This is a genomic window from Micromonospora sp. NPDC049275, from assembly GCF_043197115.1.
Classification (GTDB): domain Bacteria; phylum Actinomycetota; class Actinomycetes; order Mycobacteriales; family Micromonosporaceae; genus Micromonospora.
On record NZ_JBICSN010000007.1, the window covers coordinates 170,982 to 227,699 of the forward strand.

At 71.7% G+C, this 56,718-nt stretch carries 54 protein-coding genes (2 of these 54 running past the window's edge); 18 read left to right on the forward strand and 36 right to left on the reverse strand.

Annotation, left to right across the window (positions count from 1 at the left end):
* The 3 genes from ACGFIE_RS22065 to ACGFIE_RS22075 all read left to right on the forward strand — a co-directional run.
* Window positions 1-307, forward strand: partial view of an aminopeptidase P family protein gene (locus tag ACGFIE_RS22065; RefSeq protein WP_393297236.1) — the 3' end only. The gene continues 1,175 nt to the left of window position 1, outside the view; only the last 307 of its 1,482 coding nucleotides appear in the window; its start codon lies beyond the left edge, outside the window; its stop codon occupies window positions 305-307.
* 1,002 nt (window positions 308-1,309) lie between these two features.
* A complete protein-coding gene (locus tag ACGFIE_RS22070) occupies window positions 1,310-3,472 on the forward strand; it encodes a right-handed parallel beta-helix repeat-containing protein (protein ID WP_393297238.1) in 2,163 nt (720 codons plus the stop codon).
* Window positions 3,473-3,771: 299 nt separating this feature from the next.
* The gene (locus ACGFIE_RS22075) at window positions 3,772-5,418 is read left to right on the forward strand and encodes a hypothetical protein (RefSeq protein ID WP_393297240.1); all 1,647 of its coding nucleotides are present in this window, start codon (window positions 3,772-3,774) and stop codon (window positions 5,416-5,418) included.
* Window positions 5,419-5,486: 68 nt separating this feature from the next.
* Here the strand turns inward: ACGFIE_RS22075 and pulA are convergent, their stop codons facing one another.
* Entirely contained in the window at window positions 5,487-10,991 is a 5,505-nt protein-coding gene (gene pulA / locus ACGFIE_RS22080; protein WP_393297242.1) for a pullulanase-type alpha-1,6-glucosidase, read from the reverse strand.
* A 110-nt stretch (window positions 10,992-11,101) separates the two neighbouring features.
* A complete protein-coding gene (locus ACGFIE_RS22085; RefSeq protein WP_393297244.1) occupies window positions 11,102-11,389 on the reverse strand; it encodes a cellulose binding domain-containing protein in 288 nt (95 codons plus the stop codon).
* On the opposite strand from ACGFIE_RS22085, the gene ACGFIE_RS22090 reads away from it, so the two are divergent.
* Entirely contained in the window at window positions 11,364-11,825 is a 462-nt protein-coding gene (locus tag ACGFIE_RS22090; RefSeq protein ID WP_393297246.1) for a hypothetical protein, read from the forward strand. The genes ACGFIE_RS22085 and ACGFIE_RS22090 overlap by 26 nt on opposite strands.
* A gap of 49 nt (window positions 11,826-11,874) precedes the next feature.
* Here the strand turns inward: ACGFIE_RS22090 and ACGFIE_RS22095 are convergent, their stop codons facing one another.
* From ACGFIE_RS22095 to ACGFIE_RS22105, 3 genes are all read right to left on the reverse strand, one after another.
* Window positions 11,875-12,540 carry a hypothetical protein gene (locus ACGFIE_RS22095; protein ID WP_393297248.1) on the reverse strand — a complete coding sequence of 222 codons (666 nt, stop codon included), beginning with the start codon at window positions 12,538-12,540 and terminating at the stop codon, window positions 11,875-11,877.
* Between the two features lie 135 nt (window positions 12,541-12,675).
* On the reverse strand, window positions 12,676-13,065 hold the full coding sequence (locus ACGFIE_RS22100; RefSeq protein ID WP_363690029.1) for a hypothetical protein: 390 nt from the start codon (window positions 13,063-13,065) through the stop codon (window positions 12,676-12,678).
* A gap of 37 nt (window positions 13,066-13,102) precedes the next feature.
* Window positions 13,103-13,810, reverse strand: a complete 708-nt coding sequence (locus ACGFIE_RS22105) for a hypothetical protein (protein ID WP_234588231.1) — start codon at window positions 13,808-13,810, stop codon at window positions 13,103-13,105.
* 19 nt (window positions 13,811-13,829) lie between these two features.
* Here ACGFIE_RS22105 and ACGFIE_RS22110 point away from each other — a divergent pair, with 19 nt between their 5' ends.
* The gene (locus tag ACGFIE_RS22110; RefSeq protein WP_393297527.1) at window positions 13,830-14,018 is read left to right on the forward strand and encodes a hypothetical protein; all 189 of its coding nucleotides are present in this window, start codon (window positions 13,830-13,832) and stop codon (window positions 14,016-14,018) included.
* A 51-nt stretch (window positions 14,019-14,069) separates the two neighbouring features.
* On the opposite strand, the gene ACGFIE_RS22115 is transcribed toward ACGFIE_RS22110, so the two are convergent.
* From ACGFIE_RS22115 to ACGFIE_RS22130, 4 genes are all read right to left on the reverse strand, one after another.
* Complete coding sequence (locus tag ACGFIE_RS22115) at window positions 14,070-14,735, reverse strand: DedA family protein (protein WP_393297250.1); 666 nt, start codon at window positions 14,733-14,735, stop codon at window positions 14,070-14,072.
* A gap of 188 nt (window positions 14,736-14,923) precedes the next feature.
* Complete coding sequence (locus ACGFIE_RS22120; protein WP_393297252.1) at window positions 14,924-16,414, reverse strand: FG-GAP repeat domain-containing protein; 1,491 nt, start codon at window positions 16,412-16,414, stop codon at window positions 14,924-14,926.
* A 78-nt stretch (window positions 16,415-16,492) separates the two neighbouring features.
* On the reverse strand, window positions 16,493-18,022 hold the full coding sequence (locus ACGFIE_RS22125) for a hypothetical protein (RefSeq protein WP_393297254.1): 1,530 nt from the start codon (window positions 18,020-18,022) through the stop codon (window positions 16,493-16,495).
* A 52-nt stretch (window positions 18,023-18,074) separates the two neighbouring features.
* Complete coding sequence (locus ACGFIE_RS22130) at window positions 18,075-20,336, reverse strand: BTAD domain-containing putative transcriptional regulator (protein WP_393297256.1); 2,262 nt, start codon at window positions 20,334-20,336, stop codon at window positions 18,075-18,077.
* A gap of 258 nt (window positions 20,337-20,594) precedes the next feature.
* On the opposite strand from ACGFIE_RS22130, the gene ACGFIE_RS22135 reads away from it, so the two are divergent.
* The 3 genes from ACGFIE_RS22135 (at window position 20,595) to ACGFIE_RS22145 (ending at window position 24,192) form a co-directional block, all read left to right on the forward strand.
* Window positions 20,595-23,447: an aconitate hydratase gene (locus ACGFIE_RS22135; protein ID WP_393297258.1), complete on the forward strand. Its 2,853-nt coding sequence runs from the start codon at window positions 20,595-20,597 to the stop codon at window positions 23,445-23,447.
* Between the two features lie 116 nt (window positions 23,448-23,563).
* Window positions 23,564-23,821, forward strand: a complete 258-nt coding sequence (locus ACGFIE_RS22140) for a type II toxin-antitoxin system prevent-host-death family antitoxin (protein WP_363689587.1) — start codon at window positions 23,564-23,566, stop codon at window positions 23,819-23,821.
* Entirely contained in the window at window positions 23,818-24,192 is a 375-nt protein-coding gene (locus ACGFIE_RS22145) for a type II toxin-antitoxin system VapC family toxin (RefSeq protein ID WP_393297260.1), read from the forward strand. Before ACGFIE_RS22140 ends, ACGFIE_RS22145 begins: the two co-directional genes overlap by 4 nt.
* Window positions 24,193-24,196: 4 nt before the next feature.
* Here ACGFIE_RS22145 and ACGFIE_RS22150 read toward each other — a convergent pair whose 3' ends face one another.
* Complete coding sequence (locus tag ACGFIE_RS22150) at window positions 24,197-24,643, reverse strand: hypothetical protein (protein ID WP_393297262.1); 447 nt, start codon at window positions 24,641-24,643, stop codon at window positions 24,197-24,199.
* Window positions 24,644-24,842: 199 nt separating this feature from the next.
* On the opposite strand from ACGFIE_RS22150, the gene ACGFIE_RS22155 reads away from it, so the two are divergent.
* Entirely contained in the window at window positions 24,843-25,067 is a 225-nt protein-coding gene (locus ACGFIE_RS22155) for a winged helix-turn-helix domain-containing protein (protein WP_007462621.1), read from the forward strand.
* Between the two features lie 64 nt (window positions 25,068-25,131).
* On the opposite strand, the gene ACGFIE_RS22160 is transcribed toward ACGFIE_RS22155, so the two are convergent.
* From ACGFIE_RS22160 to ACGFIE_RS22200, 9 genes are all read right to left on the reverse strand, one after another.
* Complete coding sequence (locus ACGFIE_RS22160; protein ID WP_393297265.1) at window positions 25,132-26,391, reverse strand: RNA polymerase sigma factor; 1,260 nt, start codon at window positions 26,389-26,391, stop codon at window positions 25,132-25,134.
* Between the two features lie 4 nt (window positions 26,392-26,395).
* Entirely contained in the window at window positions 26,396-26,731 is a 336-nt protein-coding gene (locus ACGFIE_RS22165; protein WP_234588219.1) for a YciI family protein, read from the reverse strand.
* 84 nt (window positions 26,732-26,815) lie between these two features.
* Window positions 26,816-27,427 (reverse strand): ATP/GTP-binding protein, encoded by a 612-nt coding sequence (locus ACGFIE_RS22170; protein ID WP_266244318.1) that lies wholly within the window; start codon window positions 27,425-27,427, stop codon window positions 26,816-26,818.
* A complete protein-coding gene (locus tag ACGFIE_RS22175) occupies window positions 27,408-27,794 on the reverse strand; it encodes a DUF742 domain-containing protein (RefSeq protein WP_007462630.1) in 387 nt (128 codons plus the stop codon). The genes ACGFIE_RS22170 and ACGFIE_RS22175 overlap by 20 nt, the downstream gene beginning before the upstream one ends.
* 5 nt (window positions 27,795-27,799) lie before the next feature.
* A complete protein-coding gene (locus ACGFIE_RS22180) occupies window positions 27,800-28,222 on the reverse strand; it encodes a roadblock/LC7 domain-containing protein (protein ID WP_363689674.1) in 423 nt (140 codons plus the stop codon).
* 91 nt (window positions 28,223-28,313) lie between these two features.
* Entirely contained in the window at window positions 28,314-30,899 is a 2,586-nt protein-coding gene (locus tag ACGFIE_RS22185) for a nitrate- and nitrite sensing domain-containing protein (protein WP_393297267.1), read from the reverse strand.
* Window positions 30,900-31,021: 122 nt separating this feature from the next.
* Window positions 31,022-32,632, reverse strand: coding sequence for a prenyltransferase/squalene oxidase repeat-containing protein (locus ACGFIE_RS22190; RefSeq protein ID WP_393297269.1), 1,611 nt, complete (start codon window positions 32,630-32,632; stop codon window positions 31,022-31,024).
* Window positions 32,625-33,542, reverse strand: coding sequence for a terpene synthase family protein (locus tag ACGFIE_RS22195; protein ID WP_393297271.1), 918 nt, complete (start codon window positions 33,540-33,542; stop codon window positions 32,625-32,627). The genes ACGFIE_RS22190 and ACGFIE_RS22195 overlap by 8 nt, the downstream gene beginning before the upstream one ends.
* Window positions 33,539-34,876: a cytochrome P450 gene (locus tag ACGFIE_RS22200; RefSeq protein WP_393297503.1), complete on the reverse strand. Its 1,338-nt coding sequence runs from the start codon at window positions 34,874-34,876 to the stop codon at window positions 33,539-33,541. Before ACGFIE_RS22200 ends, ACGFIE_RS22195 begins: the two co-directional genes overlap by 4 nt.
* Before the next feature lie 456 nt (window positions 34,877-35,332).
* Between ACGFIE_RS22200 and ACGFIE_RS22205 the strand changes: the two genes are divergently transcribed.
* Window positions 35,333-35,581 (forward strand): DUF2630 family protein, encoded by a 249-nt coding sequence (locus ACGFIE_RS22205; protein WP_363689606.1) that lies wholly within the window; start codon window positions 35,333-35,335, stop codon window positions 35,579-35,581.
* A gap of 49 nt (window positions 35,582-35,630) precedes the next feature.
* Here the strand turns inward: ACGFIE_RS22205 and ACGFIE_RS22210 are convergent, their stop codons facing one another.
* The 3 genes from ACGFIE_RS22210 to ACGFIE_RS22220 form a co-directional block, all read right to left on the reverse strand.
* Window positions 35,631-36,563, reverse strand: a complete 933-nt coding sequence (locus ACGFIE_RS22210) for a serine protein kinase RIO (RefSeq protein WP_393297273.1) — start codon at window positions 36,561-36,563, stop codon at window positions 35,631-35,633.
* A gap of 195 nt (window positions 36,564-36,758) precedes the next feature.
* Window positions 36,759-37,403, reverse strand: coding sequence for an HAD family hydrolase (locus ACGFIE_RS22215; protein WP_393297275.1), 645 nt, complete (start codon window positions 37,401-37,403; stop codon window positions 36,759-36,761).
* 65 nt (window positions 37,404-37,468) lie between these two features.
* A complete protein-coding gene (locus tag ACGFIE_RS22220) occupies window positions 37,469-38,329 on the reverse strand; it encodes a carbon-nitrogen hydrolase family protein (RefSeq protein ID WP_393297277.1) in 861 nt (286 codons plus the stop codon).
* Window positions 38,330-38,406: 77 nt separating this feature from the next.
* Here ACGFIE_RS22220 and ACGFIE_RS22225 point away from each other — a divergent pair, with 77 nt between their 5' ends.
* The 6 genes from ACGFIE_RS22225 to mug all read left to right on the forward strand — a co-directional run bounded on the left by ACGFIE_RS22225 (window position 38,407) and on the right by mug (window position 42,888).
* Entirely contained in the window at window positions 38,407-38,979 is a 573-nt protein-coding gene (locus ACGFIE_RS22225) for a TetR/AcrR family transcriptional regulator (protein WP_039906560.1), read from the forward strand.
* Window positions 38,980-39,065: 86 nt separating this feature from the next.
* Window positions 39,066-39,998 carry a TIGR04222 domain-containing membrane protein gene (locus ACGFIE_RS22230; RefSeq protein WP_393297279.1) on the forward strand — a complete coding sequence of 311 codons (933 nt, stop codon included), beginning with the start codon at window positions 39,066-39,068 and terminating at the stop codon, window positions 39,996-39,998.
* Entirely contained in the window at window positions 39,995-40,813 is an 819-nt protein-coding gene (locus ACGFIE_RS22235) for a DUF692 domain-containing protein (protein WP_363689616.1), read from the forward strand. The genes ACGFIE_RS22230 and ACGFIE_RS22235 overlap by 4 nt, the downstream gene beginning before the upstream one ends.
* Window positions 40,810-41,280, forward strand: coding sequence for a hypothetical protein (locus tag ACGFIE_RS22240; RefSeq protein ID WP_393297281.1), 471 nt, complete (start codon window positions 40,810-40,812; stop codon window positions 41,278-41,280). The genes ACGFIE_RS22235 and ACGFIE_RS22240 overlap by 4 nt, the downstream gene beginning before the upstream one ends.
* Window positions 41,281-41,368: 88 nt before the next feature.
* A complete protein-coding gene (locus ACGFIE_RS22245; protein ID WP_393297283.1) occupies window positions 41,369-42,130 on the forward strand; it encodes an SDR family oxidoreductase in 762 nt (253 codons plus the stop codon).
* Window positions 42,131-42,264: 134 nt separating this feature from the next.
* Entirely contained in the window at window positions 42,265-42,888 is a 624-nt protein-coding gene (gene mug, locus ACGFIE_RS22250) for a G/U mismatch-specific DNA glycosylase (protein WP_393297506.1), read from the forward strand.
* 85 nt (window positions 42,889-42,973) lie between these two features.
* On the opposite strand, the gene ACGFIE_RS22255 is transcribed toward mug, so the two are convergent.
* The 3 genes from ACGFIE_RS22255 to ACGFIE_RS22265 form a co-directional block, all read right to left on the reverse strand.
* The gene (locus ACGFIE_RS22255; protein WP_393297509.1) at window positions 42,974-44,950 is read right to left on the reverse strand and encodes an ABC transporter ATP-binding protein; all 1,977 of its coding nucleotides are present in this window, start codon (window positions 44,948-44,950) and stop codon (window positions 42,974-42,976) included.
* Between the two features lie 118 nt (window positions 44,951-45,068).
* A complete protein-coding gene (locus ACGFIE_RS22260) occupies window positions 45,069-45,836 on the reverse strand; it encodes an enoyl-CoA hydratase/isomerase family protein (RefSeq protein ID WP_363689622.1) in 768 nt (255 codons plus the stop codon).
* 46 nt (window positions 45,837-45,882) lie between these two features.
* Window positions 45,883-46,110 carry a helix-turn-helix domain-containing protein gene (locus tag ACGFIE_RS22265; protein WP_007462679.1) on the reverse strand — a complete coding sequence of 76 codons (228 nt, stop codon included), beginning with the start codon at window positions 46,108-46,110 and terminating at the stop codon, window positions 45,883-45,885.
* Window positions 46,111-46,240: 130 nt separating this feature from the next.
* Between ACGFIE_RS22265 and ACGFIE_RS22270 the strand changes: the two genes are divergently transcribed.
* The gene (locus tag ACGFIE_RS22270; protein WP_393297286.1) at window positions 46,241-46,921 is read left to right on the forward strand and encodes a cadmium resistance transporter; all 681 of its coding nucleotides are present in this window, start codon (window positions 46,241-46,243) and stop codon (window positions 46,919-46,921) included.
* 45 nt (window positions 46,922-46,966) lie between these two features.
* Here the strand turns inward: ACGFIE_RS22270 and ACGFIE_RS22275 are convergent, their stop codons facing one another.
* A complete protein-coding gene (locus ACGFIE_RS22275; RefSeq protein WP_363689626.1) occupies window positions 46,967-48,571 on the reverse strand; it encodes an ABC-F family ATP-binding cassette domain-containing protein in 1,605 nt (534 codons plus the stop codon).
* Between the two features lie 262 nt (window positions 48,572-48,833).
* On the opposite strand from ACGFIE_RS22275, the gene ACGFIE_RS22280 reads away from it, so the two are divergent.
* Entirely contained in the window at window positions 48,834-49,757 is a 924-nt protein-coding gene (locus ACGFIE_RS22280; protein ID WP_393297288.1) for a neutral zinc metallopeptidase, read from the forward strand.
* Window positions 49,758-49,814: 57 nt separating this feature from the next.
* On the opposite strand, the gene ACGFIE_RS22285 is transcribed toward ACGFIE_RS22280, so the two are convergent.
* The 10 genes from ACGFIE_RS22285 to sufD all read right to left on the reverse strand — a co-directional run.
* Window positions 49,815-50,180 carry an SgcJ/EcaC family oxidoreductase gene (locus ACGFIE_RS22285; RefSeq protein WP_393297290.1) on the reverse strand — a complete coding sequence of 122 codons (366 nt, stop codon included), beginning with the start codon at window positions 50,178-50,180 and terminating at the stop codon, window positions 49,815-49,817.
* Between the two features lie 2 nt (window positions 50,181-50,182).
* Window positions 50,183-50,494, reverse strand: coding sequence for a muconolactone Delta-isomerase family protein (locus tag ACGFIE_RS22290; RefSeq protein WP_393297292.1), 312 nt, complete (start codon window positions 50,492-50,494; stop codon window positions 50,183-50,185).
* Between the two features lie 171 nt (window positions 50,495-50,665).
* Window positions 50,666-51,328, reverse strand: coding sequence for an acVLRF1 family peptidyl-tRNA hydrolase (locus tag ACGFIE_RS22295; protein WP_393297294.1), 663 nt, complete (start codon window positions 51,326-51,328; stop codon window positions 50,666-50,668).
* Between the two features lie 78 nt (window positions 51,329-51,406).
* On the reverse strand, window positions 51,407-52,039 hold the full coding sequence (locus ACGFIE_RS22300) for a LysE family transporter (RefSeq protein WP_393297296.1): 633 nt from the start codon (window positions 52,037-52,039) through the stop codon (window positions 51,407-51,409).
* Window positions 52,040-52,460: 421 nt separating this feature from the next.
* Window positions 52,461-52,997 (reverse strand): metal-sulfur cluster assembly factor, encoded by a 537-nt coding sequence (locus ACGFIE_RS22305; protein ID WP_393297298.1) that lies wholly within the window; start codon window positions 52,995-52,997, stop codon window positions 52,461-52,463.
* Between the two features lie 73 nt (window positions 52,998-53,070).
* Window positions 53,071-53,544, reverse strand: coding sequence for a Fe-S cluster assembly sulfur transfer protein SufU (gene sufU / locus ACGFIE_RS22310; protein WP_393297512.1), 474 nt, complete (start codon window positions 53,542-53,544; stop codon window positions 53,071-53,073).
* 2 nt (window positions 53,545-53,546) lie between these two features.
* Window positions 53,547-54,851, reverse strand: coding sequence for a cysteine desulfurase (locus tag ACGFIE_RS22315; protein ID WP_393297301.1), 1,305 nt, complete (start codon window positions 54,849-54,851; stop codon window positions 53,547-53,549).
* 20 nt (window positions 54,852-54,871) lie between these two features.
* The gene (gene sufC, locus ACGFIE_RS22320; RefSeq protein WP_151489655.1) at window positions 54,872-55,645 is read right to left on the reverse strand and encodes a Fe-S cluster assembly ATPase SufC; all 774 of its coding nucleotides are present in this window, start codon (window positions 55,643-55,645) and stop codon (window positions 54,872-54,874) included.
* Window positions 55,645-55,971, reverse strand: coding sequence for a non-heme iron oxygenase ferredoxin subunit (locus ACGFIE_RS22325; protein ID WP_007462703.1), 327 nt, complete (start codon window positions 55,969-55,971; stop codon window positions 55,645-55,647). The genes sufC and ACGFIE_RS22325 overlap by 1 nt, the downstream gene beginning before the upstream one ends.
* Window positions 55,971-56,718, reverse strand: partial view of a Fe-S cluster assembly protein SufD gene (sufD, locus tag ACGFIE_RS22330; protein WP_393297305.1) — the 3' portion only. Its footprint extends 395 nt past the window's final position; only the last 748 of its 1,143 coding nucleotides appear in the window; the start codon falls outside the window, past its right edge — the gene reads right to left on this strand; its stop codon occupies window positions 55,971-55,973. The genes ACGFIE_RS22325 and sufD overlap by 1 nt, the downstream gene beginning before the upstream one ends.

The following is a 56,718-nucleotide window of genomic DNA, read 5'->3' on the forward strand; positions in this document are numbered from 1 at the left end:
ACTGCACGGCTTCGGCCACATGCTCGGCATCGACGTGCACGACTGCTCGAACGCCCGCAAGGAGACCTACCGCGACGGCGCGCTGGGCGAGGGCTACGTGCTCACCGTCGAGCCGGGCCTGTACTTCCAGCCGGAGGACGAGCTGGTCCCCGCCGAGCTGCGCGGCATCGGCATCCGCATCGAGGACGACGTACTGGTCACCGCCACCGGCGCCGTGAACCTGTCCGCCGGCCTGCCGCGTACCGCCGACGAGGTGGAGACGTGGCTGGCCGAGCAGCGCGAAGCGGGCCCCCGCCTGCCCGCCTGACCCGTCCGACCGCAAGCCCCGCCCCTCCCCCGCCCCCGAACTCCGGGGTGCCGGCGGGAGGGGCGCGGCGTTGCCCCCACCCCCCGGCGCTCGCCTAGATCCACTCGGGTTCCCTGAATCCGGGGCTTCCGACCCGCTCGGACAGCGCGCTTCCAAGGAACCCGAGTCGATCACGCGCGAGGGCGGCGCCATCCCCCCGGCCAGCCCCGACCCACTGGACCAGCCTCGCCGGTGACCACCCCCGGCACGCGCCGGCCGGCCCGGACCCACCGGACCAGCCCCGATCCACCGGCCAGCCCTCGGCCCCACCGGTCAGCCCGACCCACCAGCCGGCCTGCGACCCCACCGGACCGGCCCCGACCCCACCGACCCCGGCCCCAGTCCCAGTCCCGGCCCCGGTCCCGGCCGCACCGAACCAGCCCCGACCCACGGCCAGCCCGCGGCCCCACCGGGACCAGCACCGGCCCCGTCGGCCAGTGCTGGGCGGGCCGGCCTGCACCTGGGTCGCCAGCACCACCTGGTTGCGCCCTGCCTGGCGGTCCGGGGCCCACCGACCTCGGCCCGGCGCGTTGGTCCACTCCAGATCGCCGAGGTTGCGGTCTCCGGGTGCCGGAATACCGCGACATCGGCGCAACGGAGTGGATCACGCCCCGCACGCCAGCCAAGATCGACTCGGGTTCCTTGAATCCGGGGCTTCCAACCCGCTCGGACAGCGCGCTTTCCAGGAACCCGAGTGGATCATGATCGGCGGCAGCGCCTCACGCTCGATCCGCGACGAGCGCGGCGACCGCGTTTGGGCTGCTCACGCCCCTTCCTGCCACCCCGGACGGTTACCGAGTCCCTGCCCTGACCTGAGGCATATGCGGGGTTTTCTCGGATACGTCCGCCTCGCGAAGATAGTTCTCATACGGTGGGCATCGGAGGCTGCAACCGATTTGTGGCTGGTCGTGGCGCTGCGGGCGGTGCGACCCCGTCTGGTAGTAGGAAGGGCGGAAGGCTCTGATGTCAAACGACGTAACGAGTACCGACGGCGGGGCCTCGACGGCTCCGCCGACACGACGACGACGGGCCCTGTGGGTTGCCGGCGTCGCCGGCCTGACCGGGGTGGTCGGCCTGGCCGCCCTCGGCGGCCTGGCAGCCCGGGACGACAAGCCCACCTCCGGCCGGGTGTCCGACGCCCAGTCGTCGACCAATCGGCAGAACGTCAGCGACGCCGGCGGGAACACCGATGGTGGCGGGGAGAGCGGCGCCAAGGAGAGCGGCGGCGGCGACGACTGGAGCGGCGACGACTGGAGTGGCTTCGACGACCGCGTGGGCAAGGACGACAAGCGGGACGAGAAGGACCGCACCAAGGAGGTGCCCTGCGACTCGGACAAGCTGATCCAGGCGATCACCTTCGCCAACAACGGCGACGGCGGCGTGCTGGAGCTGGCCAAGGGCTGCACGTACACCCTGACCCGCAACCAGGACGGCAACGGCCTCCCGGTGATCACCGAGCCCATCACGCTCAGGGGCGAGCACACGACAATTGGTCGTGAGGCCACCGCCGACTACTTCCGCATCCTGAATGTCGGCCCGGGCGGGCAACTCACCCTCAAGGGCCTGAGCATCAAGGGTGGGCAGACCATCCAGCAGGCGATGACCGTGGAACCGGCGACGGTCTGGGGGCCGTACTCGGCCTCGGTCCGGGCCTCCGCCGCGACGACCAAGCCGACGGCGGCCACCGCATCCGGCACCGCAGCCAAGCCGGCGACGGCCACGGCAGCGAAGCCCGCGGCGACAACCGCCCCGGCCACGGCAGCGGTAGCCAAGCCGACGGCAGCCCAGCAGGCAGCGGCCCAGCAGGCGGCGGCCCAGCAGGCGGCAGTCAAGCCGACGGCGGCCCAACAGGCGGCAGCCAAGCAGGCGGCAGCCAAGCAGGCGGCAGCCAAGCAGGCGGCAGCCAAGCCGACGACGGCCCAACAGGCAGCGGCCAAGCAAGCAGCGGCCAACATGACGGCCAAGGCGGTGCCGACCGAGCCGAGAGCAGTCAAGGTCACGGAGCCGACGGGAGCAGCCAAGGCGGCCGCGGAGGCTTCGGCGGCCAAGCAGGCGACCGCCACGCAGGTGGCGGCAACAGCCAAGGCGGCCGCGGCCGCGAAGGCAGCGGCAGCCACGCAGGCAACCGCCGAGCAGGCGACCGCCAAGCAGGCGGCGGCCAAGTCAGCGACCGCACCGGCCCAGCAGGCAGCGACAATCGCCAAGGCCCCGCCGGCAGCGGCGAGCACGGCGGCGGTCGTACCGCTGGTGGAGGAGCCCGGGTTCAACGACGGCGCCGGGGTGCTCGTACAGCCCGGGGGCCGGGCGGAGATCCTGGACAGTGAGCTGCTCTACAACCAGTCCGGCGGCAACGGCGGCGGGCTGGCCAACTTCGGCAGCACCAGGCTCAGCAAGACGACTGTCGCGCACAACACCGCGTTCTTCGTCGGCGGCGGCATCTTCAACGCCGGCGTACTCCAGGTCGACGAGTCGAAGGTCAAGGACAACTCCGGAATCATCGGTGGCGGTGGCATCTCCAACGGCGCGCCGGCGATCCGCAGCGAGGGCGTTGTGGGCGGTTCCGTCTGGGTCTACAAGAGCGAGGTCACCGACAACGAGACGCTCGGCTTCGGCGGCGGCGTGCTGGATGTCGAGGGCACCACGACGCTGCACCAGACGACTGTCGGTGACAACACCGCTGTGCTCGAGGGTGGTGGCGTCGCGGTGGCGGACAGCCAGCTCACCCTCAAGGACGCCACGGTGGTCAAGAACAGCGCCGCTCGCGACGGTGGCGGCCTGTTCCTGAGCTCCGACAGCGTCGCGACGATCGAGAACAGCAGGATCAAGGACAACACCGCTGGCTTCTCCGGCGGCGGCCTCTTCAACGACGACGGCGTCACCACGCTGCGCGACAGCGAGGTGTCGGGCAACCGGGCCGTCGGTCCGTTCGGCCGCGGCGGCGGCATCGTCAACACCGAGGGGAGCGAGGTCACGCTCCACCGGACGACTGTGGCCCACAACTTCTCCACCCTCGAGCCGGGGGGCATCTTCAACAGCATCGGCGGCACGGTGCTGCTGGACGACGAGTCCGCCGTCACTGCCAACCGACCGACGAACTGCTTCAACGTTCTGGACTGCTTCGCCTGATCGGGTGGGGCTGAACCACATAGAGGGCGCGCCCCTCCGAGCCGGTCACGGCACGGAGGGGCGTACCCATTTGGGCTGGTCAGAGGGCCGACAGCCCGGCTTGGGGGCGGCGTGCCCGGCCGGGGTTTCCCGGCCGGCGAACGCGAACATGAACCTAATGTGGGGTTGTTTCGGATACGCCCGCGAGGCGAGGAACATTCTCATACGGTGTTTTTGGGAGCTACAACCGATTTGTAGCAGGGGACGACCGCCTGGGGGCGGCGACCCTGTCTGGTACGAGGAGAGGGCAGAGAGCTCCGATGTCCAACTACCTAACGAACAACGAAGCCTCTGGGCGGGCGACGGCCAAGAGCCGCCGCAAGCTCTGGCTCGCCAGCGGCGTGGCCGGTCTGACGGGCGTGATCAGCCTCGCGGCGGTGGGCGTCGCGGGCAGCGCCGGAGCGGTTGGCCTGAACTGGAACACCGCGCAGGTCAGCAAGGACGGCGACCAGCACGGTGACGAGGGCCGCGACTGGGACAAGGACAAGGACCAGGACAAGGGCAAGGACCGCGACAAGGACCACGAGCGCGGGAAGGAGGTGCCCTGCGACACCGACAAGCTGATTCAGGCGATCGTGTTCGCCAACAACAAGCACGGCGGTGTGCTGGAGCTGGCCAAGGGCTGCACCTACAACCTGAGCCGCAACGACTACGAGGGCAACGGCCTGCCGGTCATCACCGAGAACATCACGCTCAAGGGTGAGCACACGACGATCGTCCGGGAAGCCACGGCTGACTACTTCCGGATCCTGAACGTCGGCAGCGGTGGGCACCTCACCATCAAGGGCCTGACCATCAAGGGTGGCCAGACCCTCGAACTGTTCGACGCCGTCGAGCCGGCGGCCGTCTGGGCGTCCTACTCGGACTCCGAGGCGATCGCGGCGCAGGTGAAGGCGGGCGTTCCGCTGAACCAGGCGCTCGCGACGCGGCAGGCCAACCCGAAGGCGGGCCTGAAGGCCGCGCCGAAGGTGACGCCGAAGGCCGCGCCGAAGGCGGCGCCTGGCGTCGTCACGCCGCTGGTCGAGGAGCCGGACGAGAACGACGGTGCCGGCATCCTGGTCCAGCCGGGTGGCACGGCCGAGATCCTCGAGTCCGAGGTCGTCCTCAACCAGTCGGGCGGCAACGGCGGTGGCGTGGCCAACTTCGGCACCACGAAGATCTGGCACAGCACCGTCACCCGCAACACGGCCTTCTTCTTCGGTGGCGGTGTCTTCAACGCCGGCCTGCTCAAGGTCGAGGAGTCGAAGATCACCGACAACACCGCAGTCATCGGTGGTGGCGGTATCTCCAACGGCGCCGCGCGGATCTTCACCGACGACGTCGACGGCGGTACGGTCGAGCTGAAGAAGGCTGAGATCACCGACAACGAGACGCTGGGCTTCGGCGGTGGCTACCTCGACATCGAGGGCAACACCACGGCGTACGAGACGAAGTTCGCCTCGAACACCGCAGTCCTCGCCGGTGGCGGTCTCGCCGCGGCGGACAGCCAGCTCAACCTCTACAACAGCACGGTCGAGAAGAACAGCACCGCCGGTGTCGGCGGCGGCGTGGCCATCGCGTTCGACAGCGCGGTCACGTTCGAGAAGGGCGCCATCAAGGACAATACCGCCGGCTTCTTCGGCGGCGGGCTCTTCAACGCCGGCAGCATCACCACGCTGCGCGAGACCGAGGTCGTCGGCAACCGGGCGATCGGTCCGATCGGGGTCGGTGGCGGCATCTTCAACATCTTCGGCGAGGTCAACCTGTCGAAGGCGAAGGTCGCCTACAACTTCTCCACCTTCGAGCCGGGCGGGGTCTTCAGCTTCTTCGGCGAGGTGAACGTGGACGACAAGTCCGCGATCACCGCGAACCGTCCGACGAACTGCCTGGCCATCCCGGGCGGCACCATCGAGAACTGCTTCGCCTGATCAGGGCGTAGCGCCAGCACGACGGGCCGGCCCCCTTCCGCACCATGCGGAAGGGGGCCGGTCCCCGTTCACTTCTGGACGAACACCGCCACACCGCGCGCCGGCACGGTGAAGGTGCCGGCCGCCCGGTCGAACGACGCCTTCCGCAGCGCCGGATCGGCCGAGTTCACCAGCACCGGGTGCAGCGCCACGTCCGCTCCCCGCAGGCCGGTCACGGTCTGCGTCGCCGTCTCCGGCGTGCCGTTGAAGACCACTGTCAGCGACGTCCACGCCCCGCCCAGGCCACGGGCGTCCAGGGTCATGGTCAGCACACCCGGGGTCTCCTGCTCCCCGGACAGCGGGAACGCCACCCGCCGCTGCACCTGCTCGGCGGTGCTCAACCCGAACACCGGCGAGGACGCCCGGATGCGCAGCAGCTCGGCGTACCGGGCGTCGGTGGTGGTGATCGCCGCGCAGTCGGGCACCAGGGCGGGGTCGGCGAGCAGAGGCTTGGCGTACGGCCACTTGTCCTGGTTGTCAGGCGCCGGCGGTAGGCCGGCGCCGAACCCGTTGCCCCGCGCGCAGTCCCAGCGGATCTGGTTGAACCAGTCACCGGAGTTGAACGAGTTGCGGTCCAACGACTTCGACCGCAGCCGTTCGGTGCCGGCGGTGACGAACCCGGTGCCCTGCCCCAGCACCGTGGTGCTCAGCGCCAGCACCTGCATCCGGGCACGGTCCGCAGCGGTGGTGGCCTGCGGCAGCTTGTACGCCAGCGTGTCGTACAGGATCTCGTTGTCGTGCGCGTCGACGTAGGTGACGGCCTCCCCGGGTGCCGCGGTGTAGCCGGCCGGGGAGCCGTTGTAGTCCACCTGCGCGCCGGTGACCTGCCGCCCGGCGGTGTCGGTGAACCGGTAGTCGCGCAGGTTGCCGGTGAGACCCACCTTGATCAGGTCGTGGGCGTGCAGCAGGCGGGCCTTCTGCTCGGCCGCCGACCCGTTCACCGGGTCGCCGTTGGGGTCGGTGTAGAGCCCGGAGGCGAAGCCCTGCACGCGGGGGTTGGCGTCGAACGGTCCACCGCCGCGCACGGCGTCGCGCAGCCGGTCGTTGAACGTGCCGATGCCGGTGCCGGCCATGTTGGCCTGGGTGGCCTGCACGAACCGGGCGTCGTTGGCGACCTCGCCGAAGTTCCAGCCCTCGCCGTAGAGCATGATCGCCTTGCCGTCCACCCCGTCGCGGGCGACGGTCAGCCGGTCCAGCGCGGCGCGTACGGCCAGGATGTTCGCCTTCGGGTGGTGACCCATCAGGTCGAACCGGAAGCCGTCCACCCGATACTGCTTCGCCCAGGTGACGAGCGAGTCGATGACCAGCTTGCCCATCATCGCGTGTTCCGGGGCCGTGTTGGCGCAGCAGGTGGAGTTGGCGACCGTGCCGTCCTCCAACAGCCGGTGGTAGTAGCCGGGCACGACCTGGTCGAGCACGGACTTGTCGTCGACGCCGGCCGCCGACGTGTGGTTGTAGACCACGTCCATGACCACCCGCAGGCCGGCCTCGTTCACGCCGGCGACCATCCGCCGGAACTCGGTGGTCCGCGCCGCGCCGACCGGGTCGACGGCGTACCCGCCCTCCGGGACTGTGTAGTGCAGCGGGTCGTACCCCCAGTTGTAGCCGTCGGTCTCCGCGACCGCGGCGACGCACTTCTGCTGTTCCTCGGAGTCCGGCGGGAGCGCCGCCAGGTCGCAGGCCGGCTGGCGCTGGTCGGCCCGCCTCTCGGGGATCGTGGCGAAGTCGAACGCCGGCAGCAGGTGCAGGTGGGTGACACCGGCGTCGCCCAACGCCCGCAGGTGGGTCATCCCGGCGGTTTTCGGGTCGGTGAACGCCAGGAAGGTGCCTCGGCGTTCGGCTGGCACGGTGTCGTCGGCGATGGAGAAGTCGCGTACCGACAGCTCGGAGATCTGCGCCTTCGACGCCGGCACGGCCGCCGGTTTGCGCAGCGTCCGCCAGCCCGGTGGGGCCAGCGCCGGGTCGAACAGGTCGACAAGTTGACTGTGCGTGGAGTCCGCGGCGAGGGCCACGGAGTACGGGTCGGTCACCGACGCGGTGACCATCCGCTGCGCGGCCGGCTGCCACGCCTGCACCTGGTAGCGGTAGTACTTCCCCGTCCAGGCGTGGCTGCCGCGCACCGACCAGACCCCGGTGCGGTCGTCGCGGCGCATCGGCACCGTCTTCGGCGTCGCGGTCGGTGCGTCGAACAGTTGCAGCGCCACCGTCCGGGCGGTCGGCGCCCAGAGCGCGAGGCTCGGCGTCCGACCGGCGAAGGTCGGGCCGAGCGTCACCTGGGTGGCCCGGGAGTACACGTCGTCGAGCACGCCGGGGATCTGCACGCCGGTCGCGGCGAGCAGGGCCCCCGACGCGTCGCGCTCGGTGACCAGCAGCTGACCACGCAGCGCCGCCGGCACCTTCGCCAGGTCACCCCGGTCCAGGGTGAAGGCCCGGTAGGACCACAGATGCGGGAACGCCGCGCGCTGGGCCTCGGTGAGCCCGTTGCGCTGCGCCCGCAACGGCAGACTGGTGTACGTCCCGGACAGCTCGCCGTCGACGACGCTCACCCCGCCGGTCGGGGCGGCCACCAGGGCGTACACCCGGCCGTCGGTCGGGCCGGTCTGCCACGCCACTGTGGACCTGTCGATCCAGTGCGCCTTCTGTTTGCCGATGTCGGTGTCCCCGCCGGTGCTTGTCGCGGTCGACGGCAGCAGCCGCCCCGGAGTGGCGGCGAGCAACCACACCTCCCGACCGGCGGCGAGGTCGATCCGCTGGTCGTCGGGCAGATCCTTGGTGTCGCCGTTGTGGATGATGTAGTTCAGCCCGGTGGCCCCGGCCGCCAGCGGCACCCGGAACACCGCGCCGAACGCGTCGGTCGAGGTCGGTTTGAGCGGGGTGGCCCACTCGGTCGGGTTGGCCGCCCCGTCCCACAGGTGCAGGCCCCACCCGTCGTAGTTGCCGTCGGCCCGCCGATAGTGGATGACTGCGGTGCCCTCATCGACCGGCGGGTCCGGTTGACCGGTGGCCGCCTGCCTGGTCGGGTAGACCGCCGGGTCACCCTGCTTGAGCCAGACCTCACCGGTGGCCGTGACGTCGATACTGCGGTCCTGGGCGACGTCCTTCGTGCCGTCGGAGTCGACCACCACGAAGCCGACCGACCTCGCGCCCGGCTTGAGCTTCACCCAGGCGAACCGGCCGTAGGAGTCCTCACCGGCGAACGGCTGCCCCTTCGGCCACTCGGTGACGTACGCCGGGTCGATGTCACCCCACGCGTACAGGCCCCAGTCGTCGTACCCCCCGGCCGGACGCTCGTAGTGCACCACCGCCCACTCCCGGGATCCGCCCCGCTCGGGTGTTCCGACGACGGCGACGGACCGCGCGGTCGCGGTGCGGCCACGGCCGTCGCGGACGACGGCGCGGTACTCGATCCGGGTGCCGCCGGCCAACCCGTCCAGGTCGTGGTGCACGGTGTACGGCGCGTGGTCGGCGCTGCCCAGCAACGTCCACCTGCCGCCGGCCACCCGGGCCGCCACGGTGACGGTGGCCAGCGGGTCACCTGTCACCTTCGCGGTGACCGCCGCGCGGGTGGCCACCGACGCGTCCGGTGCGGGAGTCGTGATGGTGACGGCCGGGTGGCCCGTCGGACGGGCGATGGGGGTGCCCGCCCGGTACACGGCCGCCGACAGCGGTGGCACGGTCACGGTGAGCCTGCCGTCGCCGCCGGTCTCGACAGTCGCGGCGCCGCCGTAGATGCCGGTGAAGGTGGCGCCGGCCGACCAGGTGTCCACCGTGACAGTCTGCGGGGTCGCGGCGTTGTTCACCGCAACCACGTACTCGGTCCGGTCGGCGGGGGCGATCCGGGAGGCCGCGAACACGCCGGGGCCGTCGGCGGCGTACCGGGTGACCTGGATGCCGTCGCGCAACGCCGGGTGCGCCTGACGCAGTCGGCCCAGCTCGGCGATCGTCCGGTACAGCGGGTGGCCGGTGTCGAACTGGTCGCTGGCGTGGGTGCGGTCGGTGCCGAGCAGGTCGTCGTCGAGATAGTCGGCGACCTCGGACGCGAACATGTCCTGCCGGGCGTCCTTGTCGCCGCCGGGGCCGGTGAAGCCCTGCTCGTCACCGGAGTAGACCACCGGCTGGCCCCGGGTGAGGAACATCAGCTGGTGGGCGAGCTGATCGCGGCGCAGGTGACTGGTCGGGTCGGTGCCGCCGCCGGCGATGAACGACCCGATCCGGCCCATGTCGTGGTTACCGAGGAAGGTGGTCAGCCGGCCCGCGCCGGTGTCCCTGGCGGCGTAGAGGTCGTCGCGGGCGTACACGTCGGCGAGGGCCTTCGCCGAGCCGGCGCCCGCCGTGTAGCCCCGCGCGGCCTCCTGGAACGCGAAGTCGAGGGTGGCCGGCAGGCCGCCCCGGCGGACGTAGCTGGAGCTGATCTCCGGATCGGCGCTGTACACCTCGCCGAACAGGAAGAAGTCCTTCTTGCCGGCCTTCTCGGCGGCCCGCTCGACACCCCGGGTGAACTGCGGCCAGAAGTCCATGTTGACGTGCTTGACGGTGTCCAACCGGAACCCGTCGACACCTGTCGCACCGATCCAGTCGCCGTACGCCTTCGTCATTCCCCGCACCACCTCGGGGCGCTCGGTCCACAGGTCGTCGAGGCCGAAGAAGTCGCCGTACTCGCTGTTCTCGCCGGCAAAGGTGAAGTCACCCCGGTTGTGGTACATGGTCGCGTCGTTCAGCCAGGCGGGCACCTTCACGGTTGCGTCCCCCGGCTCGGGAAGGACCGGCGTGTACGGGCCGGAGTTCCGATCGACAGTCGGGAAGTCCCGGCTGCCGTCGGCGTAGTTGCGGTCCTCGAAGGCCCGCCCCTGCGCGTCCGTGTACGGCGAGGTCGCCTTGTCCACGTACGCGTACGTGTCTTCGGCGTACTTGATCACGTCGGCCGTGTGGTTGACGATCACATCGAGGTAGATCTTGATACCGCGTCGGTGCGCGAGCGAGACCAGCTCCTTGAGCTGCGCGTTGGTGCCGAAATGCGGGTCGACCTGGGTGAAGTCGGTGATCCAGTAGCCGTGGTAGCCGGCCGAGACGTCATCGCCAGTGCCCTGCACCGGCCGGTTCTTGAAGATCGGGGCGAGCCAGATCGCGGTGGTGCCCAGACCCTGGATGTAGGCCAACTTGTCGATGACGCCCTTGAGGTCGCCGCCGTGGTAGAAGCCCTTGTCGGTCGGGTCGAGCCCGGTGCGCAGCCGGCCGCCGGTCAGGCCACCGGAGTCGTTGCGCCGATCACCGTTGGCGAACCGGTCCGGCAGGACGAAGTAGAACTGCTCGGCACGCGCGGTGTCCGCGCCGACGGACAGCAGCGCCTCGGCGGTGGGCTCGTCGCGCCACTGCACGGCGCCGGCCGCGGCGAGGGAGTCGACACCGGACGGTCGGGGGTCGGCGTCGGCGTCGGCGCCGAGGAGACGCACGCCATCCGGCGTACCGACGAGGGTGAAGGTGAGCAGGCAGACGAGCGCGAGCAGGGCGGTACGCGGGATCGGCGGGGGTTTCATCGACGGCCTTCCTCTGGTCGTGATTGGCCGCACGCTAACCCTTGCCGAAACAATCTGCAATACCTTGCAAACCAAGTCGTAACCGAGCAGCATCCTTGCGGAAGCACAGCTCAGAACCCGCCGCAGCGCACCCCGTCGACAGTGCACCCACGCGGTGTCGTGGACGCCCGCTCCAGGTGGAACCGCAGCGGCACCGACCCACCAGCCGACACGTCCACCCCACTGACGTACGTGAAGCTCCCGTCGGACTGTCGCAGCGTCCCCTGTGGCACCCCCTCCACCCAGGCGGTCACCAGCCGCCCGCCGGTGAAGTCGAACCGCACCGTCCAGCCGTGCGCCGCACCCGACGCGTTGACGATCAGCACCTCGCCGATGAAACCCCCGTCGAAGCTCTGCACGACCCGGTACCGCCCGCTCACCGCGGGCGGCCGCTGCGGCGCCCGGGTCGACGCCCGCGCCGAGGTCGGCGCCACCGTCGGACCGACAACCGGTGGCCGCGACATGGCCGGCGTGCTCGGCGGCAGCCCGCTCGCCCGCGGCGACAGCCCCGGCACCACCGGCGAGCGCTCCGCCAGCGGCGTCGACGCCGGATCCGACGGCACGACCGGCACCTGCGGCAACGGCAACCCCGCCGGCGGCGGCCCGTCGTCGGGAGCCGGACTACGCCCCCGGTACGCGCCGAGCGCCACGAAGAGCAGAACCAGCATCACGACGAGGCCGGCGCACGCCACAATCCACGGCGACGACGCGATGGCCGCCGGACCGCGCGACGGTCCCGACGCGCGACGCATGCCGGACATGTACCTCCCTCAGCGGGCCGTCCGGGCAGCGTAGCGACCGACGGCGCGGCCCGGAAGCGCCGACCGCCGCCACCGGGGCCCGTTCAGCCGAAGCGGCAGTCGACCCCGTTGACGGTGCACCGCACCGGCCGCTGCGCCGACCCGTCCCACGCCAGCCGCAACCGCACCGTCTGCGTGTCGCCCGGATCCAGCGCCGCCCCGCCGCTCAGCACGAACTCACCGTCACCCCGCGCCGACACCGAGATCCCCGCCTCGCCGCTGACCCGCAGGCCCCGCATGTCGTCCTCGAAAGCCAACTCCACCCGCCAGTCCGTCGACCGGACCGACTCGTTCGTCAGCGACAGCACAGCCTCGGTCGCGTTCCAGCCGTCCGTACCGGCCTGGTACCGGGCGGTCACCGCCCCGTTCGCCGCCGCAACCGCCGGGGCACTCGTCCGGGCCGCCGACGGCGAACCCGTGGTGGCGCGCGGTGACGGCGTCCGGCTGCTACGCGACGGCCGCGGCGACGCCGTGCGCCGCTCCAGCCCGCCCGGCGTCGGCGCCGACGACGCCGTGGCCGGCACGGTCGGCAGGAACACCGGCGGCGCGGCCTGGGGCGCGCTCTCCCGCTCCCGGGTGCGGAACGACAACAGCGCCACCACCAGCAGCACCACAAGCGCCCCGCTGCCGAGCAAGACCACGATCCACGGCACCGACAGCAGCACCCGCGCCGTCCGCGGACCCGCCGCGCCGTCCGGCTCCACCGCCATCAGGTCTCCCCTCGTCCCACCGACGCGACAGCGTAGCCAGCGGCGGCCAGAACGAAAACCTGGCGGGTACGGATCGGACCGACCGGCCCACCTGATGCGGAAAACGGCTCACCCCCGTGGACGGTCCGCCCGAGATCAGGCCGTCCGGATGACCGTGCAGATGAGCGGACCCTCACCCGACGTCCGCAGCAGGTAGCGGTACCGCTCCCCCGGCACCGAGTGCCCCCGGCTGTCCAGGAACTCCCACTCCACCGACACCATCGTCAGCAGCGCCGACACCGGCTGCACGTCCTCGATACGGGCGTGCGCGGCGATCAGCTCCCGGTCCTGGTAGTCGGGTGCAGCGCCCACGAAGGACAGCGCGACCGCCGCCAACGACGTGAAGGAGAAGCTGTACGTGTCGGCCACCACCAGCCCGGGCAGGGCGTAACAACCAGCGAGGGACGGCAGGTCGCCCGAGGTCATCGCGGCGCCGTACCGGTCGAAGAAGCCGGTAAGCGTGTCGAGATCCGTGGAGGCGTTCACGACCACAGCAATTGCCGCTCACCCGTCGGGCCAAACCTCAGCGGGGCGGAACCCGCACCTCGATCTCCGCACCCAACCGGGCGCCACCGGTCAGCCCCAGATCGTCACCACTCCAGAACCGCCCCGGGTCGTACCAGTTCGGACGCTTACCGGCGGGCAGCAGGCCCATCGCCTCGTAGGTCACCGCCACCACCTCGGCGCAGTACGCCGTCTCCAACGCCCGCTCCCGCGCAGCAGCGCTGGCCGGAGCGGCAGAGTCGCCCCGGGTTGCCTGGGCGGCCCGCGAGACGGCTCGCAGCGCGGCCCGGCCGGGACCCGGCAGCGACGGCACCCGTCCGCGTACCCACCGCCACGCCAACTGCGCGGTCGACGGGAACGGCGTGCCGTCCAACCGCGCGACCGTCCGCAGCACCGCCCGCTCCATCTCCCCGGCCGCCGGCGGGTCGAGCTGCCGCAGCCAGGCCCGCTGCCCGTACCGGTTGGCCCACACGCAGACCGCGTCCCGCAGGTCGTGCAGCTGCACACCGCGCTGGTGCGTGCCCGACCACAGGTCCGGCAGCGACCTGCCCAGCTCCGCGTGCCACATCAGCGGCGGCATGTCGTCCAGCACCACCGCCATCCCGACGTGGTTGACCGGGCTGTTCGTGGTGAACTGGATCGCCCGGTCCGGCACGCTGCGACCCCGGAAGACCCACACGTCACCGGTGCGGGTCAACTCGACGGCCTCATCCAGGCTGATGCTCATGAGGGACTAGCCTAGGCCGATGCGGCAAGGAATGCGGTGGTGGAAGGTCCTCGGGCTCGCCGGCCTGGCCGGGGTCGCGGCGTCCGGCGTGGTGATCGCCCGGGCCGAGCGGCGCCGGCGCGCGTACACCCCGGAGGAGATCCGGCAGCGGCTGCTGGAACGGCACGCCCAGGCCGGCGACGCCACGAAACCCCTGGACCCTGCCTGACCCACGAGCCCGCGTCTGCGCGTCTGTCACCGTTAGGGCGCTGTGCCCACGTCAGCGGTCGCTGCCGGCGCGGACCGGCTCGGCGTCGTCGGTGGCGTCGGTCGCGTCGGTCGACGCGAACCGGTGCGCCCGTCGGCGCAGCCACCAGGTGCTGACAAGGCCGGCGAGTACGGCGAGGACCAGTCCCGCCCAGGAGATGTCCTTGAGCCAGTGCTCGGCCGCCCGGCCGACGCTGTACAGCAGGTAGGTGGTGCCGAACGCCCACACCAGGCCGCCTGCGGCGTTGGCCAGCAGGAACCGCCGGTAGGGCACGTGCAGTGCTCCGGCGAGCGGGCCGGCGAGGATGCGCAGCAGCGCCACGAACCGACCGAAGAAGACCGCCCAGACGCCGTACCGGGCGAAGGTCCCCTCGGCCCGGGTGAGCTGCGCGGGGCCGAGATGGCGCGGGAAACGCCGACCGAGCCTGATCAGCAGCGGACGGCCGCCGCGGCGGCCCACGGCGTACCCGATGGAGTCGCCCGCGATCGCGCCCACGGCCGCCGCGGTGGCGACCCACTCCGGCTCGACCACGCCGGTGGCGGCGAGCAGCGCGGAGCTGACCAGGACGATCTCGCCGGGCAGCGGAACGCCCATGCTCTCCACGCCGATCACCGCCGCGACGATCAGATAGACCGCCAGCGGCGGCAGCGCCACGAGCCAGTGTTGTACGTCGACCATGGCTGTCGTGTCCTCTCCCGGTCGGTCCGCCCTCGAACCCTACCCGGGGTCCGGAGATCCGGGCGTTCCGCCAACCGACCTGACACCTGCCCGGCCCGGTAGGGCGCCCAACCTGCGGTCGGCTCCCGTACACCCACACCGCGTCCCGCCGGGGGCCCTGGGCGGGCGTGCCCGGCGGGAGCGGTCCGTCACGCGGTGGCGGGGATGTCCGCGCAGCCGCCGAAATGGTGGTCGGCACGGATCTGATAGGCGTCGACGATGTCGAAGATCCACCAGGTGGAGCCCTTGGTGCAGTCCTGCCGGTACAGGGCCAGGTCCGTCGACCCGTTGCCGTTGTAGTCGCCGGGGGCCGGGATGTCCTTACAGCCGCCGTACTTCAGGCCCGACTGGATCGCCCCGCTCAACCGCAGGTTGTAGATCGACCAGGAGGAGCCGTTGGTGCAGTCCTGCCGGTACAGGGCCAGGTCGGCCCACTTGTCGCCGTTGTAGTCACCCGGGGCCGGGATGTCCCCACAGCCGCCGTACTTGAAGCCGGACCTGATCGCGCTGGAGTTCTTCACGTCGTAGATCGACCACGACGAACCATTGGTGCAGTCCTGCCGGTACAGGGCCAGGTCCGTCGACCCGTTGCCGTTGTAGTCACCCGCTGCGGGGATGTCCTTGCAGCCGCCGTACTTGAAGCCGGACCTGATCGCGCTGGAGTTCTTCACGTCGTAGATCGACCAGGACGAACCGTTGGTGCAGTCCTGCCGGTACAGGGCCAGGTCGGTCACGCCGTCACCGTTGTAGTCACCCGGTGCCGGGATGTCCGCGCAGCCCCCGTACTTGAAATCGGCCTTGATCTGCGTCGTCTTGTCCCGGCCGCTCTTGATCCACCAGGCCGATCCGTTGACGCAGTCGCGGCGGTACAACGCCAGATCCGCCACCCCGTCACCGTCGTAGTCACCCGGGGCGGGGATGTCCGCGCTCCCGCCGTAGTGGTGGTCGGCGAGGATAATCTGCTCGGTGCTGGGGCTCTGCACCCACCAGGCCGAACCGTTCACCGGGTCACGCCGGTACAGCGCCAGGTCGGTGGAGCCGTCACCGTCGTAGTCCGCGAGTGCGGAACTGACGGACCCCCACATCGCCGTCGCCAGCCGTTCCCCGTCCGCTGCCTGTGGCTGGTACGCGTCCGGGGTGCCGGAGATCTGTACCGCCTGGCAGATCTCGCCCACCGGTGCGGTCTGCCAGGGGTACCTCTCCATCTTGGTGAGGAAGGAATTGGTCGAGTAGACCGGATCCAGGATCTGCGCCTGCGTGCCCCAACCCGTGCTGGGACGCTGCTGGTACAGGCCGAGACTGTCCCGGTCGCCGTACGGGAGGTTCTGGATCGTGCTCTCCACGATCGCCGTGGTCAGCGCGATGGTGGCGGCGCGGACCGGCAGCCTCCGCGCCTTCACCACCTGGACGATCAACCGGGCACAGGCAACCCGGCTGGGGGTGAGGGCGGAACCCCTGAGCTTGCCGGTAAGCGTCGGGCCGACCCGGGCGGCGAACGCCGCGTCGGCGCTGGTGGGGGCGGCCGCCGTGCAGTCGGGGATGACGGCGGCCTGGGCGACCGGCACGTCGAAGGCCAACGCGGCGAACGTCACCACGGCGGCGAGGCCGGCGAGTGCACCGTTGAAACGAAGACGTCTCACACCTTGCTCCTTGCGAAACGGGGGTGGGCGGCGAGGGTGGGGCCGCCCGCGGACAGCGGAGCGGCCCCACCTGAACCGTCAGGCAGTAGCGGGAATGTCCGCGCAGCCACCCCAGTGGTGGTCGGCGAAGATCTGGCTGGTGTCCGTGATGTCGAGGACCCACCAGGTGGAGCCGTTGGTGCAGTCCCGGCGGTACAGGGCCAGGTCGTTGACGCCGTCCCCGTTGTAGTCACCGGGAGCGGGGATATCCGCGCAACCGCCGTACTTCAGACCCGACCTGACCGCCTTGGCCGTGACGATGTCGAAGATCGACCAGGACGAGCCGTTGGTGCAGTCCCGCCGGTACAGGGCCAGGTCCGTCGACCCGTTGCCGTTGTAGTCGCCCGGGGCGGGGATGTCGGCGCAGCCGCCGTACTTCAGACCCGACTGGATCGCACCGCTCAACCGCACGTTGTAGATCGACCAGGACGAGCCGTTGGTGCAGTCCTGCCGGTACAGGGCGAGGTCGGTCCACTTGTCGCCGTTGTAGTCGCCCGGGGCCGGGATGTCCTTGCAGCCGCCGTACTTGAAGCCGGACTTGATCGCGCTGGAGTTCTTCACGTCGTAGATCGACCAGGACGAACCATTGGTGCAGTCCTGCCGGTACAGGGCCAGGTCGGTCACGCCGTCACCGTTGTAGTCACCCGGCGCCGGGATGTCCGCGCAGCCCCCGTACTTGAAATCGGCCTTGATCTGCGTCGCCCTGTCCCGGCCGTTCAGGATCCACCAGGCGGAACCGTTGACACAGTCCCGGCGGTACAACGCCAGATCCTCGACCCCGTCACCGTTGTAGTCACCCGGCGCCGGAATGTCCTTACTCCCGCCGTAGTGATGATCGGAGAGCACGATGTTCAGCGAGCGTGAGCCCTGCACCCACCATGCCGAGCCGTTGACCGGATCCTGTCGGTACAGCGCCAGGTCGGTGGAACCGTCACCGTCGTAGTCCCCAGTGGAGTGTCCCGTCGGCGCCGGTGTGTCGATGATCTTGTTGTACCGGCGCGCCTGGTACTCCGAGGTGGGGTGACCGGAGAGCGTCGAGTTACTGAACGAGGCGTGGTCCACCCTGTCGATCGGGGTGCTGCCGAAGCTGTAGTACCAGAACTTGGTCTGTGCGCTGTCCTCCCAGCCGCCGAAGAGAATCGCATGGTACGGATACCGGGGCGACTCCGAGTTGGTGGTGTCGTCGAGGAGGTCACCCGGCCGCAGCGCGCTCCTGGCAATGGGAACGGTGTAGTCCAACAGCCCATCGGTGTTGGGGTCGGCCCCGAGGTGCCAGGCCATGTCCACGAAACCGCTACAGTCTCGTCGGTACTGCCGTGAGCCGGTGCCGTCCCAGGTCTTCAGAGACTGGCTGTAGGTCAGGTCGGAGTCGTAACGGCGGTTGTACCAGTTCGTGGCGCGCTGCAGCACCTCGGCGCGGGTGATCTGGCCGCCGATGCTGCTGGCTGCCTGGGCCGGAGCGGCGGACGCCACCACCTGAATCGCGGTGAGCGCGGTGGCGGTGGCGGCCAGCGCCAGCGCTCCGGCCACGAGGCGACCGGCGCGTTGACGTAACCCTGTTGTGAACATCGGGATCCCTTCGACTGGCCAATTCCTGCCAGTGACGGTGCCCTTACTCCCTTCAGGAACGCTGCAGCTCGGCGCCTCGGCAGGTACAGCGGATCTGGAGCTCCTCTGCAGCGCACACGGCACCGAGGCTGGGCGACGGTCGCCGCCTCGCCGCGCCGGTGTGGGTCGACGGATGTCGCCCGTCCGGGCCCGGGTACGTCGAGCCGGCGAGGCCGCCTGCCAACTCGCAGGCCAGGTCGTCCAGCCGGTACGCGGCACATGCGGTGACCACCGCGTCGAGCGTCGCGCGCTCCCGGTCGAGCCACAGCGCGGGGTCGGACAGGGCCGCCTGGACGGCGGTGTCGAATGGGGACGTGTCCGCCGGTAGATGCCAGGCGAGGAACTCTCCGGACGGCCCTGGGTGCGACGCCGCGCCGATCAGGTGCAGACCGGCAGCGGCGATCGCCCCTATCCCTTGGCACAGCAGGTCGTCCGGGTCCTCGATCTCGGCGCGTTCGCGCGCGAAGAGCCGAACCAGCTCGTGCAGCCGGTACCGGGGCTGCTCGCGGCTTCCGGTCGGTACGACGTCGACAAGCCAGGCGTCGACGAGCCGGTCGAGCAGTTGCTCTCCCGCCGTCTCGGACAGGCTCAGCGCGGCAGAGACCGTCCACGAGGCGAAGTCCGGTGCCCCGAGAACGGCCAACAGCCGCAGGGCCGCCTGCGCCGACGGGTCCAGGGTCTGGTAGCTGAGGGCGAAGCTGGCCCGAACCTCCTGGTCACCAGCGGCGAGCTCGTCCAGCCGGCGGCGCTCGTCGGCAAGCCTGCGGGCCAGGACCTCCAGCGGCCAGTTCCGCCGGCCCACCAGCCGGGCCCCGGCCACCCTGATCGCCAGGGGCAGGCCGCCGCAATGCTCGACGATGGCCCGTGTCGCGCCCGGCTCCTGCCGGGTACGGCCGCTGCCCACGATCCGGTCCAGCAGCTCGGCGGCTTCAGCCGTTTCAAGTACGTCGAGTTCGGTCAACCGGATGCCGTCCAGTCCGCCGAGAGCGGTGCGGCAGGTCACCAGCACGGCGCAACCGGGAGCCGCGGGGAGCAACGGTCGGAGCTGACTCTCGCCGCCCGCGTCGTCGAGCAGCACGAGTAGGCGCCGGCCGGCGGTGCGGGTCCGGTAGAGCTGGACCCGCTCCGCCAGGGTCTCGGGGACCGCCTCGGCCGCGACGTCGAGTGCCCGTAGGAAACCGCCGAGGACGTCAAGAGGTTCGAGCGGAGTGTCGCTGAGGCCGCGCAGGTCCGCGTACAGCTGCCCGTCCGGGTAGTGGTCGCACACCTCGTGACCGACCCGCACCGCCAGCGCGGACTTGCCCACCCCACCTCTGCCGACGATGACCTCGACCGGCCGGGTGCCGCGTCCGGCCGGCGCGGTGATGGTCTGGACGAGCGACTCCACCACGGCGCGCCGGCCGGTGAAGTCCACGGGCTGCGGCGGCAGTTGCGCGGGACGGATCGGCGCTGCGCGGGTGCCGTCGGGGTGGTTGGTCGCCCCCGTGGTGCTGATCCGCTGCCGCGGTGCGGGGTATGGCACCGGCGGCGGTGACGCCTCGTCCTCGCGCAGCAGCAGCTCGTGGACACTCCGCAGTTCGGGGCCGGGCTCGATGCCCATCTCCCCGATCAACAGAGCCCGTGCCTCCCGGTAGAGCGCCAGCGCGTCGGACCGGCGTCCCATCATGGCCAACGCCGTCATCAGGTGACCGCGCAGCCGTTCCCGGTAGGGATGGCTACCCACCAGGCTGGTCAGCTCGGTGCACGCCTGTTCGACGTGGCCGAGGGCGAGCTCGGTGGCGACCCGTTCCTCGACAGCCGTCAGCCGCAGCTCCTCCAGCCGCAGCACCTCGCCGGAGAGCGCGTGGTGATCGACGTCGTCGAGTGCGACACCTCGCCAGATGTCATCGGCGGCGCGCAGCCTGCGGACGCCCTCGCCGGACCGACCGTGCGCCAGCGCCGCGCGACCCAGCTCCACCTGCCGTTCGAAGACGTCGCGGTCCAGCGTCTGCGGGTCGACCTGAAGGAGATAGCCGGAGGACTGGGTGACGATCGCCGGCGCCCCGTCCGGCCCGATCAGTGTCCGGCGCAGCGCCGAGACGTACGTTTGCAGAACGCCACGGGCGGTGCCCGGGGGTGCGGCACCCCAGACGGCATCGACCAGTTTCGCGGCCGACACCACCCGCCCATGCTCGACCAACAGTGTGGCGAGCAGGGTTCGTCGTTTGCGTCCGCCGAGCGGTATGAGCCGCCCGTGCCCCAGCACCTCGACCGGCCCAAGCAGACGGAATTCCACGTCAACCTCCCCCGAAGCAGCCGGCAGTAGCCGGGCAGACAGGCTAGGTCCGCAAGGCGCACGGGAGGAGTCCGGCACGTCGACGGGAGGTGTCGTGATTCCGGCGACGTTCGTCCCGAAACCTGGCCTACGGTTGCGCGAATAGCAAGACGGACGTACGGTTTTGTTGGAGAGCGGAATCGGCGGTAAGTGTCACCTAACCTCGGCGGCACCCCGGCCGGTGCGACAGACTGCTCAGGACTACTCACGGTCGCTGGTGTGAAGGAGTACGACGTGGCGAGCCTCGACACCTTCGGTGCGAAGACCCAGCTACGCGTCGGAGACGCGAGCTACGAGATTTTCAAGATCGACAAGGTGGACGGCCACGATCGGCTGCCGTACAGCCTGAAGATCCTCCTGGAGAACCTGCTGCGGACCGAGGACGGCGCGAACATCACCGCCGACCACATCGAGCAGCTCGGCGGGTGGGACCCCACCGCCGACCCGAGCGTGGAGATCCAGTTCACCCCGGCGCGGGTGCTCATGCAGGACTTCACAGGCGTGCCCTGCGTGGTCGACCTGGCCACCATGCGCGAGGCCGTACGTGAGCTGGGTGGCGACGCCACCAAGGTCAATCCCCTCGCCCCCGCCGAGCTGGTCATCGACCACTCGGTGATCGCCGACCTGTTCGGCCGCGAGGACGCGTTCGCCCGCAACGTCGAGCTGGAGTACGAGCGCAACAGGGAGCGCTACCAGTTCCTGCGCTGGGGCCAGACCGCGTTCAACGAGTTCAAGGTCGTCCCCCCGGGCACCGGCATCGTGCACCAGGTGAACATCGAGTACCTGGCCCGCACCATCATGGAGCGCAACGGCCAGGCGTACCCGGACACGGTTGTCGGCACCGACTCGCACACCACGATGGTCAACGGCCTGGGCGTGCTGGGCTGGGGCGTCGGCGGCATCGAGGCCGAGGCCGCGATGCTCGGCCAGCCGGTCAGCATGCTGATCCCCCGCGTGGTGGGCTTCAAGCTCTCCGGCGAGATGCCGGCCGGCACCACCGCCACCGACCTGGTGCTGACCATCACCGAGATGCTGCGCAAGCACGGTGTGGTCGGCAAGTTCGTCGAGTTCTACGGCCCCGGCGTGAGCGCCGTGCCGCTTGCCAACCGGGCCACCATCGGCAACATGTCCCCGGAGTACGGCTCCACCGTCGCGATCTTCCCGATCGACGCCGAGACGATCCGCTACCTGGAGCTGACCGGCCGCGACGCCGCGCAGGTCGCGCTCGTCGAGGCGTACGCCAAGGAGCAGGGCCTCTGGCACGACCCGGAGGCGGAGCCGGCCTACTCGGAGCGCCTGGAGCTGGACCTGGGCACCATCGAGCCGTCGCTCGCCGGCCCGAAGCGCCCGCAGGACCGGGTGCCGCTGGGCGCCGCCAAGACGCTGTTCCGCTCGGCGCTCACCGACTACGTCGCCGACGACTCCGTCGGTGAGCGTGACCTCAAGCCGGGTGTGGCGCGCGAGCAGTTGCCGGTGGGGGCGAACGGGCCGGCCGACGAGGCCAGCGCCGAGTCGTTCCCGGCCAGCGACCCGCCCGCCAACCAGTTCAGCGACCCGGCCGACGAGCCGCGCGACCTGGAGACCGCTGCGGTCGGCGCGGGCGGCCGGGCCAGCAACCCGGTCCGGGTCACCGGCGCCGACGGCGTCGAGTACGAGCTGGACCACGGCGCGGTGGTGATCGCGGCGATCACCTCCTGCACCAACACGTCCAACCCGCAGGTGATGATCGGTGCCGCTCTGCTGGCCCGCAACGCCGTGGAGAAGGGCCTGACCCGCAAGCCGTGGGTGAAGACCACCCTGGCGCCGGGCTCGAAGGTCGTCATGGACTACTACGAGCGGGCAGGCCTCACGCCCTACCTCGACAAGCTGGGCTTCAACCTCGTCGGGTACGGCTGCACCACCTGCATCGGCAACTCGGGCCCGCTGCCCGAGGAGGTGTCGGCGGCTGTCAACGAGCACGACCTGTCGGTCGTCTCGGTGCTCTCCGGCAACCGGAACTTCGAGGGCCGGATCAACCCGGACGTCAAGATGAACTACCTGGCGTCCCCGCCGCTTGTGGTCGCGTACGCCCTCGCCGGCACGATGGACATCGACCTGGCCAACGAGCCGATCGGTGAGGACAGCGACGGCAACCCCGTCTTCCTGCGCGAGATCTGGCCGAACAGCGCCGAGATCCAGGACGTCATCGCCCAGGCGATCGGCGCGACCGGGTTCAGCGCCGCGTACGCCGACGTCTTCGCCGGCGACGAGCGGTGGCAATCGCTGCCCACCCCGACCGGCGACACGTTCGCCTGGGCCGACGACTCGACCTACGTGCGCAAGCCCCCGTACTTCGAGGGCATGCAGCCGGAGCCGAGCCCTGTCGTCGACATCTCCGGCGCCCGGGTGCTGGCCAAGCTGGGTGACTCGGTGACCACCGACCACATCTCGCCGGCCGGCTCGATCAAGGCCGACTCGCCGGCCGGCGCGTACCTCGCCGAGCACGGCGTGCCGCGCCACGAGTTCAACTCGTACGGCTCCCGCCGGGGCAACCACGAGGTGATGATCCGGGGCACCTTCGCCAACATCCGGCTGCGCAACCAGCTGGTGCCCGGGGTGGAGGGCGGCTTCACTGTCAACCACCTCACCGGCGAGCAGACCTCGATCTACGACGCCTCGATGGCCTACCAGGAGGCCGGCATCCCGCTTGTCATCCTGGCCGGCAAGGAGTACGGGTCGGGCTCGTCGCGGGACTGGGCGGCCAAGGGCACCATGCTGCTGGGCGTCCGGGCGGTCATCGCCGAGTCGTACGAGCGGATCCACCGCTCGAACCTGATCGGCATGGGTGTGCTGCCGCTGCAGTTCCCGGTGGACGTCACCGCCGAGTCGCTCGGCCTGACCGGCACCGAGATGTTCACCATCACCGGGGTGACCGCTCTCAACGACGGCGACACCCCGCGCACGGTGACTGTCACCACCGACACCGGCGTGGAGTTCGAGGCCGTCGTGCGGATCGACACCCCGGGCGAGGCGGACTACTACCGGCACGGCGGCATCCTGCAGTACGTGTTGCGCCGCATGATCGCCAACTGACGTACCGACGTCGCCAGGCTCCTTCCCGCCCTCGGCGGGAGGGAGCCTGCGTCGTTCCCGGGTCGTTCCTCGTGCGGGGCCCCACCGCGGGCTAACCTCTTAGCTAAGGAGGTGTCATGGTGGCCGGTGAACCCGCGGCGCAGTTCAACATCCACGATGCGAAGACGAACCTGTCACGCATCATCGAACGGGTCGAGCACGGCGAGGAGATCGTGATCAGCCGGGCTGGTAACCCGGTCGCCAAGGTCATTCCTCTGCGTCGTACAACACGCACCGGTCGCGGGTCTCTGCGCGGTGCGCTGGATCTCAGCGGTGACTGGGATTCCGACGAGGTCAACGACGAGGTTGCTCGCGACTTCGGGCTGTCCGGATGAGGCTGTTGCTCGATACGCACGTGGTGCTCTGGTGGCTGACCGACGACCCGATCCTCGCCACGGACATCAAGGACCGCATCGACACCGAACCCGATGTGTACCTGAGCCCGGTCACGCTGTGGGAGGTCGCCATCAAACAGTCGTCGGGCAAGTTGGCCGGCCCGGCCGACCTCGCCGAACGACTCCGTGACGCCGAACTCCGGGAACTCCCGATCCGCCACGATCACGCCATCGCGGCTGGTCGGCTGCCACTGATCCACCGGGATCCCTTCGACCGGATGCTTGTCGCGCAGGCCCTGCACGAAGGGCTGACCCTGGTAACCCGGGACGACCGCATCCAGAAGTACGACGTACCGATCCTGGTGGTGTGAGCGCTCAGCGCAGCCGCAGCGCGACCGCGCGAGCCTCCTCGTCGGTGAGGGGCAGGAACCAGAGGAAACGGCGGACGATGGCGACCGGATCGGGGCCGCCCGGCCGGCCGCGCAGGTCGCGGATCGCCCGGCGGGTGATCCGCGAGAACTCGGGGATCAGGGTCGCGCGGCGGGCGGCGTCCGTCGGGGTCGCCCGCAGCGCCGGGCAGGGCCAGTCCTGCCCGCAGGCGTCGCAGATCCACAGAGGGCCGTCGGCGGTGTGCGCGACCGCCGGGCCGCACCGGGAGCGCCAGCGTGCTTCGGGTACGACGTTCGCCGAGCGACCCGGGCCACGGTACGGAGGGTGCGGTGGCCCGGTCGGGCCGGCGGTCGTCACACCGGGCGAGGGGGGCCGGTCGGGGCGATTGTCGGCCCGATGGGGGCAGTTGCAGGACCTGTCCTCGGGCAGCATCGGTACCACCTCCGCGCGAAAGGGTCGGCACGCCCGCCTCTTGCCACGAGGCGGGACGCACCCTCCGTCTGGCAGCGACCCGTGCCGACTCGATGTCCACCAGGGGCCGCGCCTCACTCTCCTCAAATTAGTGCCAGCAGTGCCAGAAGGTCAAGTAGTGCCATAGGTGCAAGCAGGGTCCGAGTGGGTAGGAAGGACCATGACATCCGTGCCCATCCCGTACACGGCCCGAGAGATCGAGGACGACCTGACTCGACGCATCGCCGCCGGGGAGTTCCGGCCGGGCTCGCGCCTACCTACGTATGACGCGCTGGCAGAGGAGTACGGGTCAGCCCGACGGACCGTCGCCCGTGCCGTGGAGGCTCTCAAGTCGCGCGGACTGGTTGTCGGCGTACCGGGCTCAGGAACCTTCGTCGCGGAGTAGCACGTCAAGGTTGCCGGCAACCTCGCCGACGTCATCGGCGCAGGGTGACCTCCAAGGATCCGGCCTACTGCGCGAGCTCGGCGGCTCGGTCGAGCAGGGCGCGGCGCTCGGCGGCCGAGTCCACCGCTGCCGCCGCCTCCCGGAACAGCGCGGCGGCACGCGACCTGTCACCCTGCCGGGCCACCAGATCGGCCTGGACCGCCACGGCCACCGGGTGACCGTCCAGCCCTCCCCCGGCACGCGCCTCGTCCAGCAGGACCAGTCCGACCGCCGGCCCGTACGCGTAGCCGTGCGCGACCGCGCGGTTGAGCGCCACCACAGGCGACGGCCGGAGGCCGAGCAGAGCGTCGTAGGCGCGGGCGATCGCCGGCCAGTCGGTGGCCTCGGCGGACTCCGCGGTGGCGTGGCAGGCGGCGATGCGGGCCTGCCACGCGTACGGGCCGTCATCCCGGACCCGGGCCAGCGCCGAGAGCCCCTCGGCGACGGCGGCCCGGTCCCAGCGGCGGCGGTCCTGCCGATCGAGGGACAGCAGGTCACCGGCGGCGTCGCGGCGGGCGTCGCGCCGGGAGTGCTGCAACAGCAGCAGAGCCCGCAACGCGGCGACCTCGGACTGCTCCGGCATCAACAGGTCGAGCAGCCGGGCCAGCCGGACGGCCTCGTCGGCGAACGCCGGCTCGCCGTCGGCGACGTAACCCCTGGTGAAGAGCAGATACAGCACGGCGAGTACACCGGGCAGCCGCTCGGCAAGCGCCGGCCCGCTCGGCACCCGGTACGGGATGCCGGCCTCGGCGATGCGGGTCCGGGCGCGGGTCAGCCGTCGGGTCATCGTCGACTCGCTTACCAGCAGCAGCCGGGCGATGTCGGCGGTCGGCACCCCGCAGACGGTCCGCAGCGTCAACGCCACCCGGGCCTCGATGGCGAGCGCCGGATGGCAGCAGGTGAAGATGAGCCGCAGCCGGTCGTCCACCACGTCCTCCCCCACCTCCGGCTCGGGCTGACCGTCGGCCGGCGTGAGCAGCGCCAGGTCGTGCAGTTTGCGGCGCTCGACGCTGGCCCGGCGCAGCACGTCGAGCGCGCGGTTACGGGCCACCGTCATCAGCCAACCGCCCGGGTTGGCCGGCACACCGTCGGCGGGCCAGCGCTCCAACGCCACGGCCAGGGCCTCCTGCGCGCAGTCCTCGGCCAACGCCCAGTCCCCGGTCACGCGGATCAGGGTCGCGACGATCCGGGGGTACGCCTCCACGCCGGCGGCCGCGACGGCCTGAGCCGCCGCGGCCGCGCCGACGCTGTCGGGCGCACCGGTAGTGGTGTCGGTGCGGCTCACCCGATCAGGCGGACAGGTCCGCGTACGGGCGCAGTTCCAGCCGCCCCTCCCGGGCCATCGGGTGGGTGCGCGCCACCTCGATCGCCTCGTCCAGGTCGGCGCAGTCCAGCAGGTCGAAGCCCACGATGACCTCCGTGGTCTCGGCGAACGGTCCCTCGGAGACGAGCAGCTCCCCGTCGCGGACCCGGACCATTGTCGCCGCGCTTGTCGGCGCCAGCACGTTGCCGGTGAGGCGGCGGCCACGGGAGTCGTTCTCCGCCACCCACTTGTGGATGTCGGGCAGCTCGGTCGGGTCGGTGTCCGGTGCGGTGTCGGTGCAGACGAACATCATGAACTTCATCTGGCGCTCCCTCGGGTGTCCGGGTGTTTGCCAGCATGACGAACGGCCGGGGCCGTTCCGGACAGCCTCCCCGAAAAAAGTCGGTCAGTCCGTGCCGGCAGCTCGGCGACGGGCCTCGCGGGTCTTCATGGCGTGCTCCATGAGGGTCACGAGCACCTCCTTGCTGGACTCGCGTTGGCGGGCGTCGCAGAGCAGCACCGGCACGCCCGGGTCCAGGTTCAGCGCTGTCTGCACCTCGTCGAGCCGGTACTGGCGGGCGCCCTCGAAGCAGTTCACCGCCACCACGAACGGGGTGCCCCGGCCCTCGAAGTAGTCGATCGACGGGAAGCAGTCGGCCAGCCGGCGCGTGTCGGCGAGCACCACCGCGCCGATCGCGCCCAACGCCAGCTCGTCCCAGACGAACCAGAACCGGTCCTGACCGGGGGTGCCGAACAGGTAGAGCACCAGGTCGTCGCTGATGGTGATCCGACCGAAGTCCATCGCCACGGTGGTGGTGGTCTTACCCTCCACCCCGGACAGGTCGTCGATACCGACACCGGTCTCGGTCAGCACCTCCTCGGTGCGCAACGGCCGGGTCTCGCTCACCGCGCCGACCATTGTGGTCTTGCCCACGCCGAAACCACCGGCGACCAGGATCTTGATCGCGGTGGGCAGTGGCGTCGCTCCCGCCGGCCGGTCAGAGTGCCCGTAGTCCATTGATTACCGCCTCGAAGATGCTGTTGTCGGGAAGACCGGCCGTGGTCTGCGGTTCGCGTACCTGCACGAGGTTGCGGGCCGCCAGGTCGCCGAGGAGCACCCGGATGGTGCCCACCGGCAGGTCGAGGTGGGCGGCGATCTCGGCGACGGACTGTATTCGCTGGCACAGGCCGACGATCGCCAGGTGCTCGGGACCGAGACCCACCTCCGGCGTCACGTCGGCTCGGGTCGCGGTGACCAGGGAGATCAGGTCGAACGTGCCGGTGACCGGGCGGGCCCGCCCGCGCGTCACCGCGTACGGGCGCACCACCGGGCCCGCGTGGTCATCCACCCACTGGTGCTCTGCGGACTCCCCCTGCACCGTCATCGCCGTTACCTCTCGCCAGCCGACTGTTCGGTGCCCCGCGACGGTGAGGCCACGTACTTGCCCACTCGGGTGACGAGCATCGCCATCTCGTACGCGATGAGACCGACGTCGGCGTCCTCGCTGGCGAGAACCGCGAGGCAGGCGTTGCGGCCGGCTGCGGTGACGAACAGGAACGACGACTGCATCTCGATGATGGTCTGCTGCACCTGCCCGCCCCCGAAGCGCTTGCCGGCGCCCCGGGCCAGGCTCTGGATGCCGGCCGCCATCGCCGCGAGGTGCTCGCCGTCGTCGCGGTTCAACCCCTGCGAGGAAGCCATCAACAGTCCGTCGGTGGAGAGCGCGACCGCGTGCTCAGCCTGCTTCACGCGGCCCACCAGATCATCCAGCAACCACGTCAGGTCGGCACTCGAAGCCGTCTTCTGGGCCACTTCGTCGTCCTCTTCTCGCCCGGCAGTTGCGCCGTATTCGTCTTGGGCTTGACCGTCACGCCGCGCGGGAACCCGCAGCACCGGCGCTCGGTCAGGTGGCTTGTGGTTCCTCGTCGGTCGGCTCGGGCGTCGCGCTCGGAGAGGCGTCGGACGCGCCACCGAGCAGTCGCGCCGCGTCGGTCCGGCCGCGCCGGGTGCCGGTCTGATACGAGCTCATCATCCGGCGTACCTGCTCCGGCGGCCGCACCACGTCCTCCTCGTCGGACTCCGTATCCGCCGGGTCGTCGCGCAGCTCCGGAACGATGTTCGCCTGGCGGACGCGGACCGGCAGGCCCGAGTCGGTCCGGTCCGTCTCGGCCCGCGCCGGAACCGGCCCGCCGTCGGCGGCCGGCTCGCTGCCTCCGCCGCGCGGCGCGGTCCGGTCCACCGCGGGCAGGCCGGTGGGCACCGTCGGGCCCTCCAGGGCCGGCTGGCCCAGGCCACGCCGGGCTCGGGTGGGCAGCTCCGCCGCCGGGGCGCCCAGGGTCGTCCGCTGTCGGGTGGGGAGGACGACGTCGGTGTCGGTTCCGTCCACCTGCTGCTCGGTCGGGGTGCTGCTCGCGGCCGGCACCGGGGCGAGGGGGGTTACCGGCTGTGCCGCTGCCGGACGGTTCGTGTCCGTCGCCGCCGCGGCCACCGCGACCGACGACAGGCTGGCGGATCGGCCGCCGTCGGTGGGGCCGGTGGTCGTCGGGCCCGAGGGCAGCGCGATGGCCGTCGGCCCGGCCGGCAGCGCGCCGGAGTCCTGTGGGTCGGTGCCGTTCGCGCTGACCAGGTCCAGCGGGATGAGCACGACGGCGGTGGTACCGCCGTACGCCGACTCCTTGAGCCGGACCCGCACGCCGTGCCGCTCGGTCAGCCGGCTCACCACGTAGAGGCCGAGCCGGGCGGCGTTGGCGAGGTTCAGCTCGGACTGGTCGACGATGCGGTGGTTCGCCGCGGCCAGGTCCTCCTCGCTCATGCCGAGGCCCCGGTCCTCGATCTCGATGGCGAACCCGTTGGCCACGAGCTGGCCGCGGACCTCCACAGAGGTGTGCGGCGGCGAGAACGACAGGCCGTTCTCGATCAGCTCGGCGAGCAGGTGGATGATGTCGCCGACCGCCCGGCCGGCGAGCGAGACGGGCCCGAGCGGCAGCACGTTGACCCGGGTGTAGTCCTCCACCTCGGCGACCGCGCCGCGCACCACGTCGACCATGGGGACGTTGCGCCGCCAGGCCCGACCCGGGGTGGAGCCGGAGAGCACGATGAGGTTCTCCGCGTTACGCCGCATCCGGGTGGCCAGGTGGTCGACCCGGAACAGGTCCTCCAGCTCCTCCGCGTCGTGTTCCCGCCGCTCCATCGCGTCGAGCAGGGTGAGCTGGCGGTGCACGAGCGCCTGCGTACGCCGGGCCAGGCTGAGGAACACCTCGCGAACGTTGCGCCGCAGTTCGGCCTGCTCGACGGCGGTGCGCAACGCGGTCTCCTGGACGGCGTTGAACGCCTTGCCGACCTGGCCGATCTCGTCGACGCCGAACTCCAGCGGGGGCGCCTCGGTGGCGACGTCGACCTCCTCACCGCGGCCGAGTCGCTGGACCACCCGGGGCAGCCGCTCGTCGGCGAGCTGCCAGGCGGCCTGCCGCAGCCGTTCCAGCTGGCGCAGGAGGGTCCGGGCCGTGGTGATCGAGACGACGACCGAGGCGATGACGGCGAGCAGACCCAGACCGGTGGCGAGCACCAGCCGGACGACGACCATCACGGCCACGCCGGTGGCCCGGCCGACGATGCCCTCGCCGCCGTCGGCGACGGCGTCGTTCACCTCGGCCAGCGCCGGCTCGACGGTGCCGCGCCACTGCTCGGCGCTCACCGGCAGCTGGGTCGCCGGTCGGCCCTCGCGGATGATGCTGTCCTGCACGGCGCGCAACCGGGTGAACGCCTCGCCCCCGACGAGCTGCTGGTAGCGGCGCTGGTCGGCGTCCGCGAGCCGGGCCCGTGCCTCCTCGCCGAGGAACCGCTCGGTGGAGACCAGGCTGACGTAGCGGGCGTACTCCGGCCCACTCATCCGGCCGTTGCCGAAGAGGCCGCTGAGCAGCGCGTCCTCCTGCGAGATCAGCTCCTTCATCCGGTTGAGCTGGATCAGGGCCGCCGCGTCGGCGGCGATCTCCTTGTCGTCCAGGCTGCCGGTGACGTCGTAGACCCGGAAGATCGATTCGATCGCGTCCGTGTAGGCGTCGGCGGCGGAGAGCCGGTCGACCTTGCGGGCGAGCACGTCGGCGCGGGTCTGCTTCAGCCCGTCGACCTGTGCGATCGTGAGGTCCAGCTGGGCGTCGAGCGCCGCGCTGCCGGCCACGTCGACCTGCCAGTTGCGGACCGAGTCGGCGAAGTCGCCGGCCAACTGTGCGGCCTTGCGCTGTTCGGTCTCCAGCGCCGCGCGCTGCGCGGCGTCGGGGTTGCTCAGGTACGCCTGGGTCAGCCGTCGTTCCAGCTGGAGCTCCTGGAGCAGCGGTTCGGTGGGTGTGTAGACCTTGCTGTTGATCGCCTGTACGCCGAGCAGGTTGAAGCCGTCGCGCAGGGTCACCCACGCCGCGAACATCCAGAGAGCGACCAGGGAGAGCAGCAGGGCGACAACCTTGGTGCGGATACTCGTACCGCGAGAACGCATTGAACCGTCCCAGGCAGGGCGTTGACTCAGCTCATCAACGGGTGATCATGGAAGACGACGTCCCGCCACAGCGGGCATCGGGGCTGAGGCTCTGCGTACGCTAGCAGTGTCCACACAACCCCTCAAGTTGTTGTTTTTGTTGCCTGGTAACCACAATCCACCACCGAACGGTCGGTGTCCGCCAGGTGGACGGCGGCCAGCCGGCAGGCCGCCAACACCGTCGCGCGAACGATCGCGGTAGGACAGTACAACTCCTTGCCGTACCACAGTGGAGGGTGCGGGCGGTCGGACGATTGGTGCAGGTAGGCGTGGCCGCGAGCCACCGCGTCGTCGACCCGCGGCGCTCCCGTCGGCGCGGCCAGCAGCACCTGCAGCGCGTACGCGGTCTCCTCGGCCGTGCCGTCCCAACGCCCCCACGAGCCGTCGGCGCGCTGGTTGTCCAGCACCCAGCGGGCCGCCCGGTCCACCGCCTCGGCCGCCGCGCCGCCGCGACCGAACTCCGCCAGGGCCAGCACGCAGCACACTGTCGCGTAGTACGGCGAGGCGTGCCACCGGTCCTGCCAGGGGCCCTCGGCGAGCTGGTGCGCCGGCAGCACGACGCTGAGCCGCTCGACCGCCCGGTGGTACCTCGCGTCCGCGCCCGGGTGCGCCGCCACATGCTGGCCGAACGCGTCCAGGACATGCGCGTTGGTGGTGACCGAGAAGCCGTCCTCGCTCCCCGGCCAGGTGCAGAAGCCGTCCGCCGTCTCGTACGCCCACAGGCTGGCCGGATCCGCGGGGTGGCCGAGACGGGCCAGCGCGTCCAGCGTGACCGAGGTGGTGTCGGCGTCGGTCGGCAGACCCTCCCCGGTGGCGACGCCCTCGGCGGCGCCGGTGGCGGCGGCCAGGGTGCGCAGCACGGTGGCCGGCGGGTCGACCGCGACACCGGCGCGGCGCAGCCCGCTGAGCACCCAGGCCCGTTCGAAGACGGTGATCGGGCTGGGGCAGGGCACCGGCCCGTCGCCGTCGCGGATCAACTCCCGCAGGAAGGCGTGTGCGGTGGGGCCGGCGGCCGGGCCGGCGGCGGTCAGCCAGGCCGCGGTCGCGGCCGGGGACGCGCCGACGGCGGTGAGGGTCGGCCCGGCGTCGGCCGGTGTCGCGTCCAGCACCTCGTAGAAGTGGGCCAGCTTCGTCGGCAGCGCCGCCCCGGCGGCCACCGCGGCCCGTACCGCGCGCAGCCGGTCGGGGCCGAGGCCCACGGGGAGTGTCAGCGGCGGGCGGGGCAGCCGGTCGGCGAGCGCCCGGTCCAGCCGGGCCAGCCGGTCGTTCACCGACTCGACAAGCGCCGGGACGATGAGGTCCAGCGCCGGGGTGTCCGGCAGCGCCCGCGCGTGCGTGGCGAGCAGCCGGCCGGTGAGCGCGTCCAGCCCGCGCCCCACCGGGGCGAGCAGGTCCACACCGGACCAGCCGCCGTCGGCCAGCACGGCGAGCAGCGCGTCGGTGGCGCTGAGCGTGGGCACCAGGGCGTACCCCTCGGGTGGGCCCCACGCGCCGTCCGGGCGCTGCTCGCGCAGCAGAAACCCGACCCGTTGATGATGGCCCGGCAGCCAGGACGCGCCGGCGACCAGCCTGGCGCTCTCGTACACCGAGGGGGCGACCTGCCCCCACGGCCGCAGCGCGACGCCGGCGATCAGCTCGCGCGCGGCCGCGTCGGTGGCCGGCTCGGTCAGTACGCGGGGGGAACTCTCACTCACCGCGTGCTCCCCAGAAGTCCGAGACCTCGTAGAAGCCACCCGTGAAGGAGATCTGCCGGTGCAGGTAGTCCGCCTGGCGGGGGCAGCGCTCGGCGAGGGCGGCCAGGTCCCCCCGGGACCGCGCGGTCAGTTCGGCGAGCCGGGCGTGCACCCGCGCCGGGTCGTCGACGAGCTGCAACGCGTTCAGGTCGCCCCACTCGGCGTCCCGGTCCTGTGTGGCGAGGTCGTTGACCAGCCGCAGCACCCGCTGGACGCCACGTCCGGCGTCCAGCAGGTCGGTCAGCTGGGCGAGTGTCCGCTCGTCGCCGGTGGCGATCCAGTGGGTGACGTTGACGAAGGAGCTGCCGGAGTTGTCGGCGTTGTCCAGGTAGCGGTCCAGGTCCGGCAGACGCTGCCCGGTGGTCGGGTCGGTCGGCAGGTTCTTCCAGTCCCACTCCCGGGCCGCAGCGGCGAGCATCTGGGCCAACTCGTCGCGCCAGATCGGGCGCAGCCGGGCGAATGCCGGCACGGTCGCCAGGTCGTCGCGCAGGTCTGCCAGCAGCCGCGCCAGGTGCCGGCCCGGCGGGGGCGCGGCGCCGTCGGCCACCGCAAGGCAGTCGGTCACGATCGTCCGGACGTCGTCGGCGGACCGGGCGAGGTAGTCGATCTGCCAGTCGGCGGCGAAGACCCAGAGTACGGTACGGGTGGTGATCCGCAGCTCGGCGGCGGTGTGCCAGGGCGCGATGAAGGCGACCACTGTGGCCACCGAGCTGAGCAGCGCCGGGTCGAACGGCGCGGCGTCGAACAGTTCCGGGTGGGCGGTGGTGACGGCCTGCAGGTCGCGTACGCCGCGCACGGCGAGCGCGCACACCCGGCCCTGCTCGGCGACCGCGTCAGGGCCGGCCTGCACCGGCCACGGCGTGCCCGTCATGAGGCGACCGGGCGCTCGACCGGGGTGACGATCAGCTCGGCCCGCTGCTTGGGTTGCAGCGAGGCCCCGAGCCGCGGTGTCAGGCCGACGGGTTCACGCAGTCGGAACCGGTAGCGACTCAGCACGGTGCTGACGATGAGTTGCGCCTCCAGCAGGAACAGGTACTGCCCCAGGCACTGGTGCGGGCCGCCGCCGAACGGGAAGTAGGAGTAGCGGTAGCGCCGGCGGGGCCGCTCCGGCGCGAAGCGCTCCGGGTCGAACAGCGTGGGGTCGTTCCAGAACGTCGACATCCGCTGGGTGACGTACGGGCTGACCAGCACGGTGCCACCGGCCTTGATCCGTACGCCGCCCAGCACGTCGTCGGCGACGGCGGTCCGGGGGATCATCCAGCCGGCCGGGTAGAGCCGCAGCATCTCGTCGAGCACCATCCGGCCGTAGCGCAGCTGGGGCAGGTGCTCACGGCCGACCCGGTCGGCGCCGACCACCCGCTCGATCTCGTCGGTCATCCGCTCGGCCACGTCGGGTCGCGAGGACAGCACCGGCCAGAGCCAGGAGAGCAGGGCGATGGTGGTCTCGGTGGCGGTGGAGAACATGGCCACGACGTCGCCGCGGATCGCGTACTCGTCGGGTTCGCTGCCGTCGGCGCGCGGCCGGCAGAGGGTGGAGATGATGTCGTCGCCGTCGCCGGGGTTGGCCCGCGCATCCCGGATGATCGGCAGCACCACCTCGTCGATGGCCCGCACGGCCTCGTTGAAGGCGCGGTCGCGGGGCATCGGCACCGCGTACGGCACGAAGGGCACCAGCAGGCGCGGGAGCATCGCGGTGGTGAGGGTGTCCAGTGCGGCGCTGATCCGCAGCGCGTCCGGCACCGAGATCCGGTCGGCGAAGAGCACCCGCATCGTGGTGCGCAGGACGATCCGGGTGAGCTCGGCCCCGCCGTCGATCGCACGGCCCTCGCGAGCCGGTTCCAGCCACTCGTCGACGGCCTCGTTGATCGCCTCGGCCATCCGGTCGACGAGCGTCTCGGCCCGCTTCGCGGTGAACAGCGGTTGCAGCGCGCCCCGGCTGGACTCCCAGATCTCACCCTCGGCGACCAGGATGGCATCGCCGACGATCCGGCGTACCGGACGCCACAACAGGCCGTCCCCGTCGCGGGTGTAGTTGGCAACGTTGTCCCTCAGCACGCGTTGCAGGTGCTCCGGGTGGCTGACGAGGTAGGGGCGGAACGAGCCGAGGTTGAGCCGGACGACCTCGCCACCGGCGTCGTCGGCGAAGCCGACAAGCGCGGCGAGCGGGTCGCGCACCAGCGCGGGCAGGGCGCGACGGAGTGGGATCATCCGGGGTTCGGTGCTGACGGGGGCGGGGCCGGCATCGGACACCTGGGACATGCAACGTCTCCTCGTCGTTCCGCCGGCCGGAGCTGTCCACTGTGGCCGGTGGGACCGTGAAACTTTCACCTTCTGGGCGACGGAAGCATCTCACCAAATCCGAGGCACCTCCATACCTGCGACCGGTGAGATTCCACGCCTCCAGCCGGCCGGCGTCGACGCCACGAGGGATTTACCATCCTGAATGGAGCATCAGGTCTGGGCACCGGCGCAGGTCGCGCCCGTACGCCGGGGGCCGCGAGGGTCGCGCGGACGCGCACGGGCTCCTCGGAGGCCCAGCCGCCCGCCGCCGGGATCCGGGCGGGCACGGCCCTGGCCGGCGGAGCCCGCGCGAGTGAGCCAGGACCCACCGGTACCCCCGAATCCGGGCGATGCCGGGCACCCTGTGCCAGGCTCTGTGGCATGGACGACAAGACCATCCTGAACCGGATCTCCGAACTGGTCGACGAGGAACACAAGCTGCGCGGCGAGGCCCAGGCCCACGAGTCGGGCACCGAGGGCGAGGCCAGCGAGCGGCTGCGCGCCCTGGAGGAGTCCCTCGACCAGTGCTGGGACCTGCTGCGTCGCCGTCGGGCCGCCCGCGCCAGTCATGGCGACCCGGACTCCCAGGGCGAACGCCCCAAGCCCGAGGTGGAGCGCTACCTGCAGTGACCGGTACGGGTGGGTCGGGCAGACACCCGACCCACCCGCGCCGCTGCGGTCAGCGGACGCCCGCCTCGCGCAGCAGTTCCCCGGTCAGCGCCTCGGGGTCGACCTGCTCGGCGGCCAACCCCCGGGCCTTGAACCAGGCGCTGACCACCCGCACGTCGCGGGCCAGGAACTCGGGCCCCTGCGGGTTGGCCACCACGTCGACCACCTGCGGCAGATCGATCACGACCAGCCGCCCGTCGTGCACGAGCAGGTTGTACGGCGACAGGTCGCCATGGGCGTAGCCGGCCCGGGCCAGCACACGCAGCGCCTCCACCAGCTGGTCCCACAGGTCGCGCAGCGCGGCCGGGCCGGGCCGTAGCTGGGCCAGCCGGGGCGCGGCCAGCCCCGACTCGGCGTCACCGACGAACTCGAGCATCAGCTCGGTGCCGCGCAACTGCACCGGGTACGGCACGGCGATCCGGTCGTGCCCGGCGCCGATCTCCCAGAGCCGGGCCAAGGCGGCGAACTCGGCCGCCGCCCACTGTCCGGCGATCATCTCCCGACCGAAGGCCGTCCGGCCGGCCATCGCCCGGTTCTCCCGGGACCGCCGCACCCGGCGGCCCTCCAGATAGCCGGCGTCGCGGTGGAACAGCCGGTGCTCGGCGTCCCGGTATCGCTTGACCGCCAGCAGGCAGGACCGGTCCGTGTCCGGTACCGCCCGGCGGACCAGGTGGACGTCCGCCTCCTTGCCGGTCTTCAGCACACCCAGTTCGGTGTCCTTCGCGGCCAGCTCGGTGACCAGCCACTGCGGGTGCGGCGCAGGGCCGTGGACGGCGTCGTCCCAGGACGACCAGCGTTCACCGGTCGTCGGGTCGGGGTCGCTGTCGGGGTCGGCGGGCGGCTCACCGGGCCGCCCGCGCTTCAGAAACTGCGGTTCGTCGTCGTCGAAGCGGCTCTTGCCGCGGCTGCGGCGCTCCAGCGCCGGCAGGTCATGATCGCGCACTGTGATGAGGTTCCCTTGATCGAGGCTGAGATAGGCAGCTGGAAGCGACCTGCGAAGACGGCCATGGCCGACCTCCTCTCCTCGACCGGGCGTCCGCCCGGGTGCACGATGCGCCGCCCATCCTGGCGGCAGCCCCGACGGTCGGTCAACCGAATTACGGCGACCGCTGGACGCCGCGTCCGGCGGCGGCCCGCGTCAGCCGGCGAGCACCGTGGCGACCGCGGCGATCAACCCGTCCACCGTGCGGCTCGGCGCGAACCGGACGTCCGACCAGGTCCGTCCCCGGTGCAGCCAGACGCTGGGCAGCCCGACCGCGGCGGCGCCGCCGATGTCCGCCTCCGGGCTGTCACCCACCACCCAGGCGCCCCGCAACGGCATCCGGACCCGCTGCGCGGCGAGCGCGAAGATCCGCGGGTTGGGCTTGCTGACCCCGGCCTCCTCGGAGATCACCCAGTCGGCCACGTAGCGGTCCAGGCCGGTACGGCGGATCTTGGCGTCGTCCACGCGTACGGTGCCGTTGCAGACCACCACCGGCACCCAGCCCGCGTCGTCGGCGATCCGCAGCGCGCAGGCGGTCAGCGGATCGAGGCGGGTCTGCGCCACCACCCCGTCGTGCAGCTCCTCCACCAGGTCGATCGAGGGGATACGCAGCTCGTAGCGGTCCCGGATCGCGTCGGCCAGGTCCCAGCGGTCGGTCAACCCGTCCGCGTCGATCGAGAGCAGCCAGTCGATGTCGGTGGGGGGCGCGCCGATGCCGTCCAGGAAGCGCTCACCCCAGCGGCGGAACGGCCCGGCCCGATCCAGCAGGGTGTTGTCCAGGTCCAGCAGGAGCAGTGGCACTCGGGCACCCTACGGGACCGACGTGTCCGCCAACAGATCCCGTGGGTCTCGACCTCACGGTGGGCTCAAACGGTCAGCGACACCCGTGGGCCTCCCTGGTTCGGCAGCAGATCGGCGAGCATCGAATGGGCCGCCCGGGTGGCCGTGAGCGCCGCCGGATCGAGCGTCGCCACCAGCACCGCGGAACCCTCGTCGGCGCCCCGGACGAGCGCACGTCCCTGCGGGTCGTAGACCGCCGCGCCGCCGTTGAACCGCCACGGGTCGCTGCCGCCGACCGCGTTGGCGAAGACCACGAACATCGTGTTGTCCAGGGCCCGCGCCGCGTAGTACAGGTCCCTGCGGTGTTCGGAGCCGGCCAGGTAGCCGCTGGGGCACAGGTAGGCGTGCGCGCCGTCGAGCGCGGCGGCGCGGCCGTGCTCGGGGAAGCAGCCGTCGTAGCAGATGCCCAGCCCCAGCCGCCAGTCGTCGACGAGCAGCGTGGCACCCCGCCCGCCGGGGCTGAACAGCTCCCGTTCGTCGCCCCACAGTTGCTGCTTGTCGTACCCGACGCGGACCGTGCCGGCGCGGTCGACCACCAGGGCGGCGATGGTGCGCCGGCCGTCCGGGTGCCGCGCCGCCGCGCCTACCACCACCGTGGTTCCGGCCGTCCGTGCCGCGGCGCGCAGCGGGTCGAGCCGACCGTCGGCGACCACCCCGGCCGGGTCGGCCGCGACGTCGGTGCCGACCGGGTCGGCGGCGAGGGTCGGCGGGTGGTACGCGCAGAGGTACAGCTCGGGGAGGACTGCCACCCGGGCGCCCCGCTCGGCGGCACGACGGACCAGCTCGGCGGCGGCGAGTGCGTTGCCGGCCACGTCACCTGGCGTCGGTGTCGCCTGGACGGTGGCCACGGTCAGCGGGGCGGACGGCACGGGATGCGGCGGGGTCACCGGCCGATGGTAAACGGCGCGTTACCAAGCCGTACGTACGGTTTGCATGGCCCGGGGCGACCTGCGACGATCGCCGTGTGCCCAGAGTAAGCCAGGACCAGCTCGACGCGCGCCGGCAGGAGATCCTCGCCGCCGCGCGGGCGTGTTTCGCCCGGCTCGGCTACGAGGGGGCCACCGTCCGCCGCCTCGAGGAGGCCACCGGTCTGTCCCGTGGCGCCATCTTCCACCACTTCCGCGACAAGGACTCACTCTTCCTCGCCGTCGCCGAGGACGACGCCGCCGTGATGGTCGAGACGGTGGCCCGCAACGGTCTGGTGCAGGTGATGCGCGATCTGCTGGCCCGTGCGATGTCTCCCGACACCACCGGTTGGCTGGGCAGTCAACTGGAGGTCTCCCGGCGGCTGCGCACCGATCCGGCGTTCGCCCGGCGCTGGGCCGAACGGTCCGCCGCGATCGCCGAGGCGACCCGTGACCGGTTGGCCCGCCAACGTGACGCCGGGGTGCTGCGCGAGGACGTACCGATCGACGTGCTGGCCCAGTTCCTGGAGCTGGCATACGACGGCCTGGTGCTGCACCTGGCGATGGGCCGGCCGGCCGGCGACCTGGGCCCGGTCCTCGACCTGGTCGAGGAGGCGGTCCGCCGCCGCTGAGCGCCGCCGCCGCACACCGGCGTCGGACCCGTGGCGGTGGTGCTCCACAATGGGGCCGCCGATCCCTCCGGCGACAGGAGCAGCCGATGATCGTCCACGCCGCGTCGGGCGACACCTGGGGTGTCCCGGGCCCGACCTTCCTCCGGTTCTACCTCGTGGCGGCCGCCGTGGTGGTCGCGTTCGCGGTGCTGCACCGGGTCCGCCCCGCCACGTCAGGCGGGCACGCCAGCGTCGACCCGCTCGGCCCGCAACAGGTCGCGTACCTCAACGGTGGTGCCGGACTCGCCGTGCACGCCGCGCTCGGCGGGCTGCGCGGCAGCGGAGCGATAGGCGTACGACCGGACCGCCGGCTGACCACTGTCGGGCCGGCGCCGACGGGGCTCACCCCGTTGGACGCGGCCATCCACTGGGCCGCCCACCAGCACTCCCGCGTCCGGGACCTGAGCCAGAACGAGCGGGTCGTCACCGCGCTCCACCAGCTCCGCACCGGTCTCGAAGAGCGTGGGCTGCTCGTGAGCCCCACGCGATGGGCCACCGCGCGACGGTGGGCGCTGCTCCTCACCGCCCTGCTGGCGCTCGGTGTGGTGCGGCTGATCGCCGGCCTGGCCAACGGACGGCCCGTGGGCTACCTGGCGCTCACCCTGGTCGGGGTGCTGGTGGCGACGCTGCTGCTCTGGCGGATACCGCGAACCACCCGGGCCGGTCGCGCCGCGCTGCGCGACCTGCGCAAACGGAACACCCACCTCACCCCCGACTCGTCCCCCGCGTACGCCACCTACGGCGCGGCCGGCGCGGCGATGGGCGTCGCCCTGTTCGGCACCGCGTCGCTCTGGGCGATCGACCCGGGCTTCGCCGAGCAGGCCGAGATCCAGCGCCAGGCCATCGCCGGCGGTGGCTGGTCCTCGGGCTCGGGCAGCGGAACGTCGGGTAGCTCGTGTGGCGGCGGCAGCTCCTGCGGCGGCGGCAGTTCCTGCGGCGGTGGCGGCGGGTGCGGCGGCGGTGGTGGGTGCGGCGGATGACCGGCCCTTCCGGCGTCGGCATCGGTTGGCGTCCCGAGATCGCCGGTTTCGTGGCCGAGCTGCCCGGGTTGCGCTTCGTCGAGGTGGTGGCCGAGTCGGTGCCCTCGACCGGGCCGCTCCCCCCGGGGTTGGCGCAGTTGCGGGAGCGCGGCGTGACAGTCGTACCGCACGGGGTGCGGCTCTCTCTCGGCGGCGCCGAGCCGGTCGACCCGACCCGCGTCGCCCACCTGGCCGCGGTGGCGCAGCGGGTCGACGCCCCGCTGGTCAGCGAGCACATCGCCTTCGTCCGGGCCGGCGGGCTGGAGGCCGGGCACCTGTTGCCCCTGCCGCGCAGCCGGGAGGCGGTCGACGCGGTCTGCGCCAACGTGGCCCGGGCGCAGGCCGAGCTGCCCGTGCCGATCGCGCTGGAACCGATCGCGGCCCTGTTCGACTGGCCCGACGACGAGCTGGACGAGGCGGACTTCCTCACCGAGATCCTCGACCGCACCGGCGCGCTGCTGCTGCTGGACATCGCCAACGTGCACGCCAACGCCCGCAACCGGGGCACCGACCCGCTCGCGCTGCTCGACCGGTTGCCACTGGACCGGATCGGCTACGTGCACGTCGCCGGCGGGGCCGAGCACGGCGGGTTCTACCACGACACGCACACCGATCCCGTACCGCCGCAGGTGCTGGAGCTGGTCGGCGCGCTCTGCGCCCGGCAGCGGCCACCGGCCTTGCTGCTGGAACGCGACGGCGGCTATCCCCCGGCCGCCGAGCTGCGCGCCGAACTGGACGCCCTCGCTGCCGCCGGGGGCTTCCCGGCCGTGACGTGACGGGCACGCTCGCCGAGCGGCAGGCCGAGCTGGTCGCGGCGCTTGTCGCCGGAGGTCCGTCGCCCGCCGGGTTCGCGGCCGGGCCGCTGGCCGCCGCCCGGGCGGCGCTGCTGCGCAAGCGGGCCGGCGAGGTGGCTCGGCACTGGCCGCTGCTCGCCGCCGGCCTCGGTGCGGCATGGCCGGCGACCTTCGCCGACTGGGCCGCCGAGCGCCCCACCGCCGGTTCGCTGCGCGACGGCTGGGACCTCGCCCGCACGCTGCGCGAACGCGACGCCCTGCCACCGGCGGGCGCCGAGGAGCTGGCCGTCCGAGAGGCGGGCCTGCGCTACGACGGGCGTCGGGCGCCGCGTCCGCGCCGGCTGCCGGCCGTGGCCCGCGCCGACGGCGCCGTCGCGGTGCAGATCGCCGGTCGGGTACGCCTGGTGCGCCCCGCCGCGCGTCCGCCCGCCCAGGTCGGCGCGCGCTAGGACGCCTGCGCCACAGTCCTCGGTCGGGCCGAGGCGGAGTCCAGGGGCTTCGACACGGGCCTCAGCCGGATGCGGCATGATCGACGGCATGGATCTCGGACTGACCGACCGGGTGTACGTGCTCACCGGCGCCTCCCGTGGCCTCGGTTACGCGACGGCGCGGTGCCTGGTGGCCGACGGCGCGCGGGTCGTGCTCTCGGCCCGCGACGCCGACGCCGTCGCCGTCGCAGCGGAAGGGCTCGGTGGCCCGGACCGGGCGGTGGGCGTCACCGCCGACCTGACCGACCCGCAGACCCCGGACCGGCTCGTCGCGGCGGCCCGGCAGCACTTCGGCCGGATCGACGGCGCGCTCATCTCGGTCGGCGGCCCACCCGCCGGCAACGCCGCGTCGATCACCGACGAACAGTGGCGGCACTCCTTCGAGACCGTCTTCCTGGGCACCGTCCGCGCGGCACGCACGGTCGCCGCCGCGCTGCCCGACGGGGGCGCGATCGGGCTGGTGCTCTCCACCTCCGCCCGTGGCCCGGTGCCCGGCCTCGGCATCTCCAACGGCCTGCGGCCCGGCCTGGTCGGCGTCGCCAAGGACATCTCCGACGAATACGGCCCTCGCGGCGTACGCGTGGTCGGCCTCCTGCCCGGCCGGATCATGACCGACCGAAACCGGGAGCTGTTCGCCGCCACCGGTGACCCCGAGCGGGCCCGCGCCGAGGCGGAGGCGAGCATCCCGCTGCGGCGCATCGCCGACCCGGCCGAGTTCGGCCGGGTGGCCGCCTTCGTGCTCTCCCCTGCCGCCAGCTATTTGACCGGGCTCACCGTGCCTGTCGACGGCGGCGCGCTGCGCGGGCTGTGACGCCCGACCGGCCGCGAGCTGACCGTGCGGTCACGCCGACCCAGCCCGATCACCCGGTCGTTGATCGACTCGGCTTTCCGGAAGTCGGGCTGTCGAAGCGACCGGAAAGCCCCGACTTCCAGGAACCCGAGTCGATCGACGCGCGGCACACCGGCCTTTCCCCCGTCGTCAAGCCCGGCTCGGCCCGGCCGACCCGCGCGGAGCTGGCGGCGGCCGCGGACCGGACCATCCCCGACGTGCTCGCGCCGGGGCTGGCGGTGCTGTTCGTCGGCATCAATCCGGGCCTCTGGTCGGCCGCCACGGGCTGGCACTTCGCCCGCCCCGGCAACCGGTTCTGGCCGGCGCTGCACGCCGGCGGGTTCACCCCTCGGCTGCTGCACCCCAGCGAACAGGACCAGCTGCCCGCCCTGGGCCTCGGCATCACCAACATGGCCGCCCGGGCCAGCGCCCGCGCCGACGAGCTGACCGCCGCGGAACTCCTCGACGGCGCGGCGATCCTGACCGACAAGGTCACCCGGTACCGGCCGCGCTGGGTGGCAGTGGTGGGAGTGACCGCGTACCGGATCGGTTTTCAGCGGCCCAAGGCCACCTTCGGGCCGCAGCCGGAGTCGTTGGCCGGGGCACGGCTGTGGGTGCTGCCCAACCCGAGCGGCCTGAACGCGCACTTCACGCCTGTCACGCTCGGCACGGCGTTCGCCGAGCTGCGCGAGGCGACGGGCCTGTCGGACCGCCGCAGGCCCGACCCACCCAGCCGTTGATCGACTCGCTTTCACTGAAGTCGGGTTGTCGGTGCGACCAGAACACCCCGAATTTCAGGAACCCGAGTCGATCAACCGCTGTGGGTCAGTTGGCGGCGGCAGGTGGCATGGCCTCGTCGGCGACGTACGTGCACAGGGGCATGACCACCGGCTCGGGGCCTGTCGCGTCCACGTACGGCTTCGGCGAGTCCACGACCGCGAACTGCGTGCGGTACAGCTCGGCGTAGAGCCCGCCGACCGCGACCAGCTCGTCGTGGCGGCCACGCTCGACGATCCGCCCACCGTCGAGAACGAGGATCTGGTCGGCGTCGCGGACTGTGGAGAGCCGGTGCGCGATCACCAGGGCGGTACGACCGGCCAGCGCCACCGACAGCGCCCGCTGCACCGCTGCCTCGCTCTCCGAATCCAGATGAGCGGTCGCCTCGTCGAGGATCACGATCGACGGGGCCTTGAGGAGCAGTCGGGCGATGGCGATGCGCTGCTTCTCGCCGCCGGAGAAGCGGTAGCCGCGCTCCCCCACGGTGGTGTCCAGGCCGTCGGGCAGCGCCCGGACGAGGTCGGCCACCTGCGCTCCGGCGAGCGCCGCCCAGATCTCGTCGTCGGTGGCGTCCGGCTTGGCGTAGCGCAGGTTCTCGGCGATCGTCTCGTGGAACAGGTGTGAATCCTGGGTGACGACGCCGATCTCGTCGCGCAGGGAGGCGAGGGTCGCGTCGCGCACGTCGACCCCGCCGACAAGCACCTGCCCGTCGGTGACGTCGTAGATCCGGGAGATGAGCATGGACAGCGTCGACTTGCCGGCGCCGGACGGGCCGACCAGGGCGACCATCTGCCCCGGCTCGACGCTGAACGAGACGCCCTTGAGCACCGGCTCGTTGACGGTGCGGTCGAGCGTGGCGACCTCCTCCAGCGACGCGAGGGAGATCTCGGCGGCGCTCGGATAGCGGAAGCGCACGTCGCGGAAGTCGACCCGGCCGGCGCTGCGGGGCACCGGCACCGCGTCGGGCTTCTCCACGATGCCGGGCTCGAGGTCGAGCACCTCGAAGACGCGGTCGAAGGAGACCAGCGCGCTCATCACGTCCACCCGGACGTTGGAGAGCGCGGTGAGCGGCCCGTACAGCCGGGTGAGCAGCAGTGCGAGGGTCACGACGGTGCCCGCGCTGACACCGCCGGTGACCGCGAGCCAACCGCCCAGGCCGTAGGTGAGCGCCTGGGCCAGCGAGGCGACAAGCAGCATCGCCACGAAGAAGGTCCGCGAGTACATGGCCGACTGGATGCCTATGTCACGCACCCGCTCCGCCCGGTCGGCGAACCGGCGGGCCTCGATCTCGGGCTGGCCGAACAGCTTCACCAGCAGCGCGCCGGCCACCCCGAACCGCTCGGTCATGGTCGCGCTCATCTTGGCGTCGAGGTTGTAGGCCTCGCGGGTGATGTCGGCCAACCGCCGACCGACCCGTCGGGCCGGAATGATGAAGATCGGCAGCAGCACCAGCGAGAGCACGGTGATCTGCCAGGAGAGGGTGAACATCACCGCGGCGGTGAGGACCAGCTGGATGACGTTGCTGACCACACCGGACAGGGTGGAGGTGAACGCCCGCTGGGCGCCGAGCACGTCGTTGTTGAGCCGGCTGACCAGGGCGCCGGTCTGGGTGCGGGTGAAGAACTGCAACGGCATCCGCTGCACGTGGTCGTAGACCCGGGTGCGCAGGTTGAGGATGATGCCCTCGCCGATGCGGGCCGAATACCACCGCTGGGCCAGGGACAGCAGCGCGTCGGCGACCGCCAGCCCGGCGATGAACAGGGCCAGCCGGACCACGAGCCGGCCGGCCTCGCTGCCACCACGGTTGATGGCGTTGATGACGTCGCCGGCGAGCACCGGCGTGGCCACGCCGATGATGGCGGCCAGCACCACGGTGGCCAGGAAGACGATGATGTCGCGCCGATAGGGCTGGGCGAACGCCACGATGCGGCGGGCCACCCCGTGCTTGAGCCGGTGGGTGGACACCTCGTCGCGGTTGCGCATCGACCGGAGCATGCTCCACCCGGCCATGCCACCGCCGGACATCGGGTTGGACACCGCTCACCTCCGGGTCGTCGGGTGGGACACCTCCGTCAGGGTCAATTCTCCCGACGACTCTGACAACCTCGGTCGTAACCCGGATCTTCCCGTACGGTCCTTACTACTATTCTCCCCGGCCGGCCAGGTCCCGCAGGCGGCGGGTCTGCGCCTCCCGTTCGGCGCGCTGCTGGTCGGCGTGCGACCGGCCGGCCGCGCCGGCGAGCAGGGCCTTGATCTCCACCACCGCGTCGCGCGGCCCGGCCAGCAGGCCCGCGGTGAGGTCACGGACCGCGTCGTCCAGCTCGCCCGGCGGTACGACGAGAGTGGCCAGCCCGATCCGGTCCGCCTCGGCGGCGTCCAGCCGGCGGCCGGTCGCGCAGATCTCCAGCGCGCGGGAATAGCCGACCAGCTCGACGAGGCGCTTCGTGCCGGCCAGGTCGGGCACCAGCCCGAGGGTCACCTCGGCCATCGACAACTTCGCGTCGGCGGCCAGGACACGCAGGTCGCAGGCCAGCGCGAGTTGGAAACCGGCGCCGATCGCGTGCCCCTGCACGGCGGCCACGGAGATCACGTCCGGACGGTGCAGCCAGGTGAAGCCGGCCTGGAACGCGGCGATCTGGTCGGCGCACTCCTGCTCGGGCAGTGTGGCCAGCTCGGCGAACGACCCCGGGCCGGAGGCGCCGGCCACCGCGAGGTCGAGGCCGGCGGAGAACGCACGCCCCTCGCCCCGCACCACCACCACCCGGACGTCGCCGGGCAGGTCGCGGGAGAAGTCGCTCATCGCGCGCCACATGGCGGGCGTCTGGGCATTGAGCACGTCGGGCCGGCACAACGTCACCGTGGCAACCGGCCCGTCGCAGGTCAGCCGAACCCCGGTCGCCTCGGCGGTCACCGGGCGGCCCGGGGCGCGGCGCTGGTGGACGACGCTGAGGGGCGGGTCACGCCTTCTTGCGGCGCCGGGCACCGCCGCGCTGACGCAGCTGAACCCCGGACTCGGTGAGCACTCGGTGGATGAACCCGTAGGAGCGGCCGGTAGAGGCCGCCAGCGCGCGGATGCTCTCTCCCGAGGTGTACCGCTTTACCAGGTCCTTGGCGAGCGTCTGACGCTCGGCTCCGACGATCCGGCGACCCTTCTCAGTGCTGGTGGCTGTGCCAGTGGCTGCCATACTGTGTCCTCACGTCCCAGACTGTGCGGTTCGGATACGGTCCCACCTATTAGACCGCCTCGGACGATCATGCGCCAGATATCAACTCTTCGCCAACCGACACGCTATGCAATGTCAGCTTCCCGATAGAGTGATCCTCGCGATCGGTCCCGGCGCACCGTCCGAGTGGGCCACCGCCGAGCGGCGACTCCTCTCGCCGTACGCTCCCGGCGTGATCGACCTGCTCGGCAACGCGGCGGCAGCGGCAGTGGTCTTCGCCGCCACCGACATCGACGACATCGTCATCCTCACGCTGTTCTTCGTGGCGGCCCGCACCACCGGCCGGCCCCGCACCTGGCAGATCGTCGCCGGCCAGTACCTCGGCATCGGCGCGCTCGCACTGGCCAGCGCGGTGGTCGCCGCCGGGCTGCTTGTCGTGCCGGACCCGTGGACCGGGCTGCTCGGCCTGCTGCCGATCGCGCTGGGCGTCCGCGCCCTGGTGCGGCGCGACGACGACGAGGCGCCGAGCGTGGTGGCGTCCACACTCGGCGTGGCCGGGGTGACCATCGCCAACGGCGCCGACAACGTGGCCGTCTACGTACCCGTGTTCCGGGCCCTCGGCCCCGGCGACAGCGCGGTCTTCCTGCTGGTCTTCGTGGTGCTCGTTGGCCTGTGGTGCGCCGCCGCGGCCTGGCTGGGTGGTCACCGCAGGGTGGTCCGGCTGGTGGAGCGTGCCGGACACTGGCTGGTCCCGACGATCTTCGTCGCCATCGGGGTGGTGATCCTGGTCGGCTCCGGCGTGCTCGGCCGGCTGCTGGACCTGCTCGGCTGAGACCGGCCCGAGCCCGACGACCCGAGCCCGATCCGGCCAGGCCGATCAGGCCAGCTCGACCAGTTCGAGAAGGTCGTCGCTCCAGGCGTCCTCGTCGCCGTCGGGCAGCAGGATCGCGCGGTCGGGCTTGAGCGCGAGGACCGCGCCCGGGTCGTGCGTGACGAGCACGATGGCGCCCGGGTAGTTGGCGATCGCGTCGAGCACCTGCTCCCGGCTGACCGGGTCGAGGTTGTTCGTCGGCTCGTCGAGAAGCAGCACGTTGGCGCCGGAGCAGACCAGTGTGGACAGCGCCAGCCGGGTCTTCTCGCCACCGGAGAGCACCCCTGCCGGCTTGTTCACGTCATCGCCGGAGAACAGGAACGCGCCGAGGATCTTGCGCAGGTCGGTGTCGGACTGCTCGACGGCGGCGGCGCGCATGTTCTCCAGCACCGTCCGCTCCACGTCCAGCGTCTCGTGCTCCTGGGCGTAGTAGCCCAGGCGCAGCCCGTGCCCCGCGTGCACCTCGCCGGTGTCCGGGTTGAGCAGCCCGCCGAGCATCCGCAGCAGCGTCGTCTTGCCGGCGCCGTTGAGCCCGAGGATGGCCACCCGGGAACCCCTGTCCACCGCGACGTTGACGTCGGTGAAGATCTCCAACGAGCCGTACGACTTGGACAGGCCCGTCGCGGTGAGCGGGGTCTTGCCGCACGGGGCGGGGCTGGGGAAGCGGACCTTGGCCACCCGGTCGGCGACGCGTACCTCCTCCAGGCCGGAGATCAGCTTCTCGGCACGGCGGGCCATGTTCTGCGCGGCGACGGTCTTGGTGGCCTTGGCCCGCATCTTGTCGGCCTGCGCCATCAGCGCGCCGGCCTTCTTCTCCGCGTTGGCCCGCTCGCGGCGGCGGCGGCGCTCGTCGGTCTCGCGGGCCTCCAGGTACGCCTTCCAGCCCAGGTTGTAGACGTCGATCACGGACCGGGTGGCGTCGAGGAACCAGACCTTGTTGACCACCGACTCCAGCAGCGCGCCGTCGTGGGAGATCACGATGAGGCCGCCCTTGTGGTTGGCGAGGAAGCCGCGCAGCCAGGTGATCGAGTCGGCGTCGAGGTGGTTCGTCGGCTCGTCGAGCAGCAGGATGCCGCCGCCGTTCTCACCGGCGTCGCGGAACAGGATCCGCGCCAGCTCGATGCGCCGGCGCTGACCGCCGGAGAGGGTGCCGATGGTCTGGGCGAGGGCGCGGTCCGGGAGCCCCAGGTTGGCGCAGATACGGGCGGCCTCGGCCTCGGCCGCGTACCCGCCGAGGGCGGCGAACTGGTCCTCCAGCGCGCCGTAGCGGCGGACCAGCTTGTCGCTGGAGTCCTCGACGAGCTGGGCCTCGATCTCCTTCATCTGGGCCATCAACACGTCCAGGCCACGGGCGGAGAGCACCCGGTCGCGGCCGGTCACCTCCAGGTCGCCAGTGCGCGGGTCCTGCGGGAGGTAGCCGATGGCGCTGCGCTGGTCGATCTGCCCGCCGTACGGCTGCCCCTCGCCGGCGAGCACCTTCAGGGTGGTCGTCTTGCCGGCGCCGTTGCGGCCGACCAGGCCGATCCGGTCACCGGGCTGCACGCGCAGGGTGGTGTCGGACAGCAGGATCCGGGAGCCGGCACGCAGCTCCAGGCCGGTGGCAGTGATCATCTCGTGGGACTCGCTCTCGGGGTCTGGAAGGCTGACTCAGGGCACGCGAAAGCGCCGGCGGGCGGTGGGCCCGTCGGCGCGGGGCGGTTCAGCCTTCGCAGCGCGGCACGGGGACAAGTGTACCGGGCGCTCCCCGGCGGCCCGCCCGGATTACCAATCAAGATCATCGGGTACCGGAACGCCTGTCCGGACCCCGTCCGGCACTGAAGCGACACAACGACATACATACGACATTCACCGGCATACGGCGATCGGGGTCACCATGGAACTCAACGAGCGGGCCGAGCTCGACACCTCCCAGGCCAACGACCTGGGGCGTGGATCCGGCGGTGGGGGCGGCGGCATGGGCATCCCCATCCCGGGCGGCGGCGGTCGGGGCGGGATCATCGGCATCGTGGTCGCCGTGCTCGTCGCCCTGCTCGGCGGCGGCTTCGGCCTGAACGCCATGACCAACGGCGACGACGGCGGCCAGGCCGGCGGCGGCGACATAGACCAGGCGTGCGGCACCGCCAATCCGGACCGTCTCCAGGACGCGCGCTGCCGCAACCTGCTCTACGTCAACAGCATCCAGGGGTACTGGCAGAAGGAGTACCCGGAGCTGGGCAACGGAAAGTACGAGCCCACCACCACGAACTTCTTCCAGCAGGCTGTGAACACCGGCTGCGGTCAGGCCGACTCGGGCGTCGGCCCGTTCTACTGCCCCGCCGACAAGTTGGTGTACATCGACCTGAGCTTCTACGACGAGCTGGCCACCCGGTTCGGGGCGAAGGGCGAGTTCGCCCAGCCGTACGTGCTCGCGCACGAGTACGGCCACCACGTCCAGGACCTGCTCGGCACCAACGCCAAGGCCGGCCAGGGCGACCAGAGCGGCCCCAAATCCGCCTCCGTGCGGCTGGAGTTGCAGGCCGACTGCTACGCCGGCGCCTGGGCCAAGCACGCCACCGAGAGCAAGGACAAGACCGGCGAGAAGCCACTGTTCAAGTCGATCACCGAGGCCGACATCAGCCAGGCCGTCGACACCGCCGAGGCGATCGGTGACGACAGCATCCAGGAACGCTCCGGCGGGCGGGTCAACCCGGACCAGTTCACCCACGGCACGTCCGAGCAGCGCAAGCGCTGGTTCACCCAGGGCTACACCGGTGGCGACCCGAAGAACTGCGACACCTTCGGCACCGACCAGCTCTGACAATCCGCCGTACGTCGTGGCAGGTCCTTCGGGGCCTGCCACGACCACGTTCGCGCCTCAGTCGAGCCGGGAGACCTGGTAGTGCCCGATGAGCCAGTAGTCGTCGATCCGGCGGACGACCACGCCGAGGTGGACCGTCAGGGCCGGGCGGTCGGTGAAACCGAACTCGACCTCCAGATAGCCCAGGACCACGTCGTCGGCGAGGCGTCGGGTCTCCCGGATGTCGTACGTGGCGGTCAGGCCGAGCGGCTGCGCCTCGTAGTACGCGGCCACGCCGTCCCGACCGACGCTGTACGGGTGCAGCCCCTGGAAGATCGCGTCATCGGTGAAGCAGGACGCGACGTCATCCGGCTCGTGCGCGTCGACGGCGGCCCTCCAGCGGTCGAGGACGCTCCGCAGGATCTCCGCCTCGCTGCTGGCCATGGTCAAGCCCTCGGTTGCCGGGGCGGCTGACCCGGGTCGTTCGGGTGCGGCGTCAACGGGGTGACGGTCTCGCGCCGCCAGGCGCGCAGCGGCATCGACGCGAGCACCGCCTCCAACTCGTCCGCGTCGTCGGCTTGGAAGAGCCCCCACGTACGCCACTCCCCCGGCGCCAGCGGCGGCCGCCACAGCCGCAGGAGGCTGCCGTGCGCCACCAGCTCGGCCGAACGCGCCGCCTCGCGTGTCCGCATGTCGGCGACCTCGTCCTCGGAGGTGCCGTCGGGCACCGTCGTCACCATGTCCACGAGAAACTCCACAGGCCCATCCTCCGACGGGCCACCCGGGAGCACGCCGGGAACCCCGATCCGCGTGGCGGTCATCTCCCCCACGGCCCGCCGTTCGTCGCCGCCGGCGAGGGTCGGGCTGCCGTGCCGATCAAGCGGCGGTGGGCGCGAACTGCCCGTCCGCTGACAGCACGAAGGCCGTCGTCACTCGGCAGGGTCGGGCGCCGGGTCGCGCAGCCGGATCCGTACCGCACGGGCCGCGGCCACCGCCGCGACCAGGACCGCGTGCCGCGGCTCCGGCACGTCGAGCAGCCGCTCGGCGCGCAGCGGCACGAGCGGGGCCAACCGCCGGTCGGCCAGCACCGTGTCCACGGCACGCCGGTCACCACCGCAGACGACCGCCGCCAGCCGCGCCGCCTCCGGCAACAGCAGGCGTACGGCCAGGTCGGCCGCGTCGCCCAGCGCCGCCTTGGCCTGGTTGTCGCGGCGACGGGCGAACCGGTGCTGCGACCATCCCCCGGCGGCGGTGCGCCCCTGCACGTACCGGGTGTCCACCTTGGAGACCACGAGGTCGGGGCCCTGCGCCACACCGATCGCCACCGCTCCCTTTCGGGCCAGCAGCAGGCCGATCCGGTGCGGTGTGCCGGCGGCGGCCACGAACGCGTCCACGTCGGCGCTCACCGGAGCGCCAGGTGGGGCGTACAGCTCGGCGGTGCTCCCGTCGGGGGCGGTGAGCAGCAGGCCGTACTCCCGTGTGGTGGTGGTGGGCGGCCCGTGCCGGTCGGCGAAGCCCTCGACCCAGCGGCCGACGCGGGCCGGGTCGACCTCGACCCACCGGCCGCCCCCGGCTGCGGGTCGACTGGTCACGGCCCCGACCGTACGCCACGGCCGCTCCGACCGGACGGGCGGCTCAGCCGCCAGCAGCGCCGCCACCGCGAGCGCGGCTCAGCCCGGTAGCAGCGCCGCCACCGCGAGGGCGGCGATGAGCACGCTGGAGACCAGGCCGGTGACCAGCCGGCCACGCGGTCCGGTCAGCGCCCGGCCGACAATCGTGCCGCCGCCGGCGATGAGCAGTTGCCAGCTCGCCGACGCCAGGAACACACCGGCCACGAAGAGCATGGCGGCCGGGCCGTTCGCGTCGGCGGTGTCCCGGCGGCCGAGCACCAGCGCGGCGAAGTAGAGCACCGTCGTCGGGTTCAGCAGGGTCAGCCCGAGCACCGCCGCGTAGGCCCGCCCGGGAGTGTTCGGCCCCCGACCGGTCGACGGCGGCGGCGCGTGTCGGGCGCGGTGGGTGGCCCACGTGCGCCAGAGGCCGTGGGCGGCGAGACCAAGCAGGACCACGGCGGCGACCACCCGCAGCGGGCCGGCCGCCGGTGCGACGACCCCGGCCAGGCCCGCGCCGCCGAGCGCGGCGACCGCCGCGTACAGCCCGTCGGCCGTCGCCACCGCGAGCGCCGCGGCCGCGCCGACCCGGAACGAGGTACGGGCACTGAGCCCCAGGATGAGGACCGCGATCGCGCCGACCGGGATGGCCACGCCGTAGCCGGCCACCAGGCCGGCGAGGAACGCCCCGCTCACGACGACGGACGACGGATCGAGGCCACCGCGGGCAGGGTGCGCTGTCGACGCGCGGCGGTGGCTGCACGGACAGAAACCTGCATCGGGTACGCCTCGATCACGACCGCATCCTCCGCGCCGAACCCCGCCCGCGCCACAGAATTTCCCGTCCCCACCCCCGACTCCCAGCCCTCACTCGCACCCGCACCCTGACCTTGTTGATCAAGAGGTTCGGGTCACCACGACCGCGACTTCCGACGCAAACCTCTTGATCAACCCGGGCGGCACCGGACTGCGCAACCTCCGGGATGTTGCTGTCTGGCCGGGCTGCGGAGGCAGCACTCTCGCTGATGTTGTGCGGATCTTCGGCTGTTGAAACGGGTCGAGCGCGGCGCCCCGGGTGGGGCGTCGCGCTCGACGGGTAGGGCCGACCGGAGTCGGGTCAGACGTTGAAGCCGAGGGATCGGAGCTGATCGCGACCCTCATCGGTGATCTTGTCCGGGCCCCACGGCGGGAGCCAGACCCAGTTGATCCGGATGTCGTTGACCAGCCCGCCGCCCGGGCCGGTGGTGAGCGCCTGCCGGGTCTGGTCCTCGATCACGTCGGTAAGCGGGCAGGCCGCGGACGTGAGCGTCATGTCCAGGGTCGCGACGTTCTCGTCGTCGACGTGCACCCCGTACACCAGGCCGAGGTCGACCACGTTGATGCCCAACTCGGGGTCGACGACGTCCTTCATCGCCTCCTCGATGTCGGCGATCATGGCCTTGCTGACGCCGCCCGCCGAGGTGGCGGCGTCGTCGGCGCCCGGCGTCGCAGCGCCGTCGGCCGCAGCATCGCCGGCAGCCGGCGTCGCCGCGGCACTGGTCGTCGCAGCGGCGCTCGTCGTCGCGACTCCGTCGGTCGTCACGGCGTCGGTCTGCGGCGCCGCGGTGGCGTCACCGGCCTCCGGCGTCGCCGCGGTAGCGGTGTTCTCGCTCATGCCGTCCCTCCGGTTCGCTTCGTGATGCCACAGGACACCACGGTGCTGCTGGAATTCGCTCGCTGGCGCTGGCTCACGCCTTCACCTCCGGGCTCACGCCCACGCCCGCGCGTGCCGCGGCGTCCTTGAACGCCATCCACGGCAGCAGCGCGCACTTCACCCGGGCGGGGTAGCGGGCAACGCCCGCGAAGGCCACCCCGTCACCGAGTACGTCCTCGTCCGGCGTGACCTGGCCACGTCCGGACATCAACTCGACGAACGCCTCGTGCACCTCGAATGCTTCCCCGGCGTCGCGACCGCGCAGCAGCTCGTGCAGCACGCTCGCCGAGGCCTGGCTGATCGAGCAGCCCATGCCGTCGTACGAGATGTCGTGCAGCACGTCGCCGTCGGTGGCCACCCGGACGGTGACCTCGTCGCCGCAGGTCGGATTGACGTGGTGCGCCTCCGCGACCCGGTCGGCCGCGTCCTCGGCGTCGCGCAGGCCACGGCCGTGCGGATGCTTGTAGTGGTCCAGGATGATCTCCTGGTAGAGCTGGTCGAGTTGCACCATCAGTCGAACACCTTCCGCACCTGCTCCAGACCGCCCACCAGAGCGTCGATCTCCTCGGTGGTGGTGTAGAGGTAGAACGAGGCCCGGGTCATCGCCGGGACGCCGAACCGGCTGCACACCGGCTTGGCACAGTGGTGGCCCACCCGCACCTGCACGCCGAGCGAGTCGAGCACCTGGCCCACGTCGTGCGGGTGCACGTCACCCAGCGCGAACGAGATGGTGCCGCCCCGGCCGATCGGCACGGTCGGGCCGAAGATCCGCAGGTCCGGCACCGTGGCGAGGGCGTCCAGCGCGTACGCCGTCAGCTCCTTCTCGTGCCACTGGATGGCAGGCATGCCGATCCCAGTCAGGTAGTCCACCGCCGCACCGAGCGCGACCGCCTCGGCGATCGGCGGGGTGCCCGCCTCGAAGCGGGCCGGCGGCGCGGCGAACGTCGAGCGGGCCATGGTGACCGTCTCGATCATCGAACCGCCGCCGAAGACCGGCGGCATGGCGGCCAGCAGCTCGCCCCGGCCCCAGAGCACGCCGATGCCTGTCGGGCCGCACATCTTGTGCCCGGTGAAGACGATGTAGTCGGCGTCCAGGTCGACCACGTCGATGGGCAGGTGCGGCACCGACTGCGAGCAGTCCAGCAGCAGCAGCGCGCCGACCTCGCGGACCCGCGCGGTGATGCGGGAGGTCGCGTTGACGGTGCCGAGGATGTTGGACATGTGCACCAACGAGACGATCTTCGTCCGTTCGGTGATCAGGTCCTCCAGACCCGACTCGTCCAGCCGGCCCTGCTCGGTGACTCCGAACCAGCGCAGGGTCGCGCCGGTGCGCTCGCAGAGCAGCTGCCACGGAACGATGTTGGAGTGGTGCTCCATCTCGGAGATCACCACCTCGTCGCCCGGCCCCAGCCGGAACCGCGGGTCACCGTCCGCGCGCAGCGAGGCGTTCGAGAAGGCGTACGCCACGATGTTGATCGCCTCGGTGGAGTTCTTGGTGAACACCACCTCGTCGACGCTCGGCGCGTGAATGAACGCGGCGATCTTCGCCCGCGCCCCCTCGTACGCCTCGGTGGCCTCGGTGCCCAACGTGTGCACCGAGCGCGACACGTTGGCGTTGTGCCGCGCGTAGTGCTCGTCGAGAACGTCGAGCACCTGGCGGGGCTTGTGCGAGGTGTTGGCGCTGTCGAGGTAGACCAGCGGGTGCCCGTTGATCTCCCGATCGAGGATCGGGAAGTCGGCGCGCACCCGGGCCACGTCGAAACGCGGCACGTCGTCGTACTGCGGCATCCCTGACGGGATCGCGATGCTGGTCATCTCGGCAGCGCCTCTCCCGCTCAGGCCTTGGCCGTGCCGGCCCCGGCGGCGTACCGCTCGTAGCCCTCGGCCTCGAGCTTGTCGGCCAGCTCCGGGCCGCCCTGCTCGACGATCCGGCCGGCCACGAAGACGTGCACGAAGTCCGGCTTGATGTAGCGCAGGATCCGCGTGTAGTGGGTGATCAGCAGCACGCCCGTGTCGCCGGTGTCGCGGACCCGGTTGACGCCCTCGCTGACCACGCGCAGCGCGTCCACGTCGAGGCCGGAGTCGGTCTCGTCGAGGATCGCGATCTTCGGCTTGAGCAGCTCCAGCTGGACGATCTCGTGCCGCTTCTTCTCGCCACCGGAGAAGCCCTCGTTGACGTTGCGCTGGGCGAACGCCGGGTCCATCTGCAGGCGCTCCATCGCGCCGCGCAGCTCGCCGCCCCAGGTGCGCAGCTTCGGCGCCTCGCCGTCGATGGCGGTCTTGGCGGTACGCAGGAAGTTCGCCACCGAGACGCCGGGCACCTCGACCGGGTACTGCATGGCCAGGAAGAGGCCGGCGCGGGCGCGCTCGTCGACGGTCATGGCCAGCACGTCCTCGCCGTCGAGGGTCACCGAGCCGCCGGTGATCTCGTACTTGGGGTGGCCGGCGATCGAGTACGCCAGGGTGGACTTGCCGGACCCGTTCGGGCCCATGATCGCGTGGGTCTCACCGGACTTCACGGTCAGGTCGACGCCGGCCAGGATCGGCTTGAGCTCACCCTCGGGCAGCTTGACCGACACCTTCAGGTCGCGGATCTCCAGGGTGCTCATTATCGGGTCACTCCATTACTCGGCGTCAGGCTGAGGTAGATGTCGCCGTCGCGGACTTCGACGGGGTAGACGGGTACGGGTTCGGTGGCGGGCAGGCCGCTCGGGGCGCCGGTGCGCAGGTCGAAGCGCGAGCCGTGCAGCCAGCACTCGAGCGTGCAGCCGTCGACCTCACCCTCGGAGAGGGCGACCGCGGCGTGCGAGCACTCGTCGTAGGCGGCGTAGAACTCGCCGTCCTCGCCGTGCACCAGGGCGATCGGGGTGCCGTCGACGTCCGCGCTGATCGCGGTGCCCTTCGGCACGTCCTCGGTGGAGCAGATCCGGATCATCAGGCGCCGCTCCTCGCCAGGCGCGCCTCGATGGCGTCGCCCAGGCGCTCGCGCAGCTCCTCGACCGGGATCTTGTTGATCACCTCGGCGAAGAAGCCGCGGACCACCAGACGGCGGGCCTCACCCTCCGGGATGCCCCGGGCCATCAGGTAGAACAACTGCTCGTCGTCGAAGCGGCCGGTCGCGCTGGCGTGGCCGGCGCCGGCGATCTCGCCGGTCTCGATCTCCAGATTGGGTACGGAGTCCGCCCGCGCGCCGTCGGTGAGCAGCAGGTTCCGGTTGATCTCGTACGTGTCGGTGCCTGTCGCCTCGGCCCGGATCAGCACGTCGCCCACCCAGACGGTGTGCGCGTCCGCGCCCTGCAGGGCGCCCCGGTAGCCGACGTAGCTGCGGCAGTCCGGCACCGAGTGGTCGACGAGCTGGCGGTGCTCCAGGTGCTGCCCGCCGTCGGCGAAGTAGACGCCGTACAGCTCGGCCTCGCCGCCCCGGCCCGTGTACTCCACGCTTGTGAACTGGCGCACCAGGTCACCGCCCAGGCTCACCTGGACGTGCGTCACCCGGGCGTCCCGACCGAGCTTGATCTTGAGGTGCTGGGCCTGCACGGCGTCCGGCGCCCAGTCGGCCACGGTGACCAGGGTCAGCTTGGCCCCGTCGCCCACCGACACCTCGACGTTGTCGGCAAGGGTCGCCGAGCCGACGTGCTCCAGCACCAGCGTCAGCTCCGCGAATCGGCCCACCTCGACGAAG

Coding starts and splice junctions, on each gene's coding strand:
- ACGFIE_RS22285 (WP_393297290.1), bottom strand. CDS start 50,180: ATGGCCAGCAGCGAGGCGGAGATCCTGCGGAGCGTCCTCGACCGCTGG.
- ACGFIE_RS22265 (WP_007462679.1), bottom strand. CDS start 46,110: ATGGCAGCCACTGGCACAGCCACCAGCACTGAGAAGGGTCGCCGGATC.
- ACGFIE_RS22155 (WP_007462621.1), top strand. CDS start 24,843: ATGACATCCGTGCCCATCCCGTACACGGCCCGAGAGATCGAGGACGAC.
- ACGFIE_RS22230 (WP_393297279.1), top strand. CDS start 39,066: ATGATCGTCCACGCCGCGTCGGGCGACACCTGGGGTGTCCCGGGCCCG.
- ACGFIE_RS22305 (WP_393297298.1), bottom strand. CDS start 52,997: ATGAGCGAGAACACCGCTACCGCGGCGACGCCGGAGGCCGGTGACGCC.
- ACGFIE_RS22175 (WP_007462630.1), bottom strand. CDS start 27,794: ATGACGGTGCAGGGGGAGTCCGCAGAGCACCAGTGGGTGGATGACCAC.
- ACGFIE_RS22090 (WP_393297246.1), top strand. CDS start 11,364: ATGAAACCCCCGTCGAAGCTCTGCACGACCCGGTACCGCCCGCTCACC.
- ACGFIE_RS22075 (WP_393297240.1), top strand. CDS start 3,772: ATGTCCAACTACCTAACGAACAACGAAGCCTCTGGGCGGGCGACGGCC.
- ACGFIE_RS22110 (WP_393297527.1), top strand. CDS start 13,830: ATGCGGCAAGGAATGCGGTGGTGGAAGGTCCTCGGGCTCGCCGGCCTG.
- ACGFIE_RS22170 (WP_266244318.1), bottom strand. CDS start 27,427: ATGGACTACGGGCACTCTGACCGGCCGGCGGGAGCGACGCCACTGCCC.
- ACGFIE_RS22105 (WP_234588231.1), bottom strand. CDS start 13,810: ATGAGCATCAGCCTGGATGAGGCCGTCGAGTTGACCCGCACCGGTGAC.
- ACGFIE_RS22125 (WP_393297254.1), bottom strand. CDS start 18,022: ATGTTCACAACAGGGTTACGTCAACGCGCCGGTCGCCTCGTGGCCGGA.
- ACGFIE_RS22165 (WP_234588219.1), bottom strand. CDS start 26,731: ATGAAGTTCATGATGTTCGTCTGCACCGACACCGCACCGGACACCGAC.
- ACGFIE_RS22095 (WP_393297248.1), bottom strand. CDS start 12,540: ATGGCGGTGGAGCCGGACGGCGCGGCGGGTCCGCGGACGGCGCGGGTG.
- ACGFIE_RS22325 (WP_007462703.1), bottom strand. CDS start 55,971: ATGATCCGGATCTGCTCCACCGAGGACGTGCCGAAGGGCACCGCGATC.
- sufC (WP_151489655.1), bottom strand. CDS start 55,645: ATGAGCACCCTGGAGATCCGCGACCTGAAGGTGTCGGTCAAGCTGCCC.
- ACGFIE_RS22235 (WP_363689616.1), top strand. CDS start 39,995: ATGACCGGCCCTTCCGGCGTCGGCATCGGTTGGCGTCCCGAGATCGCC.
- ACGFIE_RS22150 (WP_393297262.1), bottom strand. CDS start 24,643: ATGCTGCCCGAGGACAGGTCCTGCAACTGCCCCCATCGGGCCGACAAT.
- ACGFIE_RS22195 (WP_393297271.1), bottom strand. CDS start 33,542: ATGACGGGCACGCCGTGGCCGGTGCAGGCCGGCCCTGACGCGGTCGCC.
- ACGFIE_RS22185 (WP_393297267.1), bottom strand. CDS start 30,899: ATGCGTTCTCGCGGTACGAGTATCCGCACCAAGGTTGTCGCCCTGCTG.
- pulA (WP_393297242.1), bottom strand. CDS start 10,991: ATGAAACCCCCGCCGATCCCGCGTACCGCCCTGCTCGCGCTCGTCTGC.
- ACGFIE_RS22205 (WP_363689606.1), top strand. CDS start 35,333: ATGGACGACAAGACCATCCTGAACCGGATCTCCGAACTGGTCGACGAG.
- ACGFIE_RS22245 (WP_393297283.1), top strand. CDS start 41,369: ATGGATCTCGGACTGACCGACCGGGTGTACGTGCTCACCGGCGCCTCC.
- ACGFIE_RS22070 (WP_393297238.1), top strand. CDS start 1,310: ATGTCAAACGACGTAACGAGTACCGACGGCGGGGCCTCGACGGCTCCG.
- ACGFIE_RS22140 (WP_363689587.1), top strand. CDS start 23,564: ATGGTGGCCGGTGAACCCGCGGCGCAGTTCAACATCCACGATGCGAAG.
- ACGFIE_RS22280 (WP_393297288.1), top strand. CDS start 48,834: ATGGAACTCAACGAGCGGGCCGAGCTCGACACCTCCCAGGCCAACGAC.
- ACGFIE_RS22275 (WP_363689626.1), bottom strand. CDS start 48,571: ATGATCACTGCCACCGGCCTGGAGCTGCGTGCCGGCTCCCGGATCCTG.
- ACGFIE_RS22145 (WP_393297260.1), top strand. CDS start 23,818: ATGAGGCTGTTGCTCGATACGCACGTGGTGCTCTGGTGGCTGACCGAC.
- ACGFIE_RS22255 (WP_393297509.1), bottom strand. CDS start 44,950: ATGTCCGGCGGTGGCATGGCCGGGTGGAGCATGCTCCGGTCGATGCGC.
- ACGFIE_RS22315 (WP_393297301.1), bottom strand. CDS start 54,851: ATGACCAGCATCGCGATCCCGTCAGGGATGCCGCAGTACGACGACGTG.
- ACGFIE_RS22115 (WP_393297250.1), bottom strand. CDS start 14,735: ATGGTCGACGTACAACACTGGCTCGTGGCGCTGCCGCCGCTGGCGGTC.